This window comes from Maridesulfovibrio sp. (genome assembly GCF_963678865.1).
GTDB lineage: Bacteria > Desulfobacterota > Desulfovibrionia > Desulfovibrionales > Desulfovibrionaceae > Maridesulfovibrio.
Window position 1 is genome coordinate 4,112,672 of sequence record NZ_OY787459.1, and the last position, 57,671, is coordinate 4,170,342.

Annotated in this window: 47 protein-coding genes, 1 tRNA gene, 1 pseudogene and 1 riboswitch (1 of these 50 cut by a window edge); of the genes and pseudogenes, 18 read left to right on the plus strand and 31 right to left on the minus strand. The window is 47.4% G+C overall.

The window, feature by feature from the left end:
- Positions 1–360: the 3' end of a mechanosensitive ion channel domain-containing protein gene (locus ACKU41_RS18650; protein WP_319779000.1), read on the plus strand. 1,932 nt of this gene lie to the left of the window's left edge; 360 of the gene's 2,292 nt are visible here — the last part of the coding sequence; its start codon lies beyond the left edge, outside the window; it ends in the stop codon at positions 358–360.
- Here ACKU41_RS18650 and ACKU41_RS18655 read toward each other — a convergent pair.
- Positions 357–812, minus strand: coding sequence for a YaiI/YqxD family protein (locus ACKU41_RS18655; RefSeq protein ID WP_321402970.1), 456 nt, complete (start codon positions 810–812; stop codon positions 357–359). The two genes, ACKU41_RS18650 and ACKU41_RS18655, sit on opposite strands and share 4 nt — an antisense overlap.
- A 93-nt stretch (positions 813–905) precedes the next feature.
- Complete coding sequence (locus ACKU41_RS18660) at positions 906–2,039, minus strand: double-cubane-cluster-containing anaerobic reductase (RefSeq protein WP_321402972.1); 1,134 nt, start codon at positions 2,037–2,039, stop codon at positions 906–908.
- Positions 2,040–2,561: 522 nt separating this feature from the next.
- On the opposite strand from ACKU41_RS18660, the gene ACKU41_RS18665 reads away from it, so the two are divergent.
- Complete coding sequence (locus ACKU41_RS18665; protein ID WP_321402974.1) at positions 2,562–4,250, plus strand: FmdE family protein; 1,689 nt, start codon at positions 2,562–2,564, stop codon at positions 4,248–4,250.
- Positions 4,251–4,259: 9 nt separating this feature from the next.
- The gene (locus ACKU41_RS18670) at positions 4,260–4,679 is read left to right on the plus strand and encodes a LysR family transcriptional regulator (protein ID WP_319779005.1); all 420 of its coding nucleotides are present in this window, start codon (positions 4,260–4,262) and stop codon (positions 4,677–4,679) included.
- Positions 4,680–4,744: 65 nt separating this feature from the next.
- Here the strand turns inward: ACKU41_RS18670 and ACKU41_RS18675 are convergent, their stop codons facing one another.
- The gene (locus ACKU41_RS18675) at positions 4,745–6,400 is read right to left on the minus strand and encodes a thiamine pyrophosphate-binding protein (protein ID WP_319779007.1); all 1,656 of its coding nucleotides are present in this window, start codon (positions 6,398–6,400) and stop codon (positions 4,745–4,747) included.
- A gap of 420 nt (positions 6,401–6,820) precedes the next feature.
- On the opposite strand from ACKU41_RS18675, the gene ACKU41_RS18680 reads away from it, so the two are divergent.
- The 4 genes from ACKU41_RS18680 (at position 6,821) to ACKU41_RS18695 (ending at position 13,804) form a co-directional block, all read left to right on the plus strand.
- A complete protein-coding gene (locus ACKU41_RS18680) occupies positions 6,821–8,623 on the plus strand; it encodes a methyl-accepting chemotaxis protein (RefSeq protein WP_321402981.1) in 1,803 nt (600 codons plus the stop codon).
- Between the two features lie 368 nt (positions 8,624–8,991).
- Positions 8,992–12,033 carry a formate dehydrogenase-N subunit alpha gene (fdnG, locus tag ACKU41_RS18685; RefSeq protein WP_321402986.1) on the plus strand — a complete coding sequence of 1,014 codons (3,042 nt, stop codon included), beginning with the start codon at positions 8,992–8,994 and terminating at the stop codon, positions 12,031–12,033.
- A gap of 22 nt (positions 12,034–12,055) precedes the next feature.
- Complete coding sequence (locus ACKU41_RS18690; RefSeq protein WP_321402988.1) at positions 12,056–12,790, plus strand: 4Fe-4S dicluster domain-containing protein; 735 nt, start codon at positions 12,056–12,058, stop codon at positions 12,788–12,790.
- Between the two features lie 105 nt (positions 12,791–12,895).
- Positions 12,896–13,804, plus strand: coding sequence for a formate dehydrogenase accessory protein FdhE (locus ACKU41_RS18695; protein ID WP_321402991.1), 909 nt, complete (start codon positions 12,896–12,898; stop codon positions 13,802–13,804).
- A 189-nt stretch (positions 13,805–13,993) separates the two neighbouring features.
- Here ACKU41_RS18695 and ACKU41_RS18700 read toward each other — a convergent pair whose 3' ends face one another.
- The 6 genes from ACKU41_RS18700 to thiS form a co-directional block, all read right to left on the minus strand.
- A complete protein-coding gene (locus ACKU41_RS18700; protein WP_321402993.1) occupies positions 13,994–14,329 on the minus strand; it encodes a hypothetical protein in 336 nt (111 codons plus the stop codon).
- 157 nt (positions 14,330–14,486) lie between these two features.
- Positions 14,487–15,134: a thiamine phosphate synthase gene (thiE, locus tag ACKU41_RS18705; RefSeq protein ID WP_321402994.1), complete on the minus strand. Its 648-nt coding sequence runs from the start codon at positions 15,132–15,134 to the stop codon at positions 14,487–14,489.
- Between the two features lie 13 nt (positions 15,135–15,147).
- A complete protein-coding gene (thiF, locus tag ACKU41_RS18710; protein WP_319779017.1) occupies positions 15,148–15,771 on the minus strand; it encodes a sulfur carrier protein ThiS adenylyltransferase ThiF in 624 nt (207 codons plus the stop codon).
- Positions 15,768–16,889, minus strand: coding sequence for a 2-iminoacetate synthase ThiH (gene thiH / locus ACKU41_RS18715; RefSeq protein WP_321402997.1), 1,122 nt, complete (start codon positions 16,887–16,889; stop codon positions 15,768–15,770). The genes thiF and thiH overlap by 4 nt, the downstream gene beginning before the upstream one ends.
- A 6-nt stretch (positions 16,890–16,895) precedes the next feature.
- Positions 16,896–17,672, minus strand: a complete 777-nt coding sequence (locus ACKU41_RS18720; RefSeq protein WP_321403001.1) for a thiazole synthase — start codon at positions 17,670–17,672, stop codon at positions 16,896–16,898.
- A 5-nt stretch (positions 17,673–17,677) separates the two neighbouring features.
- Positions 17,678–17,878, minus strand: a complete 201-nt coding sequence (gene thiS / locus ACKU41_RS18725) for a sulfur carrier protein ThiS (protein ID WP_319779020.1) — start codon at positions 17,876–17,878, stop codon at positions 17,678–17,680.
- Positions 17,879–17,936: 58 nt separating this feature from the next.
- Positions 17,937–18,039: riboswitch (TPP riboswitch) on the minus strand.
- 174 nt (positions 18,040–18,213) lie between these two features.
- Here thiS and ACKU41_RS18730 point away from each other — a divergent pair.
- Positions 18,214–19,152, plus strand: a complete 939-nt coding sequence (locus ACKU41_RS18730; RefSeq protein WP_321403003.1) for a HEAT repeat domain-containing protein — start codon at positions 18,214–18,216, stop codon at positions 19,150–19,152.
- Between the two features lie 79 nt (positions 19,153–19,231).
- On the opposite strand, the gene phoU is transcribed toward ACKU41_RS18730, so the two are convergent.
- From phoU to ACKU41_RS18765, 7 genes are all read right to left on the minus strand, one after another.
- The gene (phoU, locus tag ACKU41_RS18735; RefSeq protein ID WP_321403005.1) at positions 19,232–19,900 is read right to left on the minus strand and encodes a phosphate signaling complex protein PhoU; all 669 of its coding nucleotides are present in this window, start codon (positions 19,898–19,900) and stop codon (positions 19,232–19,234) included.
- 149 nt (positions 19,901–20,049) lie between these two features.
- Positions 20,050–21,522, minus strand: coding sequence for a sodium/pantothenate symporter (panF, locus tag ACKU41_RS18740; RefSeq protein WP_321403008.1), 1,473 nt, complete (start codon positions 21,520–21,522; stop codon positions 20,050–20,052).
- Entirely contained in the window at positions 21,519–21,824 is a 306-nt protein-coding gene (locus ACKU41_RS18745; protein WP_321403011.1) for a YhdT family protein, read from the minus strand. Before ACKU41_RS18745 ends, panF begins: the two co-directional genes overlap by 4 nt.
- A 272-nt stretch (positions 21,825–22,096) precedes the next feature.
- Positions 22,097–23,074: a hypothetical protein gene (locus ACKU41_RS18750; protein WP_321403013.1), complete on the minus strand. Its 978-nt coding sequence runs from the start codon at positions 23,072–23,074 to the stop codon at positions 22,097–22,099.
- A gap of 32 nt (positions 23,075–23,106) precedes the next feature.
- Positions 23,107–24,606 carry an MBOAT family O-acyltransferase gene (locus ACKU41_RS18755; RefSeq protein WP_321403015.1) on the minus strand — a complete coding sequence of 500 codons (1,500 nt, stop codon included), beginning with the start codon at positions 24,604–24,606 and terminating at the stop codon, positions 23,107–23,109.
- 142 nt (positions 24,607–24,748) lie between these two features.
- Positions 24,749–26,104, minus strand: coding sequence for an extracellular solute-binding protein (locus ACKU41_RS18760; protein ID WP_319779029.1), 1,356 nt, complete (start codon positions 26,102–26,104; stop codon positions 24,749–24,751).
- The gene (locus ACKU41_RS18765) at positions 26,094–28,247 is read right to left on the minus strand and encodes an adenylate/guanylate cyclase domain-containing protein (protein ID WP_321403021.1); all 2,154 of its coding nucleotides are present in this window, start codon (positions 28,245–28,247) and stop codon (positions 26,094–26,096) included. Before ACKU41_RS18765 ends, ACKU41_RS18760 begins: the two co-directional genes overlap by 11 nt.
- A 145-nt stretch (positions 28,248–28,392) precedes the next feature.
- Here ACKU41_RS18765 and modA point away from each other — a divergent pair, with 145 nt between their 5' ends.
- A complete protein-coding gene (gene modA, locus ACKU41_RS18770; RefSeq protein ID WP_321403023.1) occupies positions 28,393–29,187 on the plus strand; it encodes a molybdate ABC transporter substrate-binding protein in 795 nt (264 codons plus the stop codon).
- A complete protein-coding gene (locus tag ACKU41_RS18775) occupies positions 29,177–31,792 on the plus strand; it encodes an ATP-binding protein (RefSeq protein ID WP_321403025.1) in 2,616 nt (871 codons plus the stop codon). The genes modA and ACKU41_RS18775 overlap by 11 nt, the downstream gene beginning before the upstream one ends.
- Positions 31,793–31,815: 23 nt before the next feature.
- Here the strand turns inward: ACKU41_RS18775 and ACKU41_RS18780 are convergent, their stop codons facing one another.
- Positions 31,816–34,965 (minus strand): HD domain-containing phosphohydrolase, encoded by a 3,150-nt coding sequence (locus ACKU41_RS18780; protein ID WP_321403028.1) that lies wholly within the window; start codon positions 34,963–34,965, stop codon positions 31,816–31,818.
- Positions 34,966–35,643: 678 nt separating this feature from the next.
- Here ACKU41_RS18780 and ACKU41_RS18785 point away from each other — a divergent pair.
- The 5 genes from ACKU41_RS18785 to ACKU41_RS18805 all read left to right on the plus strand — a co-directional run bounded on the left by ACKU41_RS18785 (position 35,644) and on the right by ACKU41_RS18805 (position 42,370).
- Positions 35,644–37,944 carry an Orn/Lys/Arg decarboxylase N-terminal domain-containing protein gene (locus ACKU41_RS18785; protein WP_321403030.1) on the plus strand — a complete coding sequence of 767 codons (2,301 nt, stop codon included), beginning with the start codon at positions 35,644–35,646 and terminating at the stop codon, positions 37,942–37,944.
- Positions 37,945–37,979: 35 nt separating this feature from the next.
- A complete protein-coding gene (locus tag ACKU41_RS18790; protein WP_321403032.1) occupies positions 37,980–39,392 on the plus strand; it encodes an amino acid permease in 1,413 nt (470 codons plus the stop codon).
- Positions 39,393–39,479: 87 nt separating this feature from the next.
- Positions 39,480–40,823, plus strand: a complete 1,344-nt coding sequence (cadB, locus tag ACKU41_RS18795; protein WP_319779036.1) for a cadaverine/lysine antiporter — start codon at positions 39,480–39,482, stop codon at positions 40,821–40,823.
- Between the two features lie 74 nt (positions 40,824–40,897).
- Positions 40,898–41,509 carry a hypothetical protein gene (locus ACKU41_RS18800; RefSeq protein WP_321403034.1) on the plus strand — a complete coding sequence of 204 codons (612 nt, stop codon included), beginning with the start codon at positions 40,898–40,900 and terminating at the stop codon, positions 41,507–41,509.
- 3 nt (positions 41,510–41,512) lie between these two features.
- Positions 41,513–42,370 (plus strand): MBL fold metallo-hydrolase, encoded by an 858-nt coding sequence (locus tag ACKU41_RS18805; RefSeq protein WP_321403035.1) that lies wholly within the window; start codon positions 41,513–41,515, stop codon positions 42,368–42,370.
- A gap of 34 nt (positions 42,371–42,404) precedes the next feature.
- Here ACKU41_RS18805 and ACKU41_RS18810 read toward each other — a convergent pair whose 3' ends face one another.
- The 7 genes and pseudogenes from ACKU41_RS18810 to ACKU41_RS18840 form a co-directional block, all read right to left on the minus strand.
- On the minus strand, positions 42,405–43,538 hold the full coding sequence (locus ACKU41_RS18810) for a patatin-like phospholipase family protein (RefSeq protein WP_321403036.1): 1,134 nt from the start codon (positions 43,536–43,538) through the stop codon (positions 42,405–42,407).
- A 90-nt stretch (positions 43,539–43,628) separates the two neighbouring features.
- On the minus strand, positions 43,629–44,291 hold the full coding sequence (locus ACKU41_RS18815) for a hypothetical protein (protein WP_319779040.1): 663 nt from the start codon (positions 44,289–44,291) through the stop codon (positions 43,629–43,631).
- Between the two features lie 398 nt (positions 44,292–44,689).
- Positions 44,690–45,166: pseudogene (locus ACKU41_RS18820) on the minus strand (zincin-like metallopeptidase domain-containing protein).
- On the minus strand, positions 45,135–45,461 hold the full coding sequence (locus tag ACKU41_RS18825) for a hypothetical protein (protein WP_319779041.1): 327 nt from the start codon (positions 45,459–45,461) through the stop codon (positions 45,135–45,137). The pseudogene ACKU41_RS18820 and the gene ACKU41_RS18825 overlap by 32 nt, the downstream one beginning before the upstream one ends.
- Positions 45,458–47,092: a hypothetical protein gene (locus ACKU41_RS18830; protein WP_321403040.1), complete on the minus strand. Its 1,635-nt coding sequence runs from the start codon at positions 47,090–47,092 to the stop codon at positions 45,458–45,460. The genes ACKU41_RS18825 and ACKU41_RS18830 overlap by 4 nt, the downstream gene beginning before the upstream one ends.
- A gap of 372 nt (positions 47,093–47,464) precedes the next feature.
- Positions 47,465–47,551 (minus strand) — tRNA-Leu (locus tag ACKU41_RS18835).
- Between the two features lie 59 nt (positions 47,552–47,610).
- Entirely contained in the window at positions 47,611–49,308 is a 1,698-nt protein-coding gene (locus ACKU41_RS18840) for a YcaO-like family protein (protein WP_321403043.1), read from the minus strand.
- 152 nt (positions 49,309–49,460) lie between these two features.
- Between ACKU41_RS18840 and ACKU41_RS18845 the strand changes: the two genes are divergently transcribed.
- On the plus strand, positions 49,461–50,156 hold the full coding sequence (locus ACKU41_RS18845) for a VTT domain-containing protein (RefSeq protein ID WP_321403045.1): 696 nt from the start codon (positions 49,461–49,463) through the stop codon (positions 50,154–50,156).
- Between the two features lie 49 nt (positions 50,157–50,205).
- Here the strand turns inward: ACKU41_RS18845 and ACKU41_RS18850 are convergent, their stop codons facing one another.
- The 5 genes from ACKU41_RS18850 to rdgC all read right to left on the minus strand — a co-directional run bounded on the left by ACKU41_RS18850 (position 50,206) and on the right by rdgC (position 54,406).
- Positions 50,206–51,426, minus strand: a complete 1,221-nt coding sequence (locus ACKU41_RS18850; protein ID WP_321403049.1) for an ABC transporter substrate-binding protein — start codon at positions 51,424–51,426, stop codon at positions 50,206–50,208.
- A complete protein-coding gene (locus tag ACKU41_RS18855; protein ID WP_321403051.1) occupies positions 51,423–52,577 on the minus strand; it encodes a patatin-like phospholipase family protein in 1,155 nt (384 codons plus the stop codon). Before ACKU41_RS18855 ends, ACKU41_RS18850 begins: the two co-directional genes overlap by 4 nt.
- A 79-nt stretch (positions 52,578–52,656) precedes the next feature.
- Positions 52,657–53,220, minus strand: a complete 564-nt coding sequence (locus ACKU41_RS18860; protein WP_321403052.1) for an arylesterase — start codon at positions 53,218–53,220, stop codon at positions 52,657–52,659.
- A 2-nt stretch (positions 53,221–53,222) separates the two neighbouring features.
- A complete protein-coding gene (locus ACKU41_RS18865) occupies positions 53,223–53,756 on the minus strand; it encodes a hypothetical protein (RefSeq protein WP_321403054.1) in 534 nt (177 codons plus the stop codon).
- A gap of 32 nt (positions 53,757–53,788) precedes the next feature.
- Positions 53,789–54,406, minus strand: coding sequence for a recombination-associated protein RdgC (gene rdgC / locus ACKU41_RS18870; protein WP_319779119.1), 618 nt, complete (start codon positions 54,404–54,406; stop codon positions 53,789–53,791).
- A 551-nt stretch (positions 54,407–54,957) separates the two neighbouring features.
- Here rdgC and ACKU41_RS18875 point away from each other — a divergent pair.
- Positions 54,958–55,323, plus strand: coding sequence for a hypothetical protein (locus ACKU41_RS18875; protein WP_321403058.1), 366 nt, complete (start codon positions 54,958–54,960; stop codon positions 55,321–55,323).
- A gap of 161 nt (positions 55,324–55,484) precedes the next feature.
- Entirely contained in the window at positions 55,485–55,925 is a 441-nt protein-coding gene (locus ACKU41_RS18880) for a response regulator (protein WP_321403059.1), read from the plus strand.
- Between the two features lie 98 nt (positions 55,926–56,023).
- On the opposite strand, the gene ACKU41_RS18885 is transcribed toward ACKU41_RS18880, so the two are convergent.
- Positions 56,024–56,986 (minus strand): D-2-hydroxyacid dehydrogenase, encoded by a 963-nt coding sequence (locus tag ACKU41_RS18885; RefSeq protein WP_321403062.1) that lies wholly within the window; start codon positions 56,984–56,986, stop codon positions 56,024–56,026.
- A gap of 36 nt (positions 56,987–57,022) precedes the next feature.
- Entirely contained in the window at positions 57,023–57,568 is a 546-nt protein-coding gene (locus tag ACKU41_RS18890) for a PilZ domain-containing protein (RefSeq protein WP_319779123.1), read from the minus strand.
- Between the last annotated feature and the right edge of the window lie 103 nt (positions 57,569–57,671).

Consider the following 57,671-nt stretch of genomic DNA (forward strand, 5'->3'; position numbering starts at 1 on the left):
CTCATTGCAGCACAGGTCACAAACTGGACCAAGAACAACCCGGTTATCCGGAGGGATATTCATGTGGGCGTGGCCTATGGTTCCGACATACAAAAGGTGAATAAGGTCCTGCTGAAACTGGCAGAAGAGCATTCACATGTGCTCAAAATTCCGGCTCCTTATGTTCTTTTTAATGATTTCGGATCGAGCAGCCTTGATTTTATTTTACGTGTCTGGATTGATGATATTGATGTGACACTCTCGGCACTTTCCGAATTGCGCTTTGCCATTGATAAGGCCTTTCGTGAAGAGGCTATAGAAATTTCGTTTCCCCAGCTGGATGTGCATGTGAAACAGGGTAAAATCCAGCTGCCTGCTTAAATCCGGTTCAGGGCGTGGGTCAGGAATTTGTCCAACTGATTGGTTAAATTCTGTTTGTCTTTGGGGCTGAAAGCGGCTGGTCCGCCGGAAACAGATCCTGCGCTGCGCAGTTCTTCCATAAGGTTGCGCATGCTCAAAATACCTTTGATATTGTCTTCGGTGTAAAGCTCACCTCGGGGATTAAGGCCGGTAGCGCCTTTTTCCACAATCTTGTCCGCCAGCGGAATATCCGCGGTGATGACAAGGTCTCCTGCCTTGCACAGCTTGACGATTTCATTGTCGGCCACATCGAATCCGGCACCGACCTTGACCATATCAATGAAAGGCGATGCCGGGATAGTCATATACTGGTTGGCAACAAGCGTAAGTTTCACTTCCCGGCGTACGGCGGTTTTAAACAGAATTTCTTTTACCGCCTTGGGGCAGGCATCGGCATCGACCCAGATTTGCATGATTACATCCCTGTAGGTTCATAGGTTTTATTCGGCTTTCCGGCTTTACTATGGTGACAAGGGACAAAAATCAATGTCTGGTAGTGAATTGTATTATTCAGCAAGTTCAACGAACGCCTCGATGCGGGTCCGCAGTTGCTCAATGTCTGATTCGGAATAGTCCGTTTCAATGTGCAGGAAGGGTATTTCCAGTTCCTGCTCAACAAAATTTCGCAGAACCGTGGATTCCGCATTGTAGGTATGGCAGCCCAGCCATGTGAGATCGATAATTGCATCCACCTCAAAGGTTTTGACCATATCTTTAATGGAATCCATTCTGCCGGGGTTGGGGCTCATGCAGGAGCAGGGGACCTGCAGGTAGCGTCGGGCAATGGCTTCATACGGGTCGCCTGTCTCATCTACCGGCAGGGTCAGCCCTTTCAGCCCGGAGCAGTTTTCCATGCAGACTACATGGGCACCCAGTTCTTCGGTTATTGTGATCGCTTTTTCAGAACCTTTACCCACAGGGCATCCGGTCAGCATTATGCGCACCCCTTGCTTTTCTTCAAGGTCGGTGCGTAAGAGGTATTCGTCCATTTCGGAATGAAGCACCTGTAATTTTGTCAGGTAATTTTCCGGATTGACGGAGAAACTTTTGCTTTCCTGAACCGCCAGCATATCCCGTGCAGTGAGCGGAGAGCGTCTGTCCGCACAGAGGATCATCAATTCATAGAGCTCTTTGCGGATTTTGTTCTGCAGGATGATTTCCGCGTTCAGGGCCTGTTCAGTTATTTCTATGCCGGAATGCTGCACAAGGAATTCTTCAAGTTCATGAAGCCCGGCCAGCCAGTATTTAAAAGGTGCGTCACCTTTCTGGGTGTGTGGCAATTGCATGAGATGGAGAGGTTTTATGGCTTCCATTAATTCATACATTTTCTTTTTTCCGTCGCAGGTGGTTTCGGCGATGATGATGTCGGAGAAGCCGAAAAAGGGGCAGGTGTCTGTTACGGCATAGCCGTAGCTTGATTTGATTAATGGGCAGAGGCTGGCCGGGAGTTCCCGTTCGGCTTCTTTGATGGGGGCCTGTTTCTTCCCGCAGAGACTCACCGGGGCAATCCCTGCCGCGCGGATAAGTTCTGTAGGGGCATAAATGCAATAGACCCCGGCAACCTTGCCGCCATTATCCTTCCATTCTTCAAGTTCAGCCAGACTGTATTCGGAAAATGAAATGAACGGTTTCAAGTTCACGGCTTCATCCTCTTTTTGTTTATCTTTTAGTTTATAAATAACATTAAAGTATGTGTATTATGAATTTCGATAACAAATGAGCATAGAACAGTGAATGCGTCCAATTGGTTATTAGAATTATTTTAGCTGTTTGTGATCAGTTTTTATGATTGATATAAAGGTGTAGTGTTAAAGTTGCTTTGTGAAGCCTCGTTATGTGAATCAGAAATCGAACTACAGAGTCCTTTTTAGTTATAGGTTTAATTTAACATATATAGCCTTTTCCCCTGTCCTGCTGCGAAAAGTCTTTGGGACTAATATGTTAGCTCGATGCTTTTCAGTAATTCAAATTTACTCAACTTATAATATTTAGCTTCGTATTTGTGCGCAGGTGTGTATTCTTTTGTGTAATGTATTGTTATTTATTGTAAAAAATATTTTGTTCCAAATCGAACTCAATCCCGGTTCTTTTGAAGTTCGACCCTGTTTTTTTTAATTATGTCGCATGGGACACAATTTAAGTTTTAAGCATATGGAGAGAACATGAATCTTGAAGCCGCTATCAGTCACGAAAAAAACGCTCCGGTCAGTTATGATTCCATTGGGCCATATACATATGATGAATTCATTGAAGCTGCGCGCAGGTTTCACGGCAGCCCTGCGCCGGGACTTATTCTCGGTGGCTATATGATGGAAGAAGCGCGCAGGCATCTTCCTGAAGGCACAATTTTCGATGCCATTTCCGAAACGTCATGGTGTCTGCCGGATGCTGTGCAGATGCTAAGCGTCTGCAGTACCGGGAACGGTTGGTTGCGGGTCAAAAATCTTGGTGTATACGCTTTTTCACTTTACGATAAGTACACCGGCAAGGGTGTACGCATTCGGGTTGATCCCGAGAAGCTCAAAGACTGGCCGGAAATTGAATCATGGTTTTTCAAGCGCCGTCCCAAACATGAGCAGGATTCTGTTAAACTGCATGCGGAAATACGTGAAGCCGGAGCATCTTTCTGCTCCATCGAGTCCGTACAAATCAAGCCCGAGGCAATGGTCAAGCGCAGCAAAGGAGGTATTACCACCTGCCCAATCTGTGGCGACGCTTATCCCGGTTCATTCGGTGCCATCTGCAGAAGTTGTCAGGGTGAAAGTCCTTACTCCAGCCGCGATATCGGGGTTACGTCCTCTACAGCCCCGGTTCCGAAAGGTCTCAAGGTTGTGCCCGTGCATGAAGCTGAAGGAAAAACCGCTGTGCATGACATGACCCGTATCGTTCCCAGCGAGAGCAAGGGGGTTGAATTCCGCAAGGATCATGATTTTACAGCCCATGACATCTGTCGATTGCAGATGATCGGCAAGAACCACATCTACGTGGATGAGGGTGATATTCCCGACGGGGAGTGGGTTCATGAAAACGAGGCCGCCCGGACCTTCGGGAGGATCATGGCCGGGGACGGCATCTATCTTGACGGTGAGCCGAGAGAAGGAAAAGTGACCCTGCTCGCGGGACGCGATGGAGTTCTGGTAAGCGATCTTGAAATGATGAACCGTTTCAACCTTGTGCCTGACGTGATGGTTGCAGCCCGCAAGGGAGGGGCTCTTGTCAAAGAGGGCGCCCGCATTGCCGGAACAAGGGCCATTCCGCTTTATCTTTCCCGTGAGAATTTTTCTCGAGCTGTTTCGGCATTGAACGGTGATCCGTTGTTCAAAATTCTTCCCCTGCAAAGAAAAAAGGTCGGCATTCTCATTACCGGGGATGAGGTTTTCAACGGCCTGATTGACGATAAATTTGAGTCTGTCATCACTGCAAAGGTGCAGGCGCTTGGCTGCGAAGTTGCTCGCGTTGTCATTAAACCGGATGACCGTGAGGAAATCCGCGATGCAGCCCTTTCCCTCATGAAAGAAGGTTGTGACCTGCTCATCACAACCGCCGGGATGTCTGTAGATCCTGATGACGTGACCCGCCACGGACTAGTGGATGCCGGAGTATCCGACCTCCTTTATGGTGCTCCGGTACTCCCCGGCACTATGCTGCTGCTGGCAAAAGCAGGAAATACCAGGGTTATCGGCGTTCCGGCCTGCGCGCTTTTTTTCAAGACCACGAGTCTGGACCTTGTTCTGCCCAGAGTAATTGCCGGGCAGGAGATTACCCGCAGTGATCTGGTTTCACTTGCCGACGGCGGCTACTGCATGGAGTGCAAGGTCTGCACGTTCCCCAAATGTCCTTTCGGAAAATAGGAGACGAGTATGAACAAGAATCTTGATCCGCCTGAAATGGGTTCGACTGCGGCACTGGTCCGTATGGATTCGCATACCCCTACAATCCGGTTACATCTTTGGCTGGAAGGGGGGGAAGGGGTTTTCTTCGGCTACGGCAGATTGCTCCTGCTGGATAAGATTGAAACTTGCGGCTCACTTAAAAAAGCATCCGAAGAACTGGGCATGTCTTACCGTGCTGCATGGGGCAAAATCAAACAGACCGAACAGGTGCTCGGATTCCAGCTTATGGAGCGGTTCGGCAGCAGACGTAACGGTTATCGCCTCACTGAAGCCGGGCGTCTGGTGCGTGATAAATATCTTGAGTGGTTCAATAAGGTCGAGCAGGATGCCCGTACCCGGGCGGAGGAAATCTTTCCATGGAAGTCCAAGAGCTTCGGGGAGACTTGAGCTTAAGTGCCGTATATGAAATTCATATACGGCACTTTTTGTCGGTTGCGGAAAAATTATTTTAATCAGGCTTTCCAACCCGGCCCTTTAACTACAATTTCATTTAAAACCCGCGCCATTTTCGGACCATCCATCATTTCGGTTACAACTTCAATATAGCATCCACTGTCTGCGCTGGCGGCTTTCTGTAATGCTTCGTCCAGCTCGCGGTTAGTGGTTACCTTTGCGCTGAACCAGCCGTCCATGCCTAGTGCCTCAGGCAGTTTGCTGTAATTCCATTGGGCCAGATCATTATAATATATGTAGGGATCTTCGCAGAGCAGTCGTTCGATGAGATAGCCGTCGTTATTCACGCAGATAATTATGGGCTTGAGCTTGAAGCGTGCAAACTGGCAGATCTCCTGAACTGTCATCTGGTGCGCTCCTTCTCCTGTCAGCAGCAGGGTGCGGCGTTCAGGCGCTGCCAGTGCTGCCCCGAAAGCAGCCGGTGTGGCCCAGCCTATGGACCCCCAGAGCGTCTGGTTGAAGAAAACCGCATCCTCAGGCAGCCGGGCATTGACCAGTCCCATGGAGGCGGTTCCGGTTTCGCCCATTATTATGTCGTTGGGTGCGAAAAAATGTTCAATGCGCGGATAGAGCGAATCAGCAGTAATTGCACCATCCGGTTCTCCTGTTGGTTTACCGAGTCCCTGCGGAGTCATGGGGATAGGCAGGGAAAGGTTTTCGATGCGGTTGCCAAGTTCTTGCAGCACATCTTCCAGCAGCAGGTTGTGGTAAACAGCGTGCCCGATGCATACACGGTCAGGATGAACTTTGATTTCGCGGTTGGGGTCAAGATTTACGGTGAACGCTCCGGTATTGATATCGGAACGGATGGCACCGAAGCTGATTACCAGATCGGCAGATTCAACTGTCTGCTGAACTTTCTCGTCGAGAATTCGGCCATTGTAAACACCGATAAAATTGGGATGTGTTTCCGAAAGCGTGCCTTTAGCCATAAACATGGAAGTAAACGGGATGCCGGATTTATTGATGAATTCCAGCATTGGTCCGTGCAGCTCGTGGCGTCCGATAAGTGCGCCGACCATGGCGATAGCGTTTTGGGATTTTTTAAGTTTTTCAATAATCAAAGGAATTACTGTGTCGAGGGTCTCTTGATCACTGACTGGTTCGGGTTGAATATGGGGCCTGGTGCAGCCCAGTTCTTTGATGGCTTCATCCGCAGGGACTGCGATATAAGCGGGTTGTTTTTTGGCCAGCGCGGTATTGATGCAGCGTTCCACCTCGGACACGGTGTTTTCAGCGGTAAGGATGGTGCTGGCACAGACTACCGGCTGGGTCATTTTATGGAAAAGGTCGAATTCTCCGTTTCCCAGTGAATGGTGGATGAGATTGCCGTTGCGTTGTACCGAGCATTTGGGAATTCCCACGATGTGGAAGACGGGCAGGTTTTCTGCATAGCTTCCGGCTATGCCGTTAATGGCACTGAGTTCGCCCACTCCGTATGTGGTACATACAGCGGCCTTGCCTTTGATGCGGGCATAACCGTCGGCTGCATAGGCTGCGTTGAGTTCGTTGCAGCAGCCGATCCACTTGAAATCATGATCAGTACAGAAAGCATCATTTACCGGAAAAGCATAATCCCCCGGAACCCCGAAAATATCCGTAATGCCTATTCCTTTCAGCCGTTCAAGCAGGTGTTCAATAACAGTCTGGCCCATGGATAATCCCCTTTTTCTCCTACTCTGCCATTGTGGGGGATTTGTGTCTATGGGATTTGTTTTTTAGTCGGTGTTGCGCACCAGTTTGGGGTGAACGAAAAGGTTGAACAAAATGTATTCAGGATTAAGTCGATCTTTCGTTTTATATTTGTTGAATGGCTGTTCAGTTATGAACAGTTTTAGAGACTAAAATAATTAAAATGATAAAACATACTATATTTATTTTGTTTATTGTTGATTTTTTTTGGTATGTTATGTGTGGATGTTGTGATTTTCCCGGCTGCGATGAGTTTTAATATAAGTAGATTATAATTGAATGTGTATATAATTGATTCTAGCTTCAATTCGTTTCCTAAATTTGAAATCTTTCCTTTTCTTTTCCCTTTTTTAATAAATATTCATAATTACAGGAGTGTCTTTGTGAAAAAAATATCTATCCGTAAAAAATTAAGTCTTTTAATTTTTATCGCTGTTTTTACGGCGTTGGTTTCTATCGGCATCAGTGTGTACAGTTCCAGCGTACTTGCAAAGATTGAATCGGGTAAGACCGGTGACATTATGTTGGAGGACCAGAAGGAAAAAATTAAGGCCACTGTTTCCTCAATGGCTGCAGTCCTGTCCAACTCTGTTGCCGGAATGACTGATGAGCAAGAAAAGATACAAAAATTCAGAGAACTGATTAAAAATGCTTTTTTTGAAAAGGATTCGTCAGGTTATTATTATATATACCGCGATACAGTGAATGTCGCTCACCCTGTGAAACCGGCATTACATGGGAAAGACTTGTATGATTTGAGAGGAAAGGACGGGGTTTATTCTGTGCGCGAACTGGCACGCGTAGCAAAAGCGGGCGGTGGTTATGTTCATTTTACCTGGGATAAACCGGGTGTGGACGGCACTGTCCCCAAACTTGGATACGCGATGATGATTCCCGGAACTGACTATTGGATAGGGACAGGCGTATACATAGACAATATTGCCAAAGAAGTTTCTAAGGTTGAACAGGAATTGGCTGATGTTGAAACAAAGGCTCTGCTTTATGAAGTAGGTATTTCAGCTTTTATCATCCTGCTGGTCCTTATCCCTCTGGGAATAAAAATTTCTGGAAGTATCATTTCTCCAGTGGTGAAAACTAAGGAAGCAGCCATGAAGATAGCTTCAGGAGACTTTGATGTTTCCCTGGATGTTACCAGTAAAGATGAGTTGGGTGAACTGCAGAACTCTTTACTTGAAATGGCAAATTCTTTGCGTGACAATATTGCTGAAATAACCGCAAAAGAACATGAAGCTTCCCAGAAAGCACAGGAAGCGATGCAGGCTAGTGCAGATGCCCATACTGCAAATGAATTAGCTGAACGCAAAACTGCAGAATTGTTGGAAGTCGCCAGCCAGATTGATGATGTGGTGCATTCCATATCCTTAGCCTCTGATAGTCTTATGACTCAGATTGAGCAGTGTACTGTCGGGGCTGATGAGCAGGCAAGTAGGGTTGGCGAAACTGCCAGTTCAATGGAGCAGATGAACGCTACTGTGCTTGAAGTTGCCCGGAATGCATCAGAAGCGGCTGACATGGTCAGTAATGCTCAGGATATGGCCGGAAAAGGTGCAGATATTGTATATCAGGCAGTTGACGGCATAGAGAGTATTGCCGATCAGTCAGAAAAATTAATGAGTGATATGTCTTACCTGGGAGAACAGGCTGAAGGTATCGGTGACATAATCAATGTGATTAACGATATCGCTGATCAGACAAATCTCTTGGCTTTGAATGCGGCTATTGAAGCGGCTCGGGCGGGTGAAGCAGGAAGAGGGTTTGCTGTTGTGGCAGATGAAGTCCGCAAACTGGCAGAAAAAACCATGAGTGCCACTAATGATGTAGCCAGCGCTGTTAAAGTTATTCAGGATGAAGCCCATAAAAACATTAATAATACGGTTGAATCTGTAGATAAGATTTCTCATGTTACCAAGATGGCAAATGAAGCAGGGGAATCTCTTAAAGAAATAGTTCTTTTAGTTACTGATGTTTCCGCTGAAGTTCAGTCCATTGCTACCGCTGCGGAAGAGCATAGTGCTGCAAGTGAAGAAATTAATAGAAGTGTTGCCGATATTAATAGTATCTCAACACAGACATCGCAGGCTATGAATATGTCCAAAAACGTTGTAATGGATTTAACTGAGACCATCAAATCATTGAGCCATATGACTGAAAGAATGAAAAGTTAAACTCTTATCAAGACTGATATGTAATGCATTAATACTAATTGGTGTTTGGTGTGTTGTTATTCAAAGAACCCTGCGTAATATTTTGCGCGGGGTTCTTTTTTTAGTAGACCTTGTTTTATAGCTACTCCTAACCTTGGTTTGGAAACATGTTTTATGCAAAGGTCAGCTTTTGCATGTTTGAGAGTAACCCCCCGGTTATTTTTATTTATGAAAACAGGTAATAAATTCATATATGTGTTTTTTCTAACACATTAGATTTATTGACTTTGTTATGCAGGTAATATTCTATGGGATTATTAAAGTAATTGTCAGGCATTCAGTCGGTTTCTGACAATCGGTTGCCGGCCTGATTAAACTGAGGAGGTTCCATGAATATTTCACGGCGAGGGTTCATGAAACTTGCGGGCGTTGGTGTCGCAAGTATAGGTATGAGCCAACTGGGACTTGATCTATCCCCGACGAAGGCTTACGCCGCCGGACTGAAGATCAAGGGCGCCAAGGAAGTTATTTCTATCTGTCCGTTCTGTTCGGTCAGCTGCCATTTCATCGCCCATGTTAAAGACGGCAAGATCGTCAGCACTGAAGGCGATCCTGATTACCCGGTAAGTGAAGGTGCTCTCTGTGCGAAGGGTGCGGCCATGCTTTCCATGCATAACAGCCATCACCGTATTGAGAAGCCTCTTTACCGTGCGCCTTACAGCACCGAGTGGGAAGAAAAGAGCTGGGACTGGGTGCTTGACCGCATCGCCCGCCGCGTAAAGGAAACACGTGATGCAGACTTCAAACGGTTCAACGACAAAGGTCAGGAAGTCAACCGTGTAGAATCAATTTTCCATCTTGGTACATCACAGATGGATAACGAGGAGTGTGCAGTTGTCCATCAGGGTGTACGCGGCCTCGGCCTGGTGCATTTTGATCACCAGGCACGTATCTGACACAGCGCAACAGTTGCGGCTCTGGCAGAGTCGTTCGGGCGCGGTGCGATGACCAACCACTGGTGCGATATTGAAAATGCGGACTCTATCCTGATTATCGGTAGTAACGCCGCAGAGCACCATCCTATCTCCTTCAAATGGGTATTGCGGGCCAAGGACAAAGGCGCCAAGGTCATGCATGTTGACCCCAAATTCTCACGTACCTCCGCGAGAAGTGATTTCCATGTACCGCTCAGATCCGGTACCGATATCGCTTTCATGGGTGGTATGATCAATTATGTCCTTGAGAATGACCTTTATTTCAAGGAATACGTAGCCAATTATACCAATGCGGCTTTTATTGTCGGTAAAGACTTCAAGTTCTCTCGCGGTCTGTTTACCGGATACGATAAGAAATCCCGCAAGTACGACAAGTCAAAATGGGCTTTCGAGCTGGACAAAAACGGTGTTCCCAAGCGGGATGAATCCATGAAGCATTCCCGTTGCGTACTCCAGCAGCTCAAGAAGCATTACTCTCGCTATTCCCTCTCAAAAGTGTCCAGTATCACCGGAGTCTCCAAAGACAATCTGCTCAAGGTTTACAAAGAGTTCTCCGGCACAGGCAAGCGCGATAAGGCCGGAACAATTATGTATGCTCTGGGCTGGACCCAGCACACTGTCGGCGTACAGAACATCCGTTCCAGTGCCATACTGCAGCTTCTGCTCGGTAATATCGGCGTAGCCGGGGGCGGCATTAACGCCCTGCGCGGTGAGCCGAACGTACAGGGGTCCACCGACCATTGTATTCTCTGGCATATCCTGCCCGGTTACCTGCCCATGCCCAAAGCGAGCATGGGGTCTTTTGAGGAATACACCAAGGCCACTACCCCGGTCTCCCATGATCCGCAGAGTGCCAACTGGTGGCAGCACAAGCCTAAGTATATGGCTTCCCTGCTCAAAGGCTGGCGCGGCGATAATGCCACAGCCGATAACGGTTTCGGCTACCAGATGCTGCCTAAGGCAGATGACGGCGAAGACTATTCCTACCTCTTTATCTTCGACCGCATGTATCGTGGCGACATCAGGGGCGGTTTCGCTTTTGGAACCAATCCGGCCATGAGTGTGCCCAACTCCAACAAGGTCCGTAAGGCTCTCGATAACCTCGACTGGCTGGTCGTGGGGGAAATCCACCACACCGAGACCTCGGAGAACTGGCATCGTCCGGGGGTTGATCCCACCAGCAACAAGACTGAGGTCTTTCTGCTTCCTTCTGCCCAGCGCGCGGAAAAAGCAGGGTCCATCAGTTCTTCAGGCCGCTGGTTGCTCTGGCATTATGAAGCGTGTCGTCCCATGGGTGAATCCAAGAGCATGGGGGAAATGTATGTGGACATCATCAATCACGTACGCCGCCTCTATAACAAAGAGAACGGAGCCTACCCTGAGCCTCTGCTTTCCCTCGACTGGCCCGCGTACTACGATGCCGAAGACGTTGCCCAGCGCATCAACGGACGTTTTACCGAAGATGTTGAATTCAAGGGTAAGAAATATAAAAAAGGGCAGCAGGTTCCTTCCTTTGTAGCTCTCAAGGACGACGGTTCCACATCATCACTTAACTGGCTTTATGCCGGTAGCTATACTGAAGAAGCAGGCAATAAGGCTAAGATCCGCAGTCTTAAACAGACTCCCATGCAGGCTAAGATCAACCTTTATCCCAACTATGCATGGTGCTGGCCTGTTAACCGCCGGATTCTCTATAACCGTGCCTCCGTCGATCTCAATGGTAAGCCTTATGCTCCTGAAAAGGCCGTTATTGAGTGGGACGGTTCCAAATGGATAGGTGACGTTCCTGATGGCGGATGGCCGCCGAATGCAACCGGTAAGGGGCGTTATCCCTTCATCATGCGCAAGGAAGGACATGGGCAGCTTTACGGTCCCGGTCTTCAGGATGGACCTTTCCCCGATCATTATGAGCCGGTGGAAACCCCCATCAAGAGTCATCCGTTCTCGAGTCAGCTGAGCAGCCCGGTTTACAAGTTCACTACCAGTGACATGGATAAACTGGCCAAGCCTGCTGATGATCGCTACCCCATCGTTTTGACTACCTACAGTCTGACCGAACACTGGTGCGGCGGTGGAGATACCCGTAACACTCCGGCTCTGCTTGAAGCTGAACCGCAGCTTTATGTGGAAATGAGCCCTGAGCTGGCTAAGGAGAAAGGTATTGAAAACGGTGATCCGGTTATCGTGGAAAGTATCCGAGGCAGGGTTGAAGCTATTGCCATGGTTACCGTGCGTATGACTCCCTTTGAGATCAAAGGAGATACCGTACATGAAGTTGGCATGCCTTTCTGTTTCGGCTGGACCTCCCGTGGTTGCGGTGACTCTACCAACCGACTTACCCCGTCAGTTGGTGATCCCAACACTACCATTCCCGAGTACAAGGCCTCACTGGTGAATATTCGCAAAGCGAAGAAGCTCACCGAGATCGAAGAATAAACCTGCAACCAAGGAGTAAAACATGCCTAAAGCATTCTTTGTCGATACTTCCAGATGTACGGCTTGCCGCGGTTGCCAGGTTGCCTGTAAGGAATGGCACGATCTGCCCGCAGTGAAAACCAAGCAGCGCGGTACCCATCAGAACCCGCCGGACTTGAATCCCTTTAACTACAAACTGGTCCGTTTCAGCGAGCACCGCATCAACGGCAAGGTCGAGTGGTATTTTTTCCCCGACCAGTGTCGCCATTGCGACGTGCCTCCCTGCAAGGACATTGCTGATGCATACGTCTCCGGTGCGGTCATCAAGGATGAAGATACCGGGGCGGTCATCTTCACTGACCAGAGCAAGCGTCTTGCTGCAGACGAGTGTCAGGAAATGACCGAAGCATGCCCTTACAACATTCCACGCCGCAATACCGGAACCGGAATGATGACCAAGTGCGACATGTGCATTGACCGTCAGCAGGCCGGTTTGATCCCTGTCTGTGTCAAGACCTGTCCCACCGGAACCATGAACTTCGGGGAACATGAAGAAATGGTCGCTCTTGCTGAAAAAGCACTTGAGCGGGTCAAGAAAGACTACCCCAATGCCCAGATAATTGATGCTGATGAAGTCAACGTCATCTATCTGGTGCAGGATAAGCCCGAACTCTATTACGAGTACGTCACTGCAGATGCCTCAGGTACCGGCAAAGGCGTAACCCGCAAAGAGTTCCTCGCTAATCTCGCCAAGCCTGCAAAACGAGTGTTTGGATAATAATGTGCCTCCTGCGGCTTAAACCTTTCCAAAAGGTGTAAGCCGCAGGAGGCGAAATTTTTTAAAAAAGCGCAAAGCGTATCATATATATCAGGAGCAGAATTGATGAGTAACATTAAAAAGAAACATGATGTACAGGCGGGGTTGCTTGCTTTGCGTAAGAGAATGCCTGCTCTGGAAAATATTTTTGATGGATTCGGTCCGCTTGTTCTCGCACAGGAAAAAGCGGAAGAGCTTTTGGCTGATTGGGACGGATACAAGATCCCTGAACCATATGCGCCGCGCTTTGATCAGGGAGCGGCTCTGCTGGCAGATATGGAACTGCCCGATCTCGGCAAAAAATACCATGCTGTGTTTATGCTGGTGGCAAGTGCTCTGGCTGAGGGAATTCCGATTATTTCAAAGCAGGTGGACGAGATTATTGGCGCAGTAGGGGAAGTTGAAAATTTTAATGATCTTCCCAAGGCGATTTGGGATGAAGATTCCAAGCTGTTGCGTTCGCTGATTGATGAGTGGAAAGTTGACGACCAGATTCTGACTTTTATCGGAACTCTCGCACTTAAACCGTTTATGGTCCGCATGGAGCCTGAGGCTGCAAAGGCAATTGAAAATATGGCATGGCACAAGGGGTATTGTCCGATTTGCGGTACCTTTCCTGATCTGGCTCTGCTCAGAAAGTCCGGCGATGACAATGCCTACCTCAAATCACATGGCGGACAGCGCTGGTTGCATTGCTCCGGCTGTGGTCACGAGTGGCGCTTCAAGCGCAATACCTGTCCTTGGTGCGAGAACGAGGATCATGAAAAATTGCGTTACCTGAAAGCGGAAGAAAGCCAGAACGAAAGGGTGGACGTCTGTAAAGCCTGCAACCATTATTTCGTAACCATCGATACCCGTGAACTTACCGATCAGCCTGACCCGCGTATTGCCCCGCTTGGGCTTGTTCATCTGGACATCAGAGCTCAGGAGGAAAGCTATTTGCCATTGGTTGAGACACCTTGGAATGTGTTGTAATTTGCATTGGGAGATTAAAAAGGAAACCCGCTGCAGCTTTTAGAAGTTGCGGCGGGTTGTCATTTCTTAAACGTTCCCAAGTCAGCATGAGTAGTCTCATTGGCAACTATAGCTTAAATATCCGGAAAAGAAATAGATGATCAAATCTGAGGGTTCAGTAAATTAAGCTTAGGTACGGATATGTAAAATTTAATTCTGGCAGCTAATCTTATTACCCGCGATCAAATCCGAGAGTATATTTCTTCTTTCGTCAGGATTATCATTTATTAGCAGATAAATGCAGTTCCAGTTTTCATCCCATAGGCAGTCGGCTTGCGGTGGGGCTGCTATGGTTTTGCTGAAGTTTTCTGTTTCACCTGCATAGAGCATATTGACTTTGAATCCGGACCGGTGTCCGCGTGGGTGAGTGTATGAAAGTATGTAGAGTCCGCTGTGTTCAGGAATGGGACGGGTTTTGGCATATATTCCAAACGTATATTCTTTGCCAGATTCGCCTTGGAACAGCCATTCTTTTTGTTTGAACATATTTATGTCTTTACCACCCACCCCTGAACCGGAGCTTACGTTGCGTACATAAAAATATTAAATATATTTTTTTGCAAATCCGTTTGTATGGATTTGATGCACGCGGTGTTTTCGGTTCAGGGGTGTTGTCATGTGAGTAGTTCCGATTTGAAATTTATTATTTTATTGCTGCACGCAGTTTACCGATCATGCCCCCGATATCATCCGCCCCGACAATCTCGGTAACAATAGCCACGCATTTTGCTCCCCGGTTCATGACCTCGGCAATGTTGTGTTCCTTAATTCCACCAATGGCGACAAAAGGAATTTCGATATTTTTAACCACCCAGTCGAGGTATTCGAAGCCTACCGGGTCAACTACATCATCTTTGGTGTAAGTCTTGAAAATGGGGCCGACCCCGATGTAATCCACACCTGCTTCCACTGCAGCGAGAGCTTCTTCGGGCGCATGGGTGGAGAGACCTATAGCCATATCTTCACCGATAAGCTTGCGTACGGCATGGACAGGGAAATCTTCTTGTCCGATGTGGATTCCGTCAGCTTCAACCATCATGGCGAGATCGATGTCGTCATTGACGATGAAGGCGGCTCCGGCCTCGCGGGTCATGCGGCGGATTTCCATGCATTCTTCATATTTTTGGCCGGATTTAATTTCTTTCTCCCGGTACTGAATCAGTTTGATTCCATTATCAAGCATCTGACGGACCACTTCTATGTTGGAGCGCCCATTGGAGAATTTCAGGGCGGTCAGGCAGTAGATATCGGTATCAAGGATATTTTGGCGGGTGATTTTTCTGGTGCTCATAGTTTTCCTCTTGTTATTCCGCTTCTTTGAATTTGTTAAGATAGTGGCTGAGCACAATATCGGCCTGTTTAGCCGCGCAGATTGCTACCCGGGGCGAGAAGGGCGGGGTCTCGGCGTTGCACTCGGTTTTCATATCTCCGACAATGTAGAAATTGTCGCGGACCTTGCGGGTTTTGATTTCATCGCTGTTGCCCGTACCCCCCATACCGGATGCTGTGACCAGCAGTTTACCCGTGGGCAGAAAGGTCTCCACCAGCGCTTTTTTGGCTGCGGCATCATCGAAGGCTTCGATGATTACATCACAACCGTCAAAAAGATCATGCACATTTTCTCGGCTGACCTCTTTCACATGGGCAGTGATGTCGAGGTCCGGGTTGATGGATTGCAGGTTGTCGCAGAGGGCTTCAACTTTGCTTTTGCCGGTTTGCTCCATAAAATAGAACTGGCGGTTGAGGTTCGATTCCTCAATGCGGTCGAAGTCGGCGAGGACAAATTGCCTGAATCCACTGCGGACAAGGTGCATGGCGCAGTTGGAACCCAGTCCTCCCGCGCCTGCAATGCCGATGCGGATTCTCTGCAGTTGCCGCAACAGATCCTTGCCGAGATATTTTGCTATGCCTTGTTCGGCGCGGTTCACGATGCTTCCTGCAGGGGATGCCAGTCTTTAAAAACAGGCTGATAACCGTGTCTGCGCAGTACCGCGCACATTTCGTCCACACTGCGTCCATCGCTGATGTCGAACTGGCCCACTTTTTCTTCCTCTTCGCCGGTATGACCGCCTACTTCGGTGGAAACGCCTGCCGACATGCGGGTTACGCCCAGCGGAAGGATGTTTTCGCGGAAATCAGGGGCCTCGCGGGTGGAAATGGTGATTCCGCAGCGGGGCAGGAAAATACGCAGGGCCAACATGTTTTGCACAAGGTCCGTGTCGCTGACGAGGGATTTCGGGGTGAATGCGTCACCAACATGGGTACGGATGCGCGGCAGGGAAACAGCTATGTCCACTTCGGGATATTTGTTCTGCAGATAGGCGGCGTGGATGCCGGTTTTCAGGGCGTCGTGCCGCCATTCATCCAGACCGAGCAGGGCACCGATGTTGACCACGCGCATGCCAGCTTTGCAGGCCCTTTCCGGGGCATCAAGGCGGAAGCGGTAATCATGCTTGGGACCTGACGGATGCAGTTCAGGGTAAAGTTCTTCGTTGTAGGTTTCCTGAAACATGGTCATGCCGTCTACGCCAACCTCTACCTGCCGGGAATATTCTTCCTCGGTCATGGCGTATATTTCAATGGATACGGATGGAAAATGTTTACGCAGGATTTTCACCGCGGATTCAATGTATTCCGGAGAAGATTTGGCCCGTGCATCCCCGGTAAGGATGAGCAGGTGCTTGAGTCCTGTCGCTGCTATGGCCCTGGCTTCTTTTTCAAGTTCTTCCGGCCCGAGTTGGGAGCGGGGGATGTTGTTCTTGGTGTTGAAGCCGCAGTATACGCATCTGTTGGTGCAGAAGTTGGCCATATAAAGCGGGGTAAAAAGTTGAATAGTCCTTCCGAAGTTCTGCAGCGTCAGTTGGCTGGCTTTGGCTGCCATTTCTTCAAGAAAGGGAATTGCTGCGGGGCTTAACAGGGCAAGAAAGTCTTCCGGGCTTAAAGTTGTCTTGTTAAGGGCGCGCCTGACATCGTGTTCAGTTACGGAGCCGAATTGCTCGGCAAGGGGGGCGTCGTTGTATTCGGCGCAGATGGGGTAGAAGCTCATTTTATTTTATCCTTCGTGCAGGAATCCGGTAAGTGGTGAGGACGCCTTGGCATGGCTGTGTTTTGCTCCGGGACCTGAGAGGTAGGCATCTCGTCCGGCTTTTACTGCCCGGCCAAAGGCTTTAGCCATCACTTTGGGGTCACTTGCGGTGGCAATGGCGGTGTTTACCAGACAGGCATCAGCTCCCATTTCCATGGCTTCGCATGCTTCGGATGGGCGTCCTATTCCGGCATCGACAATAATCGGCAGGTCGATTTCATCGATCAGGATGCGGACCATTTCACGGGTTTTAAGGCCCCGGTTGGTTCCGATAGGAGCACCCAGCGGCATGACTGCAGCGGCTCCGGCATCAACCAGCGAACGGGCTATGTAGAGGTCCGCGTTAACGTACGGCAGAACCACGAATCCTTCCTTGGCAAGTATTTCAGTTGCCTTGGCGGTTTCGTAGCCGTCGGGAAGCAGGTACTTGTTGTCGGAAATAACTTCAATCTTGATCCAGTTGCCGCAGCCCATGGCTTTGGCGAGTCTGGCGATGCGGACGGCTTCTTCGGCAGTGCGTGCGCCGGAAGTATTGGGCAGCAGCTGCATGTGTTTGGGAATAAAATCCATGACATTTCCGGTTTCGGATTCCAGATCAACACGGCGCAGGGCCACGGTAATGATCTGGGAACCGGAAGCTTCACAAACATCCGGGATGATGGAATCGTCGGCGTATTTGCCTGTTCCGGTCAGCAGGCGGCTTTCAAATTCAAGACCGCCAAGTTTAAAAGAATCATTGTTCATTTTAATCAACCTCCGCCTACAAAGCGCAGTATTTCGAGGTGGTCCCCGTCATTTATTTTCGTGGAGCCGTAACTTTCCGCAGGAATGATTTCCATGTTGACTTCAACAACCACAGTCTCCGGTGCGAGATTTTTTGATTCCAGCAGTTCGAGGATGGTTATGCTAGCGGTCAGTTCGGCTTCCTTACCATTTAGTCTTACGATCATTTTCACTCCATAAAAAAAGCTCACCACGTAGGGTGAGCTTTAGGAATAGATATATTAACAGAATCTATTTCAGCTTCCCTACGGCGGGATTACCCGCATCAGGTTCAAAGGGACAGGCGAATTTGCCATCTCAGCCAGATAAGGCACCCCCAGCTGCCGAAGAGTCTATTCAAAAGCTATGGCTGTGTAAAGGGGAAATGATTTAAACATAATACCCGGTTCAGTTGATCGTTCTTAATAGTAATGTTTTTATCTTGAGTTTAATTGCTGTGTAGGCTAATGGTTACGCCAATTTTTTTATATTTAACCATATAGACAGAAGGAATTGGTAAAACATGAGGTTAAGATGTTTATTTTTATGCCTTGCAGCTTCACTGGTGATGCTGGGAGGATGTTCTAAGTCGTTTAATGTAGCTCCGCCGACCCCTTCCAGTGTTGATTATTCCGCCCCGGCTGACGAGGAAGTTGTTTTTACTCTTGAAGACGTACGCAGTGGCGAGGACAGGCAGTTTTCAATTGGCACCATCACCGCCTATCTGGATATTAATAATGAAGTCGAGTTCCTGAAGGAATATCTGGAAAAAGAATTGAAAATGCGCGGGGTGCACGTAGGCAAAGGCGGGAGTGCTGCACATCCTGTCAATCTGGAAATCCATAAGTACCGCATAAGAAATCAGCGTACCACCGGGTTCTCGCCGTATTTCACCTTCATGACTTTCAGCGCGGATTTATATGACGGCAGTGAGACGCACCGCATCACCAGTTATTTTAAGAATGGAAAGGTGCCAATCTGGACTTTCCGTGAGGTGGAAAATCCATGCTACAATATTCCCATTAGCCTGATGGTCAAAGAGGTTGCCTCAAAGGTCAACAGGTATGTAATGAAAAACGTGGCCTCCGACGCTGAGGTTGATCGTCTGGCCCGTGAAATTCAGGCCGATCCTGATAACGATTATGTATATTTAAAAGTATTGGAACTTGGTTACACCAACAATCCCAAGGCTATTGCACCCCTGATGGAGCTGACCAGGCATGATGATAGCATGGTTCAGTCCTGCGCAGTAAGTGCTCTAGGGATGTTGCAGGCTGAAGATCAGCTTCCGTTCCTGATTCAGTACTACCGCGAGCACGATAATACCCAGAAGTTCATGGCCCTCAAAGCCATTGGGGATATGGATACTGAAGCATCGCATTCCTTCATGGATTCGGTCAGGAATTCAGAAGATTATAACGATGAAGAAATGATCAAGGAAGTTGTTGATCTTTACTATTAGACCAACTTCATCATTGAATTGAAAAAGGGGTGGAAACGCTATTTCGTTTCCACCCCTTAACTTTTTAAACAAACGGGAATTATTTCTTTCCGGCAAAGAACTCCGCGTATTTGATAAAGTAGATGTGCTCGGCAATGTTGGTGATGTGGTCGCCGACACGCTCAAGACAGCGCATTGTAAAGAGCAGGGAGATGAATCCCTTTCCTTCCAGCTCTTCGCAGGAAACACAATTCTTCATGCCGATCAAAGCTTCATTGTACAGTGCGTCTACGTTACTATCGCTGTGCCAGACATCGAGTGCTTTTTCAACGCTCAGTTCCTTGAACGCTTCAAGGATTTTTTTCAGCATGGCGTCAAGTTCCTGACCCATGTGTTTTACATAGCCCAGATGCTGGGTGTGTTCTTCGGCAAAGCCGCGTTTGCCTTTGTCGGCAATACTTTTGGCGTAGTCTGCAATACGCTCCAGATCGGAAGCGATTTTGCTGGCAGTCAGGACATAGCGCAGATCTTCAGCTTTCGGTTCCATCTTGGTGATGATCATCAGGGACGCTTTATCTACTTCATGTTCAAGATCATTGATCTTTTCATCCATTTCAACGATAGCGTCAGCCTTTTCGGGATCGTTATCCTCGAACGTATCAACGGCTTTGTTCAACTGGTCCAGTGCCATATTGCCGAGTTTAAGGACAAGTCCCTGCAGGTCGGCAAGCTCTTGCTGATATACCTTTAGCGGGTGGTGCATATCCATATCATTCACTCCTATGCCCGAACTAGGGGCTGGTTTATATCTATAACAGTTTTCTTCAAACGTGCTTAGCAGTTAGCAATTACGTTATCTTTGTTACGAAAACATGTCGGCCCTGTTGCGGGAGAGTGGATATGACTGTTCAAATTCGCTTAGTTTGCGAGCTGTCCGGTTTTTGTTTTGGAAGCACCGGCATATGAACCGAGCACAAGAGCAGTTAAAGAGGCCAGAGTTGTGGGTACAATAGCATGCACTCCGCCCATGGCTGGTTTCATTATGGTTAACACAATGAAAGTTCCCACTCCTATAACTATGGATGAGATTGCTCCGGTAGAATTGGCCTTGTCCCAGTACAGCCCGATGACGATGGGGCAGAGGAAGGCCGCTTCCAGTCCGCCGAAGGCAAAAAGGTTGATCCAGACCAGCAGGTCCGGCGGTTCGATGGCAGCGATAAAGACCATCAGCCCGACGACCACTGTACAGATCAGGCTCATCTTTTTGAGGCTGACCAGAGTCATGCGTGAGGCATCCCCTTTCAAGCGGTAGTGGATATAAAGGTCTTTGATGATGGCTGCGGAGACCAGCAGGAGCATGGAATCAACAGTGGACATGATAGCCGCCAGCGGTCCGGCAATGAAGACTCCCGCCCAGAATGGTGAAAGCAGTTCCACAATGAGTGAAGGCATGGCAAGGTCGCCTGCCGGAAGTTCGGGGAGGATTGCCCGGCCCAGTGTTCCGGCAAGGTGGGCGCAAAGGATCATGAAACCGATAAGCAGGGTACCGATGATCATGGCATCATGCATGGCTTTTGAATCGCGGTAGCCCATGCAGCGCTGGGTGGTCTGGGGCAGGCCGAGTATGCCGATACCAACCAGCACCCAGAAGGAAAGTACAAAGGGTTGTGGAACGGCATTTTTGGGTCCGGTGGGGGTGATCAGGCCGGGATCAATGGCTTTGAGCGACTGGATGCAGTTTTCTATGCCTCCGCCTGCATTGATGACCGCCAGCAGAATGACCACCACAGCTACGACCATGACAATGCCCTGAATGGCGTCAGTGAGCACCACAGCCCTGAATCCGCCGATGGCAGTGTAAAGAACCACACTGACCCCGAAAAGAGCGAGTCCCACAATATAAGGGTACCCGGTTACGGTCTGGAAGAGTCGTGCTCCGCCGATGAACTGGGCCAGCATTGCAGCCATGAAAAATACTATCAGGGCCACGGAGCATAGGATAACCACAGCGTCACTTTTGTAGCGGGCTCGCAGGAAATCGGTGATGGTTACGGAATCGGTGCGTCTGGCCATTATAGCAAACCGTTTACCGAGTATACCCAGCGTGAGAAAGGTTGTCGGAACCTGAATCATTGCCAGTAGAACCCAGCTGAGGCCCAGTTTGTAGGCTACCCCCGGTCCGCCCACAAAGCTGCTGGCGCTGGTGTAGCTGGCTATGATGGTCATGGCCAGCACCATGCCGCCCATGGAGCGTCCGCCAATGAAATAATCTTCAAGGAATCCCTTGGACGATTGGGTTGATTCCGCTTTTTTACGTGCCCAGAGAGCCACGCTGAAAGACATCGCCAGATAAATAATTACGGGGATAACGGTCATAACAGTGCTGTTCATGACTGCTCCTCCCCGGTCTTTGTGCTAATCATGTCATCAATTTCTTCATCAAGCGGCATGTCTTTGAATTTGAATCTGACCAGCGCCCAGAGTATAACGGTTATGAGCGGGTAACCCACGATACAGCTGTAGAAAAACCATTCCGGCAGTCCGAATACATACTTATAATTATCCGGGTCGCCGCTGCCCATGCCGTAAGCGCAGACGTACCACCAGATAAAATAAAGGGCATAGGCTCCCAGTGTCAGCAAGGCTTCTTTGTTTGCTTGTGCGAATCGCCAGTCCTTGGTCTTTTTGTCCATGGTGATCGGCCTCTATGTGAAAAGTTTATGGTTGCGTGGATTCGGCAGTCGGCCTTGATTTCGTGGAAAGCTGTGTGACCGACGCCGCGGGTTGAGTGCCTTATGGAGGGGATAAATGCAAGCCATTTGTGGATCAGCTGGAAGCTGTTCTTATGAATGAGAATTGAGGATTATAGATAAAATTTGCAGGGTTGTCTTTTTCCTGCGTTCTATTTGAGCCTGCTTATGCCGACGGATATTTTCTGCTGCGGATTCTTAATCGCCAGTATTGCTTATTGTACAGTTGGCTGTGCTTTATCGTCGTGAAATTTGACCTGTTTATTTGCGGTCAGGTGATGGGAAGGGATATATTTGACGATCAGGTCAGCCATCTTTTGAGTGTATTCCACCTTATATTCAGGCGCAACGTGGTCCACAGAGTCTCCTACTTTGTTTAACGGAATGGGAACTGGAGTGGCTTTCTCAACAATAGTTCCGGAGCCTTCTAAAATCTCATTTACTTTGTTTTTATATGGGGTGGATTTTTTCAGCATGGGCTCGTACAAAGGACCATGAAAATAGACAAATGGAATGCCGTTTGTTTTACAGAGGGCTATTATCTTTTTTAAGTAGTAGACTTTTTCCTCGATTATGGATGCTGCATCCAAGCCATCAATTTTGTTCAAATGGTTCAGTTCATCGCGAATTGGTTCACTTTGTGGAAAGTAGTCTCTTGCCGGGTTAATTGTGGTCCGTGTGTCTTTATCGGTGAGTGTGTCAAAAAGTTTCTTGAAGATATCTATGTCCATGTAGATACCCCGCAATCTTATCAATTCTGAAAAAGAGGGGTTTTCCATGGTCATGGCATAGGCTCCATGTCCGACAGCGCGGGTCATCATGTCCAGAGTCTGACATAGAACGACCAATTCCGGTTTACCTGTTTTCAGCGCCCGGCTAAGCATATTAAACGAACCTGCGTAGCCGAATGTGCCTGTAAGTGCTAATGAATACACATTTTTATTGATTAGTTTTGATAAAGTCGCAGCATTCACGGAGTTCCCGAGTGAACTGTCCCCAATGAGGATTACATCAGGATTTTTCATGTGCTCGATCTTATCAAGTTGATATCTGTATAAAACGCTGTATCCATCATGAACGATATTAAGTTTGTTCATAATGATTGATGTCCCGATTGTAGCCGCAAGAATAATGAATGTTGTGACTGAAAATGCGGTGATGTACCTGATATATGCTTTATGGTGGTTCGCCATCGGGGGGACTCCGTTTGAATTTGGGTACTTATCTAGAACTGAAAGTATAAAAATGTTTCTGAAGTGCTCGTAATAATTCTGCTGATTGCAAAGGAAAACAGGCAGGCAGCGAATATTCCCCAAGCCATTGCCGGGTCCACTTTGTTCCAGAGAATATTTTGGAAAGGCCGAAACACTTTTTTATCGGTATAATTGTTGTCCGAAGGACTTGCACTCAGGAAAAGCTGTTGCACATTAGGCAGCAGCCAAGCCACCAGCAGCCCTATGACTATGGCCAGTTCAGAATTGCCGCCGCGAATCCTTTCAGATGTTTCCATACCGTTTCCGATCATGGCGTTCAGTATCACCAATGCGGAATCAATGGTATCGGCCCTGAACAGGACCCAACCGGCAACTACGCACAGAAAAGTCAGGAAACATGCGCACCCTGTTCGCAAATATTGAGGAACGGCTTCCGGGATTTTTTTCAAGCGCAGCCAGACGGAGTTGATAATCATGAATAAGCCGTGCAGCGCACCCCATGCAACAAAGGTCCAGCCTGCTCCATGCCAGATTCCGCATAAGAACATGACGATAAATAGATTAACGCATTTGCGGCTGAATCCCTTTCTGTTTCCGCCCAGTGGAATGTAGAGGTAATTGCGCAGGAAAACGCCAAGCGAAATGTGCCAGCGCCTCCAGAAGTCACCGATGTTGATGGCTTTATACGGAGAGTAGAAATTGAGTGGGATTCTTAGTCCCAGACAGAGTGCTAATCCGATGGCCATATCTGAATAGCCGGAAAAATCATAATACAGCTGTAGCGAGTAGCAGAGTGCCGCCCGCCATGCTTCTCCTGCATCCGGTACAAAGCCGAGTGCAACTGCGTTGAAGATAGGATCGGCATACGAGCCGAGAGCATCTGCCAGAAGCACTTTTTTACCAAGTCCGACGCAGAAGATTGTCAGACCCGTGATACATTCATCAAGTTTGAAGCGAACTTTTTTCTGCAGTTGGGGCATCATGGAATGATGGAATAGAATCGGCCCGGCTACTAGATGAGGAAAAAAAGTTATAGTGGTGGCATAGTCCAGAAAAGTAAATGTTTGCAGTTCCTTGCGGTAGATATCGACCAGAAAAGCGATTTGGGTAAAGGTAAAGAATGAAATACCGAGCGGGAGAATTATGTGTTGCAGATTAAAATTTGAACCGACGGCCATATTGAGATTTGTAATGAAAAAGTCAGTATATTTGTAATAGCCGAGCAGGCCGAGGTTCATCAGTAGGGCTGCACTTAATACAACTTTTGATTTTGTCTTTTCTGAAATGGCGCATAAGGCTTTTCCGAAAAAAAAGTTGGCTGTAACAGAAAAGAATATCAGCCATAAATAGTGGTAATCCCAGCAAGCGTAGAATGCTACTGAGGTCGCCAGCAGAACTATGTACGGCAGTCTTTCAAGAGGACTGTTTTTGGTGATGTAGGCAGTAAGATAAAACGCCAGCAGTGCACAAGGGAGAAAAATAAATATAAATTCAAGTGAGTTAAAAAGCATAAATTGCCTACTTAAAAGAATAAATAAAAGTTGATATCTGTTGTGGTTTTGGGTGTCAACTGTTGTTTTCTTATGTCTTCTTTACATAGGCAGAAAGTATGTCGGCGCTGTATTTACTTATGGTTTTTGCTGTTACGTGTTTTTATTCAGGTCGAAAATTAATTTTTTCCATCTTTACTGCAGCTTTGTGCACCGCTTCTGCAGGGGGAGTCTTCAGTCGCAGGGTTTCCTCGATCATTTCCGGGATGATGCCCTGTTCTGATGCCTGTGCTGCCTGCGGTATGAGTTCTCCATCAATGATGCTGAAGCTTTTGATGTTTTCAAATCCCGAAACAATTTCCCTGACTCTTTTACGCGAATACTTTTGAAAAACTCCCTGCGCATCCCGGTAGAATACCGGGCTTGAAGGTATTTTTTTCAGCATGGGCAGCATGCCTCCGGGAACCATGTGCAGCCATGTTATGTAGGCGTCTTCCTGATAAAGGAATTCGGCGAAACGAATAGCCGCTTTTTGTTTTTTTACGTTGCCGGTTTTGAGTAGCCCCAGTGCGTGGATAACCCCGAAAGCCGCTTTGCGGGATCCTTTAATACTTGAAACCATCCCTGTGTTTTTGAGCAGCATATGGTCATATTTTTCCCCTTTCAATTCTTTGAAATTGTCAGGGCCGAGTGAGTTTTCGGCGATGGGGGGGATAGCAAGGTCGTCCATGATGAATGTGGAATAAAACATCATTGCCAGCCTGCCCTGCATGTAAAAGTCGCGGCCCCGCCACCATTGCGGTCCCGGCGGGGTATAGCGGGCCAGTTCTTTGTAGAATTCAAGGGTGGCGACAGTTTCCGGGGAATCAAAGGCTACTTTGCCGTTTCGGGTGAATTCTTTCGCCCCTGCAGAAAGGGCCAGATGGGTAAAAACCTGTTCGGCATAGGAATCATTGCGTGTTCCGATGAGAATTCCGTAACGTCCGTTTTGCGGGTCGTGGAATTTGCGCGCTGCCTTGAGGATGTTTTCCCAGCTGTTCGGCGGAGCCAGACCTTTTTCCGCAAACCAGTCCTTGCGGTACCATATTCCCTGAACCCAGCCGTTGAAGGGCAGTCCGCAGTATTTACCATCCGGCATCCTGAATTTGTTCAGCGGAGCAGTGAAAAAATTGTCCCTGCCTATATGATCCAGAATTTGTTTTACGGCATAGCAGTTTATCCATCCCTTTTTGTTGAATGCAACTATAAGATCGGAGGAGCAGGTGATTATGTCCGGCCCTTTGCCTTCACGTTGGGCTGTTGCCAGTGTCGCAGCAAAGTCGTTTTCCTCAACTCCCCGGACGGAGATTCTGATATTCGGATTGTGAACCTGAAAAGCCCTTATCAGATATTGAATTACGGCCAGACGGTCCTGGGCCACTTCAGTGGTCCAGAAGGATATGGAAGTGGCTGCATAAACTTTGCTGCAGGGCAGGCAGATATATATTGCCAGCAGGAGCGTTCCCAGTTTATTTGGCATTGAAGACCACCTCCCCCTGCCAGTTTTCATTCGGCGGGGTGCTTATAAATTTTCTGGCCATATTCAGGTAGTACTCAGCCAGAGGGTCCGGTCCGTTTCTTTCCAAATATGATTCAAATGATTCTGCGGCCTTCTCAAAATTGCATGAAAGCAGTATGGCAAAGTCCTTTTCCCATAGTTTGATCTTTTCTTCTGTTTGTTTGCAAACGGCAAAGGGGGCAAACTCCTCACCGGCTCCCTCGCGTGTGCCAAGCAGTTCGTAGATTCTCGTTCTTTTGGTTGTGCCTTTGGGAATTACCTTTCCTGCAAAGCGGAATACGAAATTGTCCCCGGCCAGATCTTTGGTGGTTTCGCTGACCAGAATTTCAGTTCCAAGATATTTGTTCAGCCCTTCAAGACGGGAAGCCAGATTTACAGCCGCACCAATGGCTGTATAATCCATGCGGTCCGACGAACCTATGTTGCCGACAACGGCTTCGCCAGTATGGACTCCAAGCCGGGTAAGCATTTCCGGTTCATTACAGTCCCGGCAGCGGGAGTTGAATTCCGCAAGGGCTTTACGGCAATTAAGCGCGGCCAGACAGCCGTTGCCGGCATGTTGTTTGTCGTCCTCCGGGGCATTCCAGAAGGCCATGATGGAGTCGCCGATATATTTATCAATTGTGCCACCGTTGTTCAGGATAACCCGGCTCATGCATTTCATATAGTTGGTGATTGTGCCGGTAATCTGTTCCGGGGTCATGGTTTCTGAAATGGCAGTAAAGTCTTTGATGTCGCTGAACAGAAAGGTGAGGTTCTTGCGTTTACCGCCTAACTCGGGGACAATTTTGTTTACAATCATTGATTGCACCAGCGGACGGGGAATGTATTTCCCAAAGGCATTGAGTGTACCGCGCATGGTTTCCATTGCTTTGGAAAGATCGTGGACCTCTACAATGCTTGATTTTACTTCAATAGGAGTTTCAAGCTTGAATTGCTGGATATTTTTTACACTATGTGTCAGTTCAATCAGCGGTTTGCTCAATTTTCTGGCAACCAGATGGATGATGGGCAGAAACAAGATAAGAATTCCGAGTGAAACCAACAGGGTTCTTGTTCCGATGTTTGCGATAGGTCCGGTGAAGAATGATTCCGGTACGGTGATGGCAACAAAAAGCTCCTTGCCGTATTCTTTGGGCAGTGGGTCCACAAGCGAGATGTATTTTTTGCCTCCAACCGTCAACTGCTGGATATGAAGGTGATCGCTGACATTTTTTTCGTAGTTTGCGGCCAGCGAGTCCAATACTGGATTTTTCAGACCGGAAACTCTTGGATTTTTTCTGTTGTGCGGGTTTGAGTATATGTTTTGCCTGAGTTTTTTGATGTTATGGTAACCGTACAGATCTCCAGACTGCTCGAAGACCATGATTTCGCAATCTTCACCCACTAATTGTTTTTTCATGAATCCGGATAGATTTGCCAGTGAAATGTCCAGACCCAAGACTCCGGGAACAGCACCGTCAAACCTGCGGGAGACAGTAATTCCGGGTTCTTTTGAAAATGCAAACAGATATATGTCACTTAAAAGAGAGATGTCTGTATGTCTGGAGTTACGGTACCATGCCCTAAGTCTCGGGTCGTAACCTGCGTTATTGTCAGAACTGGAACCTATGGTTACGAAACCTTCATCCAGATATTTGGTCAACTCATATCTCCTGCCGCTGGGGAGATGTCCTATTGTCTGGGTATACCAGCGGGCATTTGCGGGTATGTTTTTTTCTTTTTTCACCTGCTCCCGGTCCCGTAAGGAAGAGACGAGGAAAAAATCTCCATCAGCAAAGCCGATGAAAATAGATGTGAAGTCCGGGTGTTGCTGCAGGCATTTAAAGAAAGCATGACTCATGGGATGTGAGTGCAGAGATGCTTTTTCCCCGATTTCGTTAAAGCCGACATACGTATTCACGGTCATGAATGCACCGTCGAAAATATTTTGCGTGCGTTCGCCTATTGCAGCTCCGGTCTGGCGAACCAATTGTTTCGCTGAAAAAAGGGCAATGCGCGAATTCTGGATATATCCGTATACAACAATACAGAGTACTATCGAACACGTGAGGGTCGTAAAGATGGTCAGTATGTTGATATACAGAGGTGTATTTCTTTTCATAGTAACTGCACCGATTTTTACCCAATGAAATTGACCGTACTTTATTGTTATACAGGTGCTGTAAAGAATAACAATATTTAATTCAGTTTCAAATCAGTCTGTGGCATATTTAGCTTTAATCAAAATCAGCATGGAGGAGTTGTAAATGGGAAGCAATCGTTCCGGAATGTTTATCAAGCTGTGTTGTCTGCTGTCTGTTTTTGCTCTTGTTCTGACAGGTTGCCGTGAAGAGAAGGTAGAGCAGGAAAAAGAACTGCTGGTTTATTGCGGCATAACCATGATTAAACCCATGACTGAAATAGCTGAGATTATAGAGAAGGAGTACGGCTGCAAAATACTCATCACCAAGGGTGGGTCCGGAAATCTCCTGAAATCCATCAAAGCAAATATGATCGGTGATCTCTATCTGCCCGGTTCCAGTTCTTATATTCAAAATTGTTTTGAAGAGGGTCTGATCACAGATACCGTACCTGTCGGATACAATAAGGCCGCAATGATGGTGAAGAAGGGAAACCCAAAGGATATCAAAGACTCCTTGGATAGCCTTACTGATAAGAGGTTCTATGTGGCGATTGGAAATCCTGAGAGCGGCAGCATAGGACGGGAAACAAAAAAGATTCTGGATAAGAAGGGCATTTTTCATCAGGTCATCAAGAATGTGCAGATGATGACAACCGACTCCAAGGATCTCATCCGTCTTATTAAAGATGATGAGGCTGATCTGGTTGTGAACTGGTACGCTACAGCCACCTGGCCTGAAAACAGGGACAGCATAACCGTTTTGCCGATCAGCAATGAGTTTGCAGGGAAAAAGAAACTGGTACTCGGTCTTTTGCGCTTTTCCAGTTTTCCGGAAATAGCTAAGGCGTTCATGAAATACGCTTCCAGCGATAAGGGCAGGATTATTTTTAATAAATACGGATTATATGATGTTAAATAATAAATTGCCCGGCTTTTTCAAAGAGCAGGTTACTTCCCAGGTGCTGTTGCTCTGCCTGATGTTTTTCGTGGCTTTTACGGTCATCTATGTTCTGGACCGGGTGGAGATTAATAGTATTGCCGGATATGAGCGTGAAATTCAGAACCAGCAAGACCGTGCCGAGCTGGGCAAGGCCATCATGCACCGCTTGCTCATGATTGAGCTGGGCGTAGTCCGTATGATCGATTCTACCGACCTGCGCAAGGTGGACCTGATCATGGGCGATATTAATCACAGTTTCAATAAGCTGGGAAATATCCTGAATATTCTGCAGAATGGTGGAACATTTACAAATACTTTCCCTGCAAATTTTTATGACAAAGACGAAGTTCAGGAGAAGATTACTTTTCAGCGGAAGAAGGGGGCCGGTTATGTAATGACGGTTATTGACCTTAATCCCAAGATTTTTGAGCTTGAGGAGGCAATAAATACTGTTTCTTTCAAAATGCGGGAATTGTTGAGCGGTGATAATGCTCCCGATCTTGAAAAGGTGCATGAAGATCTTAATTTCCGGACCATGCAGATTGATGCCCTCATTCTTCGGGCCAGAGAGTCGGCCAGCAAGATATTTCATGATACACAGACCGATATAAAGCGCTTGAACGGGCTTAAGGCAGAAGCTTCCGACAACATGGATACTCTCAGGGCCGGTGTCTTCACCCTGACCATTCCTGTCTGTCTTTATATTTTTTTCCGTATCATGTTCAACATACGGACCATTCTGGCTGACCGTGAAAACAAGGCCAGAAATCTTGAAGAAGCCAAGTCGGCCATTGAAACCATCCTTGATTCCATCCCGGCGGGCATGGTTATCATCAATGAACATAGAGAAGTGGTCAGGGTCAATTCAGAAGCTTTGCGGATTTTTGAAGTGGATTCTGAAGAAATGGTGCTTGGGCATCGCTGTGATAAAATTTTCTGCCTTTCCGTTTCTGACGGTTGCCCTTTTGCCGGCAGCCTTGAAGATAATCTGGTAAATGAAGTTAAAATCAAGACTTCTTCCGGGTGTAATATTACTGTCTTGAAGAATGCGACTTATATTACCCTTTCCGGTGAGCGGGTGATCCTTGAAGCCTTTATGGATATCAGCCAGCGCATTGAAATGGAAAAACGGCTTCAGGAACAGCAGGATTATGCCAATGCTGTTTTGCAGGGGGTGCAGGCCGGGGTTGTGGTGATATCTGCCAGCACCCATACCATTGTGGATATGAATGAAACTGCGGCGAAGCTCATCGGCGTAAACAGGGAGCAGGCTCTGGGAGCTGTATGCCATAAATATATCTGTCCGGCAGAAGTCGGCAAATGTCCGGTTACTGATCTTGGTCATGAAATTGACCATACCGTGCGCAGGCTCTCCAACGGAAAATCTGTCCTTAAGACTGTAGTTCCCTTTAAAAGGGGAGATGAAACCCTGCTGCTGGAGAGCTTTGTGGACATTACTGATCGGGTCCATACTGAAAAGCAGTTGAAAAAAGCTCTTGAGGCAGCAGATTCAGCCAGTACGGCCAAGTCAGAATTTCTTTCCCGCATGACTCATGAATTACGTACCCCGCTGAATTCCATTGTAGGTTTTTCCGAAATTCTCCTGACCGAAGAGGAAGCTCCCCTGACAGGTAAGGTCCGGTCTCAGGTTGAGCATATTGCGGGGGCAGGTCAGCATTTATTGCAGATGATCACGGATGTTCTTGACTTTTCAATGATTGAATCCGGTGATTTTACCATCAGCTCAAAACCTGTACCTGCTTCTGAGTTAATTGAAGAATCAATAAAAATTGTCCGTCAGGATGCCGATAGGGCCGGAGTTTCGATTGATGTTGATTTCAGTATCTCATTTTTGCCGAAACTGGTGGTGGACAGGTCCAGATTCAAACAGGTCCTGATCAACCTGTTTTCAAACGGAATAAAATACAACAATAAGGGCGGAAAACTAAGCCTTTCCGGTTATGTTCGCGGCGATAAGGGTTTCATCTCTATCTCAGATACCGGTGTAGGTGTGCCGGAAGAAAAGCATGCCGATATTTTTAAGCCGTTCAGCCGTTTTGTTGAAGTTGATTCCGGTGTTGAAGGGGCCGGGGTCGGGTTGGCAATTTCCCGGCAGCTGATAGAGGCAATGGGGGGAGATATAGATTTTACCAGTAAAGAAGGACAGGGGACAACGTTTATCCTTTCCGTGCCTGTGCAGCCCGGCAGTATGGAATACCCTGAAAGTGAGTCCGTTCAGTTGCCCTCAGTCCTGTATGTAGATGACGATTCAAGCAATATTGATGAATTGCGGAATATCGTTATCAACTGGGGCAGATGTACGTTGACAGTCCGCGAATCAATTGAAAAGGGAATGCGGGCTTTGCCGCTGCTCAAGCCTGATGTTGTGGTTATAAGTGACGCGCTGGCCGGGGAATCTTTGGGGGAAATAATTGATGATATCCGTGCCTTGGAGTCTGATGACTGGGTGCCCTTTATCGCTGTATCCGGCAATGGCGGCCTGCAGGGTGCTGACACTGTTCTCCCTTTACCTGTAGAGCTTGGCGGACTGCAGGCAATAGTGATGGAAAGCAAGGAAAGATAGTTGATTGATCAGAAGAAGTTGCGTCAATCCAGCATATTGATTTTAGAAATTACCGCTGCAACATTCACTTCGTCCAATTGATCATGGTTCATGAAGCGTTGAGCATATTCAAGATATATTCCGCTTTCGAGAAACAGCTTGAACAGGTCCGGGTCAAGCTGTTGTGATTTTACCATACCCGCCATGATGGAAATGGATTCACTTAATGTTTTGTTTTTCTTGTATGGCCTGTCGCTGGCTGTGAGGGCCTCGAAAATGTCCGCGATAGTGATGATACGGGATGGTATTGAAATTTCATCTCCCTTCAAGCCTTGTGGGTAACCCGTACCTATGAGTGTTTCATGGTGTGCTCCGGCATATTCCGGAATTCTGGCCATGTTTTTAGGTAATGGGAGGGTTTTCAGCATTCGTATAGTGATCACGATATGTTCATTAATCTTGTCCCGTTCTTCAGGAGTCAGGGTCCCTCTGGGTATACTCAGATTGTATAGTTCTCCAAGATTATAAATAAAAACAGGTTTCTTTATAGTAAGTTCTGATGCACTGCGTGGTTGGGATGACGGTCTTGTATTGATGATCTGTTCCGGTTTATCGGAGAGCAGTTTTTCAACGCAGGGCAGGGGCCGTGATGATTCGGGATAACGTTTTAGTTCCTGCTGACTCAGGCCCAGACGGTTATCAAGTTGGCGAATCCATGTTTTCTCGCCGATGGCCCTGATTCGGTTTATTTCATTTTGCCCCATAGCTTCGCCGCCGATGTTGCAGGAAGCGATGAATGCGAAATCTTCCCGTATCTCTTCTCTTTTACGGTTCAGAAGGGTGGTCAGTTCTTTTTCATCTCCACCGTTCAGGCGCTCTTGAAGGTATTCGATTTCAGCATCGCGAAGCAGCACTTCAAACCGGGTACGGACTTCGTGGATTCGGTTATAGATTGTTTCCAGTTTGGTTGCTTTGTCCACCACATATTCAGGTGTTGTTACTTTGCCGCAATCATGAAGCCACGCAGCGATTTTGAATTCACGCCATTGTTCTTCCGTGTTGAATGAAAAATCGGCAATTCTTCCTTCTTTGCAGTCAGAAGCAGCCTGAGCCAGCATCATGGACAGTTCAGGTACACGCGCACAATGTCCGCCTGTGTAAGGTGATTTGAAGTCGATGGCGGAAGCTATGAGCTGGATAAATGATTCAAGAAGCTCCTGCTGTGATTTCTCATGATTTTTGATGGCTGCGGCCATGGAGGTCATGGATGCGGAAAGAGCTTTTATCTCTGTTATGTTGCTCTTTACTTCTCGCACCTCATTATATCGGCGCCGAGTTACCTTTTCACTTTCCTTTGATAAAGCACGGATAGGCTTGATGAGAATGGTTGAACCGAACCATGCAAGGGGGAACAACAGAAGCAAGGCGGAAAATGTGAAGAAGATTGCTATACGCACTTTCTTCATATAAGGCTGCATCGCAACATCCAGCGGTATAAGCATGCCCAAGAATACATGCTTGCCGTATGTTGAATCTACGCGGGCCAGATAACCGAGGAACTGTTTTCCTTTGATATTGAGAAACTGCAGCTTGCCATGTTTGGTCTCGTCTGCGGCCAGTTCCAGAATTTTGAGTGCCTTCCGTCCCGAGGCCAGATTGCTGTCTATTTCCTGATTTCCGAACCATTTTGTGGTCAGCCACTCTTTTTCTTCCGCTGAAACAGCAGCAATTGCCTTGTTCAATATTCCTGTCAGTTGGGGAATATCAGGCCGGACAGTGAAGTGCAGCCCTTGTTCAGGGAGCGGCAACGGTGTCCCCAGACGAATAAAACCAATGAAATTAGTGTTTCCAAGGTAACGGAGCTCTGCAAGTTTGCCTATTACCGCATCGACCTGCCCCAGAGCTACAGCTTTGGTTCCATCAAGGATATTCATATCCAATTGCTGGATGTCTGGATACCGTTCCTTGAGGTAAATGGCGGCAAGAGTATCTTTATCAATGGCTACGCGTTTCCCATTGAGGTCGGACAGTGAAGTAGGCAGCGGAGTGTCTCGTTTAACAGCGATTCCGTCTGAAAGGGTCGTATAGGCATCCGTAAATATACCCAGTTTTCGATTCTTGTGATTTTTAAGTTGGGAATGAAACAGGTCAGCTTTTCTTTCACTATGAGAACCGGACGGTTGGTGGTCGTACTCAAATTTTAGATTAACCTTGCGGGCAATCAAATTTAAATAATCAACAGAATAACCGGCATCGGCTGTAGTTGCCGGCAGAGAATAAGGCATGAGGAATGAACCGGAAACATGAATAACCGGATGTTCCGCAATGAAGGCCAGTTCTTCCCGGTTCAGAAAAATTTCATTGTCTCCCCTTTTGGAAGAAAGAGAATTCTGTCTGTTGGTTTTGGCAATGAGATTGCCTTGCCTATCGAAAAGGGTAACTAAACCCGATGGAGGCAGGTGCTGCTGATGGAGAAAATATGAAATACCATCCAGAGATATGTTGAGGGCCACAACACTGTTTCCGTTATCCATGCTTTTGGCATAGGTGAGTCCGGATGTGTTGAGGTTAGCGAAGATGTACGGTCTGGTCCGGATAATTTTTTTGGATTTAAGTGCGTTTACAAACCAAGGGCGCTCAACAGGCGTGTAGTCGGTTTGTTTATGGGTTTCGGATCTGACTACGAATTTCCGGTCCACATAGGATGTGGACATTAAACGCTTACCGTTTTTTGTTTCCGTACGTAGAATTGCCCATCTGTCTTCGGGAGCTGCCTTAAGTGTAAGCCGGGCGTTAATACTGCTTTCCAAATTGACTATTTCAATGAAATCACCGTTTTTGAAACCTGTGTATACCGATAAGACCGGCGTTTGATTCATGCATCCGGTTATGAGTGACAAAAAACGTTTGTCCAGATTTTTATGGGGGTATGTTTTCAGCTCGGGGAACTGACTGAAAATTTTGATGAGATTGGCACTCTGGTTGTCCAGCGAGCGGACTCGTTCACTGACGTTTTCCGAGACGGATCTGAATGTTTTTTCTGCGGCGGTTTTAGCCAGATCCAAACTGAAATAATAATCAAGCCCTATTGCCAGACCTGCTATCAGCGCACCAATGACCATTACTACTCCCACAGCCATAAGGCGTATGGATATTGTCTGTCTTTGTCTGAGGATATCCAAGATAGATGTCATGATTGCTCTGAGCATTGGTGTTTAGAGCCTAAGCCGGCCCAGCATGAATATAGAATAAAAAATTGCTCGATAAATGATATGCTGCTTTGGTGGAGTGATATAACTTCACGAGAAGGAAGCGTCAACCGATTATATTCTTAGTTTTCATGCTGCGGTAAGAGTAGTGTAATTATGAAAATGAATATAAAAAATTATACAACACTCCGATAGTTTTTAAATTACAGTTCTTATTTGCTTTAGAATCAGTTCTACTACCTTGGAAAATACTTGATGTTTATTCCAAATAATATCTACTTGTAATTTCAGAGCTATTTTAAGCGGTCTATAACATGGTTTGCTGTAACCTGTTGTATTAATGGTATAGTTGAGACATATGGCATAGCCTGCTCCATCCTACAGGGACAAGCATTGGTGACGATGCCGTCGTGGCTTCCGGAGCTGTTGTAAACAAGGATGTTGCACCGGGATAATTGTGGGGGGATCTCCTGCAAAGTTTATTAAACTGTTGCTGAGGAGGAGAAAGAAAGGTCTGAATAATTCAATTAACAAAGAAATGTTGTTTTTAGGAAAAGATACCCTTGTTTCCTAGAACTGTGTAGCATTTTGGCGTTAAATATTGTACCTGAAATAATGATGTTTTAAATCTGCCCGACCAAGAAATAACAAGGAGTATCCAGAATGAAAATAACCAAACATATGTGGCCTGTCATGATTGTTTCGGCCCAGTTTGAATCCAATACGGATGAAGGTCTCAGGTTGCGGGATTTGGAAAATGAGCTGGTCAAGGAACAGGAATGCTCCGTCTATCCTTCCTACAGTTACGAAGACGCTATTGAAATTTTCATTTCCCGCGCCGATCTGGGAGCGGTGGTTATTGATTGGGATATTTGTTTTGACAGGGAAGATGAGAAAGAGACGCCTGAACATCTTGTCAATGCAATCCGTAGAAGGAACAAGCGGATTCCTATTTTTCTGCTTACTGAAAGGGTAGCGATGAAGGATATTCCCACAGCTGTCCTTGCCCAGATCAATGAATGCCTCTGGAAAACAGCAGAAACAGCTGAATTTCTGGCCGGGCGAATTGAGACCCGTCTGGTTGAGTATGTTCGTTCCGTATTTCCGGTCTTTTTCGGGGAGATGGTAAAATATTCCGAAGCCTACAAATACGCATGGCATACTCCCGGCCATATGGGCGGGGAAGGCTTTCTGAAAAGTCCGGCCGGTGTGGCCATGCATAAGTTTTATGGTGAGAATGTGTTCCGGTCAGACCTTTCCATCTCCGTACCTGAACTCGGCTCGTTGCTGGACCATAGCGGGGTAGTCGGCGATGCTGAAAAGAACTCGGCCCGTATCTTCGGGGCCGACCATACGTACTATGTTCTCAACGGTACTTCAAACGTCAACCAGATAATCTGGCGCAGCCAACTGGTGCGTGACGACATCGCCTTTGTGGACCGAAACTGCCATAAGTCCCTCAACTATGCCATGGTAATCACCGACGCCTATCCCATCTATATGGTTCCCAGACGCAATAAGCGCGGTATAATCGGTCCCTGCCGTCTGTCCGAATTTTCCGAGGAAACAATTCAGGCCAAGGTGCGCGAAAACAAGCTTATACCTGAAGAGCTGAAAAAGCAGAGTGTGCGCATGTCCGCATTGACCAACTCCACCTATGACGGGGTCTGCTACAACGTCATCAACATTAAAAAGCAGCTTCAAAAAAGCGTTGATAACCTCCATTTTGATGAAGCGTGGTACGCTTATGCCCGTTTCCATCCCATGTACAAAGATCATTTCGGTATGGCTGATGATGACCGTAATGAACATCATCCGCCGATTTTCTGCTCCCATTCCACCCATAAGCTGCTGACAGCATTTTCTCAGGCCTCCATGCTGCACGTGCGTGACGGAAGCGACGTTAAGATCGATCCTGATGAACTTAATGAATCTTACATGATGCACGGGTCCACTTCTCCGCAATACAGTATGATCGCTTCTCTGGATGTTGCCACCAAGATGATGGAGGATAGCGGTGAAGTGCTCATGCACGATACCATGGTCGAGGCCGTAAACCTGCGTAAAAAGGTTTCCATGATCGCCAGTGAAATGAAGGAACAGGATAGCTGGTTCTTTGAAATGTGGCAGCCTGAAAAAGTACTCGTCGGCAGGGATTACAAAAAATTTGAAGATGTCCCAACTGAATATCTCTGCACCCATCAGCATCCATGGGTCTTCTCCTCCGAAGACAACTGGCATGGTTTCGAAGACATGGAAGATGAATACGCCATGCTGGATCCCATCAAGCTGACCTTCATCACCCCCGGACTCAAACATGACGGAACCATGGAAGAGGAGGGCATCCCGGCATCAATCGTCACCGACTACCTGATCAACCATGGCATCGTCTGCGAAAAAACCGACTATTATTCCTTCCTGATGCTCAATTCTGTGGGCACCAATAAGGCCAAGCAGGGTTCCTTGCTGGCCGGTCTTCTTAAATTCAAAGAAGTTTACGATGCCAACCTTCCCCTTGACGTAGTTTTACCTGCACTGGTCAAGAGTTACCCCAAACCATATTCCGGGGTCGGGGTGAAGGATCATTGTAACGCCATTCACCGCTATTACAAGGAACACAAACTTCTTGATAAAATGCAGGCCGCCTTTCAGGTGATCCCGGATCAGGCCATCAAGCCTTCCGAAGCCTACCATGCCGTTGTCCGCAAAAATGTGGAGTATGTGGAACTTTCCCAGATGAATGACCGTATCCCGGCTGTAATGGTTGTTCCTTACCCTCCGGGTATTCCGGTAATTATGGGTGGTGAAATTCTTAATGACAAAGCCCGGCCCATTTTTGACTACCTCACGGCGCGTCAGGATTTTGAAAACGTTTTTCCCGGATATGAAAGTGATATCCACGGTGTTGAACGTATCGAACGTGATGGTAAAAAATTCTTTAAAACAATGTGCTTGAAGAAATAGTTTGACTGAAAGTTACAATTCAACCGGAGGGCCGTATGACTGATTCAGGGGCCGGGAATAAATTATCAGTGTTTACGCTGATGATGATTAACGTGGCTGCGATTCTGTCATTACGTGCCTTGCCGGGACTCGCAGAATATGGCTGGGGGTTGATATTCTATCTCGCTTTGGGGTCGCTGAGCTTTTTTATCCCTTCGGCACTTGTTGCTGCGGAGCTTGCTTCAGGCTGGGATGATGAAGGCGGCGTCTACTTATGGGTGAAGGAAGCCTTTGGCCCCAAATGGGGTTTTGTGGCTATCTTTATGCAGTGGGTGGAAAATCTGCCATGGTTCCCGGCTGTGCTGGCTTTTGCAGCATCGGCCGTGGCCTATATTTTTAACCCGCAGTTAGCGGAGAATAAGTGGTTCATTGTGGCGGTCATTCAGGTCAGCCTTTGGGTGGCTACCTTTTTGAACTTCCGGGATATGAAGCTGTCCGCGTTTTTCAGTTCATCGGGAGCTATCGTCGGAACTATCGTTCCCGGCATCCTGATAATTGTACTTGGGGTTGACCATGTGCTCTCCGGCGGAACTGTCCAGATACCTTTCACATCTGCAGCCCTGATGCCTGATATTGAGAGCCTGCAGGACCTTATGCTGCTGGCGGCCATGCTGATTTCCTTTACAGGCATGGAAATGTCGGCGGTGCATGTGAACGAGGTGCGTGATCCGGCGGTGAATTATCCAAAGGCTATTTTTGCGGCAAGCGCCTTGATCATAGGGCTTTCCGCATTGGGGTCGTTGGCTATTGCCATGGTCGTTCCGGCGGACGGAGTCAGCCTTAGTGCAGGAGTTTGTCAGGCTTTTGATAAGTTGTTCCAGATTCACAAGATGGAATTCATGACTCCGGTAATTTGTCTTTTAATGGCTTACGGAGCTTTGACCATGGTCATTACCTGGATGGTAGGACCGTCCAAGGGTATTCGGGAGGTTGCCAGTGAAGGGTATTTGCCCAAGCGTTGGCAGAAGATCAACAAATTCGGCATCCCCACGAATATTCTGATTATCCAGAGCGGCCTTTCAGCATTGGTTTCCTGCGTTATACTTTTTATGCCCACGGTTTCGAGTGCGTTTATGCTTATGAGTGCATTGGCGGTGCAGCTGTACCTGATCATGTATCTGCTTATGTTCGCTGCGGCCATCAGGTTGCGCTACACAAGACCGGACGTGAAACGTGGATATACCATTCCCGGCGGCAAGATCGGGATCTGGTGTGTGTCAGGCCTTGCCATAATAACCTGTATTTTTGTTTTTGTTTTCGGCTTTATCCCGCCCAAAGCTGTTCTTGATGAAGGATTTGCGGCCGCAGCGGGTTACATCAGTTTTCTGGTAGCAGGAATTGTGGTGTTCACTTATGTACCCATATATTTCTACAACAGAGCAATAAAAAAGCATGCAGAATTAAAATGACAATCTAACAACTCCGGTAGTGAGGCTTCATTTTAGTAAAAAAGGGTTCAAGTCCCCCCGCAGGGCTGCCGGAGCATGGAGAAAAATATGTCAGCTGATCATAAAAAAATGGGTGTCTTTGCCTGTACAGCCGTTGTTGCCGGCAACATGATGGGCTCCGGAATTGCACTGCTTCCTGCCAATCTTGCCTCCATCGGCAGTATAACAATCATCGGCTGGGCCGTAGCTCTGGTTGGGGCCTTGGCCCTTGCCTATGTCTATTCCCGGTTGGGTATGGAAGATCCGCAGGAAGGCGGACCCATTGCTTATTCCGGGGAAGTCGCTCCTATTCTGGGCTACCAGTCCGGTCTGCTTTATTATCACGCAAACTGGATCGGAAATCTGGCTATCGCCATTACCGGTGTTGATTACCTGTCGGTCTTTTTTCCTGCCCTGCAGGATCCCGTTTCATCAGGTATAACCTCAATTGCAATTATCTGGATTTTTACCGGAATCAATATTCTAGGTGCGGACTGGATAGGGCGGCTGGTTTCTGTAGGAGTTGTCCTGCTGCTTATCCCGGTCGTCATTACCGGGACTGCGGGCTGGTTCTTTTTTGATCCGGCCCAGTTCAATGCCAACTGGCTGGTCAAGGGGCATACTCCGGATACAGCAGTGCTGGCAGCAATAATCCTGTGCATCTGGAGTTTTATCGGTGTGGAGAGTGCTGCTGTTAATACGGCTGTGGTAAAAGATCCCAAGCGTACCATCCCGCTTTCCACCATGATCGGTACAGCATTGGCCGGGCTGGTTTATATTCTTTCCTGCACCGCCATTTCCGGTATGTTTCCGGCAGACAAAATGGCTGCGTCCGGAGCGCCGTTCTCTTTGGCAATGGGGCATATTTGTGCTGCGCTGCCTTTTTCGCAATATGTGTCCAAGCTTGTATCAGCTGTCACAGCCTTCGCGTGTCTCGCGTCTTTGGGATCATGGATGATGCTGGTTTCTCAGGCTGGTGCTCGTGCTTCAAGTGATGGTACTTTACCTGAGATTTTCGGGCGTAAAAACAGTCACGGGACTCCGGTCATGGGGCTGGTCCTGTCTTCGGTCATGATGAGTATATTGCTGGTGGTGCTTATGTTTTTGTCCAAGGGCGGGAGCACCCAGTCCCTGTTTGGCAACATAGCATCCATTGCCGTGCTCCTGACCCTGCCGCCGTATTTTTACTCGGCTCTGAACCTGTTGCGCAGGTACGGATTTCACGCCAAAAAAGCATGGCTGCAAATTATTTCTTCATTGCTGGCATGCGGTTTCTGCCTTGTTGCCCTTTCCGGGGCAGCGAAAGATGCTCTGATCGGCTGTATGATTGTTATGCTTTGTACCTTCATCTTTTATGTGGGTAAGGACCGGAACGAATTTGAACGCAGGATCAGACAAGAAACAAGTCGCTAGATTAGTGGGGGATATGTCATTAAAGGGCCTGAAAAAGGACAGCACTCCGTAAAGGCAAACCAAAGGATACGTACATGGTTTTGAATCAGCATAAGACAGTACCTGTGGCTATTGATTCTGTGAAAAAAATTGATGGTTTCGAGATGGCCCGCTGCACCTATTTTGTCATTCAGGCCGAGCAGCCTCACCCCATCAGTTTAGGGATTGTCGACACGAGGATTCCCCTTATGTTGCTTAATTTTATTGGTGTTGTTCTTGGTTCGCCCGAATCGGAAAATGGCCTATTCGAATCTCCAGAGGCAATTCAAGGCCTTATCGACTATGTAGAATTTGAAGATTCCCCTTATCTCGTCGATACTGAAGATATTTGGTTGCCGATCTCCTGCCTGGAGAATGTCGGGGATGTATTCCGTGGCGCTATTTTTCGGGTTGGTTTTGATCTTTTTCTTACCGCTCTGCAATTTCGGCAAAGCCTTAGTAATATAGAAGCCTTCACATACATGGCGAAGGATTTTCAGCAAGATGTAGAATTTTCTAGGCTTGAAACAGCCGCACTGTCTGAATGGTCTCAGAATCTTATTAAAGAGGCCAAAGATGCTCACCGTCTGGAGAAGGAAAAGTCTCCTGAAAGCTTTTTGCCTCGGCGAGAGCTGGATGATGACCTTAAACCTCGGGAGGAAATTTAAATAATGCCCAGACTCGCAATGACACTAATCGACGTGGGCTGGGGTGACTCCCTGTTTCTGGAATTTGAGGATGATGCCGGTAGCCGTTCTTTTGGCCTCATTGATTCCAATGATACCGCTAACTACCGTTCCAGCTTCATTTATCTTAAACGTTTCTTTGAGCGCGAAAAGCTCTATGAGACCCGTGATCACATGTTTGATTTTGTACTTCTGACTCATGCCCATGCGGACCATGCTCAGGGGTTAAAGGCAATTATCAGTCATTTTGGTACAAAGCGTTTCTGGTATCCACGCAGTTTAGAATGGGGAGGCACGGCCTCTTTGCTGGCGTTTGCCAATAAGACTACAAAAAACCTTATGGGCTACGCCAGACGTTCCCGTAAAAATATCCTCAACCATCAGGCCGTTGACGCAGGTAATCTGGCACCCAATATTAATGGAACTCAGCTGGATTTTTTATGGCCCGCTCCCAATTTTATCGACCCTCACAATGAGAACGAGAATTCTGTCGTTCTGGCACTCAAGCTTGGGGCGGTGTCCTTCCTTCTCACCGGTGATGCTGAGGAAAAGGCATGGAAGCGTATCGCAAATCGCATCCCTGCAGATACCAGAGTGTTCAAAGTTCCTCACCATGGGTCAGATAACGGCTTCTTCGATGGTTCAAGAAAATCTCTGTGGCTGGATGATTGTCCTCAAAATACTATGTTTGCAATCAGCAGCCATGTGAGGCCTTTTTCCCATCCTGCTCCGTCGGTAGAAAAGGCGCTCAAATCTCGGGATGTATACCGTACCGACCAGCATTATCACATCACCTTTGAGACAGACGGCAGCAGTGTTAAAGTCAAATATTCACATTGGTAGTGAAAATGATTATTTGCTGCCGCCTGTTGTCAGGTTATTTTAAAGGGTATTGGGGATAGGGAAGGTTTCCCATGCTCGCGCTGGTGTCTACATAGGTTCGTACTGCGGCATCAGTCAGAGCGTAGCCCCAGTTGATCAACTTTTTCTGCTCTGCGGTACTGAAGTGGTTTAGCCGTGTACGAATATCCGCCAGCTTTCGGGTAGTTTGTCCATCCGTGGCTAAAGTTGGAGTGATGTTATAGCCGGAGATTTTAGTACGTATGCCCCAGTATGCTCCGCCTGTTACTCCTCTCTTATAATCCTCAATGAGCTTTCTCTTGCGCACTGCCCGGGCTTGATCAGTGATTATATTCAGTACACGAACTGACTGTTGAGCCCATTCTGCAGAGGGTTTGGCATCAACGTTTAGCGGTGCACCAGCATCACTTACTAATACGTTTTTGCAACGTTTCCAGATGCTTTCCAGTCCCATATTATCATACACCCCTCCGTCCGTTAGGTGGAGCTTGGAACGCAATCCCGGTTTGTCATATAGATACGCACCATCCCACTTTTTCCAGTCATTAGGTTTGACGTTTACTTTCAAAGGCGAGAGAACCGGTGGGAATGCACTAGATGCTGCTACAGCCGTAGCCAGCGAAATTTCGGGATTAGGTATTTCACCAATTTTATAGTCTGCCAGACGTTTACGGCACATCCTTACGCTGGAACCGGTCTGTAAGCTGGTAGCATAGAATTGAAATCTTGGCGCATAGTCAGGATCATCTTTAGGTAACGATTCATTAGGAAGATCTTGCAAGGTGGCACCGTTAAAGAGGTGTTTGTCATAGCGTTTGACTATCTCATCAGAAATAGAGTCAAATATGTTTATGATGCCACTCAAGCCAGCTGACACATCAATATCACATTTGCAGAAATCCTGAATTGTATCAGCCACTTTCTGTTCAAAGTTTATTGCTACACCATTTTGGAATATTAACTCATTCCAACGTGTAGCCAGTACTCCTGAGGTTATGGAGCCGCCTGATACGCTTGTTATGATATCCATTTTTTTCAAGTATCCAAGTTCGTTAAGCCGCCATAGGGAGCCGAGATTAAATAATGTCGCGCGAAATCCTCCGCCTGAGAGGCCAAGTCCGTATTCTTTATCAGGAGTCCTTTCTTCCATGGCATTTTCCTCGAAATGTTTGTTTAAATTTATACATTGCGAATTCAGGCTTGGTGTCCTGAAGCTAGGCATGGGCACCCCTTTGATATTCTATTCATTTTTTGGGATATATGTTGTCCCAAAAATAGAGTAGTCAATGAATACATTGCCGCTTAAGTCAGGAACTCCGTCACGCTTTCTTTCGCCATGGGGATAATGTTCAAATCTATTAAAAGACTGGTATGCAAGACCAATTTGGTCATCTTTATTGTTGAGCATTGTGTTTGCGACAGCACCAAAAATATGTTTAACAATTGCCACGCCAGCAAGAGCAGCAGGATTTGTCGCGGCAGCAACTAACGTAAGCACATCTGTCGTGAAAGTGTCGAACTCAGGTGCATTTATGATGCTATCAATTTGTGCCCCTAGCGCATTAATATCTTCATCAATTTCAATTAGCATTAAAGACCAATTAAAAGAGACCGGAATACTGTCTGCTGTATACAGCGCGTAACCTGTATCACCAAAAGTCATCTGATGCCCATCTTTTACGTTATCGATTTGCATCAACTCCTTTGAGCTGAGCACTGATTTTGCCGCAGTCCTTATAAGCCACCTCTTTTCTTCGATATCTGTTGTTTTTTGCAGTGCATCTAGCGCAGGAAGATTTACATCTTTTCCTGTTATAAAACTTAGTACTTTGACCTCTCCTGAAAACCACTCGCGATTATCCAGTATCTTTAACTTGTTAAGTCTAAAAACGAAGAATTCCATACTTACTCCTTTTTTTTTAGATTACTACTCAGTATGGTTATAGTTTGTATTACTATATCTCAATTAGATAAAGTATCAAGAATAAAATGGACGGAACACTGCGATGCAGTATTTCTAAGTATATTGACAAGTTTATAGCCAAAGAACAGAATGCGGATAACTGGATAGTTCTTCATAATATTCTTTCTTAATTTAAGCGGCCCCCTCACCACCACAAACCCTACCGCGCCATCCCCATCCCCGCACTTCTCTTCTGCGAGGATTTCTTGGCGAGTATCCGAATTCCTGCAAGTTGATCCTTCACCTCGCTTAGGCCGCTGGATTGGTGAAGATCGTTGAAGTAGGTTAAGCCTTGCAGCCTTTCGGTGGCGGTGAATTTCGGGGTTATTGAGATCCCGTTAACCGCCTTGGCCGAGTTCCGCACTGATCATCCAGCTTGAGATTTCAGCGCACAGTTCCTCGCGTGCATACAGCTCAGAACCGAAAGGTCCGCCTTCGCGATCCAGTCTTGCGGGGTGTCCGGTTCAGTGACCGAGTTCATGCAGCGCGGTGCTGTAATATTTATCAGGACTGTCAAAGGCAGCCTTTAAAGGCATATGAATTTCATCAGTGGAAGGGCGGTAGAACGCCCGGTCGCGCTGATCGTGAATAATGTTTGCCGCGGAGTTGGTCAGTATTTTCTCGGCGCGCTCGTCAGGATTCCATGTGATTTTCCGGCCATCCCATTCCGGTATACCTTCAATCTGGCTGGCGTGGAACACATTCGCAAAACGGACAATGGGCCTTTCCAGTAGGACCGCCGTTTTTTGCTTGTTTCCATCCTCATCGAGTACAGGCTTGCCGTCATCGTCGGTGAGCGTCCTTTCCTGCGACATCTGCCAGAATACAATGGGCGGTGATTTTGAACCTCTCTTGACCTGCCAGAACCTTGAGCAGCGGCCTGTTACCGTTCAGGCCCAGATAGTGCCGCTCAAGGGAAATTTGGAAATATGGATTTGATTCGTCGAGATTGAAGCTTACGAAGTCACCACGGGAGGGTGTTCCGGGCGTAATCTGATAAATGCCCATGGGCATGGAAGAGGTGAAGTTCACCCGGTATCCGGCTTCATGGACTATGAAGCCGACTGCCGCAGCGTGGCAGATGAATGAGATCAACAGGAGCTTTCTCATGCTTTCGCTCCCTGAATATTTTTGGCCCAGAATGTTTTACGCCAGCCACGTTTTGATGCGTCAGTACTCAAGGGAAGCGAGCAGCGTGCATCAATCTCGTTCAGTTCATCGTCGCTGAGTGTTGCCAGCCACGATTCGAAGTCTGCGTCCTGTGCATCCTGTTCAGCCTGTTTAATCTTCTTCTGCTCAATGGATTTTAGCTCGGTAAGGATTTCCTTTTCTTTCTTGGCATTAGCAAGGGCCTGCTCATTGGGAGTCAGGAAGCCCACAGGCCTGCGCCAAGTTCCTTTGCTCTTCAGCGTGGCAAAGAGATAATTGCAGGGGCCTTTGCGAGCTTTCGGGAATGTGTCGTGTTCCAGTTCCCATTCAGCGGCATGCAGGGAGTTCTCGATATCAAGGATTGTTTCATCGAAGGAAAGCCGGTGCTGTATGATCTGGCGGATCTGATCCGGACCGAATCTTTCATCATGGAGTCGGGGCCAGAGGATTTGAAATTCGTCTGTGCTGAATGAAAACAGCCTTCGCGCCCAACGTTCTTCTTCATTTTCTTCAGAACCAGATAGATTTTTTATCTGTCTATCTAATAGTACCGGGTTCTGATACCGATCAGCATTGGTATCGGACTGCGGAACGGAATTGCTCTCAACCCTTGATTGGCAAGGGGTAACGGCTTGTTTGACAGCTAAAGCAGCATTGCTAACAGGATACCGATCATGTTTGGTATCAGGATCGGTATCATTACGCTCATGATACCGGTCATGTTCGGTCACACCGGGCTGATACCGATCAGCATTGGTGACATTCTGAGCGGGAAAGGCTTGCAACAGCTCCTTGATACGTTCCATGGGACCGCTGTTCAGCTTGAGGATAACGCCGAAGCGAGGGCCGCGTTCGTGCTGACGTTTAGTGTATATTCCGGCTTCGTGTCCGTGCTTGATTACCCGCCGCGCGGTTACTTCGCTGCAAGCTGCGTCTCTGGCAATAGATTGAATTACAAGGGATATTTCGTCCTGTTCGGTTTGCTCAGAAAGAGTGGAGATGATACCGAACACGCGTTTGCCCTGATCGGATAAACGGGAAAATAGCGCGTCTGTATTGTCTGAAATATTTAATGATTGGGTGCTTGGCTTTGCGTTTTGGTCTTGCTTGTTACCAAAGTTTATTTGATACCGGTCACTATTGGTAACACCTTGCACTTGATACCGATCATGATAGGTATCAAGCAGTAAGCCGTATTCCTGCTTGTAAAGGCTCAGGAAGAATTCGCAGCGTTCTTTATATAAGGTAATGATGCTGCCATGCCTGCGTCCGGCCTGATGATTAGTGCGCTTGAAAAGTCCTGCTTTTTCGCCCTTGGGAAGGGTGCGCAGGACGCTTAATTTGCTGCATTTTACACCATATTGCAGGCTGGAGATCACAAAAGGAAACGGCTCACCTGATTCGACAGTGCTCGGTCCGGACTGGATAAGAGCGGCAAGAATCCTTTTGCCGGTAACGGAAAGACGGTTGTAGAATCCGGCAATATCACGGCGCATAAGCTTCTTCAGATGATCGGTATCAGCAGGGACCTGATACTGATCATCGCAGTTACCAGAGCCATAATATTTGTGTTTGTGTGCCGTTGCATTCATGGGCTGATTCCTTGGGGATCAGGTTCAGTTGAAAAAAGAGCTTTAAGAGTCGAAAAAATCAGGGAGTTCTCCCTAACTAAAATTATTGCCACGAGGGCGGACATGAAAAAGCTTGCTTAGGTCCGTATAACTTTGGTCGGGGCTATGCTTCATGGCGGGGATGATTTTGAGAATGTTATTAAAGAGCTTGATGTTGGGTTATACATAATCTGAACGTGTCTCAGGACGCAGGAAAAGAGCACAGCGGCAGGAATCACTGTGCTTACTGGTAGTATTTCTTTACTGAAAAAAGGTGGGACAACTCCGAAAAAAGGCACAAAAAAAGGACTCACACACAACCCTAAGATTGTTTGTAAGTCCTTGATTTTCTTGTGGTACCCAGAGCGGGACTTGAACCCGCACAAGCGTAAGCTCGAGGGATTTTAAGTCCCTTGCGTCTACCAATTCCGCCATCCGGGCACGGAAAGTACTGCTTGATATACTGTGTCTTTTACGTAGTCAAGCTTATAGATAGCATATTACAGAAGATTTTTCATGTCGAGATAGTTTCTGTACAGTCTTTTGCTTATTCTTGAGAATTTGTCGAGGTCGGAAACTATTTCCAGTCCGGGAATTATCGCCCTTGTTACCGGGATTTCTAGATCCTTGCGGGTCAGATCTACGTAATAGGGGGTAAATCCGTTGGTAGTCAGGGTTTTCTCGATAACCATCACGTCTCCCTCAGCGCTTCCGGTGCTCAGTTCGGGCAATGTTTCCAGTTTGCGTACCGGGAGTCCTGCGGGAATTTCTGAAGTGGGCGGACCGGGGAAAGGATAGGGAATCTCGGTCAGGGCTGAGAGCAGAGCGCGTTTGCCGGAGAGCGAACAGCCGCCGCCTTTGTTGATATCTCCGTGTTTACCCACTGCGAAGGCTGTGTAGCAAGGGATGCCAAGTTCGGATGTCATGTCCTGAAACCAGACCTTGATGCCGCTCTGTTCCAGTGCATTGAGATGTTTTTGTACTTCCTCATCGTCGGTTTCAATGGTGAAGCATTTTTCTTTGTCAAAGGGTATTGTGGCATTGGAGTCCCGTTCAACAACCTCCAGCAGGCCGCTGAGGCGTGCTTCATGAGTGGTGTTGCCGGATGCCAGTCCGGTGGAACTGAGGCCGCTAAACAGGTTCTGCTCATCAAGGTTGCAGAAAAGAAATACATGCTGCACCGGGACTTGAGCCTGCACATACTTTTCACCATCAAATTTTTCCGCCGGCATCCACCAGATATCCTGTCCCATATATGGAGCTTCAAGACATACATCATCCGGATTGAGGGCCGGACTCTGGCTGGATATCTCCTCGTATGATCCTTTGATTACGGGCAGGGAGGCGGTACGGTTTGCTATGCCTGATTTATTTACAGCGGCGTAGGAACTCACTCTTTCGGCTACTTCCATAGCGCAGGAGACACAGGCTTGTTCAAAGGTGAAACCGCGTCCGTAGCTGGTCTGTATGGCACGAAGAGAGTTGCTCAGGCCTCCGTTGTTAGTATGGTTTTCAACCATCCAGTGGTGCAGCACTGCAAAGGGGCTCAGGCATCCTTTTTGGCGCATTTGCGGTCCCATGAATACGCCTGCGGCTTCTAGTTTCTTGTTGGCGTTGGCTGTGACCTCTTTAATGGGGGCACGCTCTTTTGCCGGAGGAAGTTTGGCTGCAGCTTCAAGCTCTGCACGGATGGTTGAAGCCGGGGTAAACTCTTTGGAAAGCAGATCCTCTTTACTATAAAGAGGGTCGATGCCTGCTTCTTCCAGAATGGGCAGGTCTTTATGCGTTTCTTTGTTGTCAGCAAAGAGTGCAGTCCACCGGTTATGCAGAGCCTGGTCATCAAGAAGATGTGAACGCAGGTGCAGAGTAGGACTGAATTCCTTGAGTTCTTCCGCGTCAAAAATTGTTTCTACTTCATCGCGCAGGGAGGCAAGGCGAGGGTGGGTGATGGCTGCTTCATAAATCAGGGCGGCGAGCACTTTCTTTTTGGGATCATTCTTGATTTCTTTGATCAGCTTCTGGATTTTGCGTGTGCGGTGTTTGCCCAGTTGTTCGAGCATGTGGCGGTGCATAAATTCGTCATATGGATGTGCCTCAAGGTGGCTCAGTACTTCGGAGAAGCTCAGGTTGGGACCGGGAAAAGCGGCAAAGCAGCCGGTTCCGGAAAGAGTGTCCATGAGTTTGAGTTCGTAGCGCATATTTTCCCCTAATTATTGTTTTCTGAAACGTAAATTTTCAGTAATTAAACTTTTAGTCGGTCAGCGTGTGTTATCCTTATCTTTGATGGATGTCACGCCAACTCCCCACTGCGAAGGTAGGGTATTTAGGTCATCAAGTGAAGAGGGAAAATATGCATTCAGAAAAATATCATTCAAAAAAAATAATCATGCATGGAGCAATCATCCTGTTTGTTGTGGGAATGGTCTCTTTCATGGCCGAACATTATGGAGAAGGACATCTCTCAGCTATCACTGCATGGATTGAGGCCAGTGGAAATTTTGCTCCGTTCCTGTTCGTGGTCATAAATGTTGTCGGCATGGTGCTGGTTCTTCCCCAGACTCTGTTTACTGTGGTGGCCGGGGTGCTTTTTGGTGCATTAAAAGGAACGGTTATGTGTCTGGTCAGTATGGCCGTGGGGGCTTCTTTATCGTTTATTTTAGGACGGTTCGTGTTTCGGGGCCGGGTTTTCAAGAAATTCAGGGATGACCCGAATTTTATGAAAATGGAGATGCTCAGCCGCAAACACCCGATTAAAGTTTTGGCTTTGAGCAGGATTGTACCCGTGGTGCCGTATTCTATAGCCAATTACCTTTGGGCGGCTACAGGGGTGCGGTTCCTGCCCTATCTGGTTATGAGTGTCGTGTGTCTGATTCCGGAGACCATTTTTATGACAGCAGGCGGACATCTGCTATCTGCCGGGGTGCGGATGGGGACTGTTAACTGGGGGATGTTGGCCGTGCTGGCAGCAGCTGCCGCATTGATATTTCTGCTGGTCCGTGCCGTCCGCCACAGCCTCGAGGAAGATTCCAACTCCGGTTGCGGATAAGGAAGTATCCGGTTAGGCCCCAACAATTTAACTGTTCGTTTATATGGGCTTATTCCAGCATTGTTGCCATCGATTTTTGTTTTCCTTTTACCTGCATAATGTAGAGCGGTTTTTCTGCACTGCGGCCCTGAAAAGAAATTTTACCGCTGACACCGTCAAAGTTTTTGATTTGCCCAAGTCCGTTACGGATGGTCTCGGAAGTGGATGGCTGTTTTTGCGTTGCGGCTGCTAAAAGCATTATGGAATCAAAGCCGAGTGCCGCATATCCGGTCTGCGGTGTTTGCCCGAAAAGGGCTTTGTAGGATTCTACAAAGGAACGCACAAGAGGTGCTTCTCGGTCCATGCTGGCCTGTGAGGCATAAAAAACTGTTGCCGGGTATTCTTTCATGGATTCCTGCATTGCAATGGAATCAAAACTTGTTCCGCCAAGAACGGGAAAGATCTGCTGGTCCTGTTGCAATTGATTGAGCAGTTTTGATGCGATGCGGGCCGGGGCGAACACGACAATCCCATCCACCTGAGGTCGGGCTGGTTCGGCGTCCCGCTTCTGGATGGTTATGTCTGCGGCGCTGTCCACAAAGTCACTGACACCTACAGTGTCATCGAGGACTGTGCTGTTGGTGTTTTCGGGCGGGGTAAGTTCTTTAAGCTTTCGGCTGACAAAAGATAGGTCAGGGTCCTGTTCGGTTATGCGCATTTCAGCCATAATGTTGCCACCGTTTTGCTTGAAACGGCGGCGGAAGCTGTCCGCCTGCCTTGCGGTGCTGTCGGAGAGGTCGGAGCGAATCAACATTATGTTGTTAACCAGCATGGAACCTCCTGCAAATTCAGCGAGCAGTTGTCCGGTCCTGATATCAGGCACTGCAAGAGTAAACACATTTGTCCCTATGTGTGGGAGCGAGTCCACTTGCGCACCGCTGCACAGGAAAGGGAGGTTTGCGGCTTGAAATGCGGGAGCGGCAGTAAGGGCGTTGTTTTCGGAAATAATGCCGGTGGCAGCTATTATCCCTTTTGATCTTGAAAGGTTATCCACTCCTTTTAGTACGTCTATGGTCTCACCGCTGACAGATTCAACTTCAAGTTTTATTTTGTTTTGATCGCTGGATTCATTTATTTTTTTTACTGCCAGCAATGCCCCGTTCAAGGCTTCCTGAGCTGTAGGGGCCTGACTGTCTTTTATTTCAAAAATTGTTCCCAGCACAATTTCATCGGCAAAGGCCGGAGAATTCATGCAGCAGATAAAAGCCAGCAGTGCAGTAAAAAGTCTCATACTCCTGACCCCCTGCGTCCTTTACGGTTTTTTACGATTTTAAAGGTACGTTTTTTTTCCGGTTCTTTGGAGTTGTATGGTTCCGAAGCCGGTTTGTTTTTGCGTCCGGTTTCGTTTTTCATTTTTTCAACCGTTTCTTCATATTTTTTTTCTTCAGCTGCAGCTTTGTCTGCAATAAGCTTCTGTTCAGCTTCCTTGAGTTTCAGTTCCTTTTCGCGCCGTTTTCTTTTCTTTTTGAAATCTGTAACAGCCTCAGTGAAATCGGTTTTCTTCTTGGTGAAGGCCACCTTCCCGGCATGCACGATTTCAGTGAGTTTGTTGACTTCCCAGAGTTCAATGGGGCGGGGATGCTTGATGTAGACTGGAATGATTTCGTGGTGGTGCAGGTCAATGGAAAGGGGCAGTTGGCTGGTCAGTATAGAGCGTTTGAAGATGCGGGAGGTGTTAAAATAACTGGAGACGAAACTGTCCGGTTCCGGATTGCAGGCATCGTCAAAATAAATGGCGATAATGATGTCGATCTGCCGTTTGACGCATTCCATGATCGGTACCGGAGACGAGAATGCTCCGTCAATGAGCCGCCTGCCGTCCACATTTCCGGGCGGCATGAGCGGGTAGATGGAACTGCTGGCATAGATTGCATGGGCAAGATTGCCTTTCTCCAAAATAACCGGCTTTCCGGTTTCAAGATCGGTGGTGGTGATCAGGGTCTTGGGGCTGAGGTCGGAAATATCCGTTTTTTTAAATAGGGCTTCGTAGGTCCGGCGCAGGCAGTCGGTTTTCAGGATGCCTGATTCTGCAGTGAATCTGCCCATGCCTGTGCTGGCTATTTCCAGTACGGAGTTGTAGTCCACGTCAGTGTAAAAACGTGGGTCGACGGTTTTGGAAAATACTTCCTGAATTTGTTTTAGATTGTAGCCCGCACCCAAAAATCCGGCCAGCAGTGCTCCGCCGCTGACGCCGATTACAAGGTCGATCTTTATGTCTTCTGATTGCAGGTATTCGATAAAAGGCAGGGCACAAAAGGATTTAATCCCTTCCGAACCGATGATCAGGGCTACGGTAGGACGGTCAGGGGCTTTCGGTGCTTTCGGCCGATCGTCGGCTTTGTTATTGTTTTCAGGGGATTCGGGCTGTTTGCTCTCTTCCATTTTTGCTCCATTATTTGGAAAAAGATACATGCCCGGCGGAAAAAAAACAATAAGAATTGAAGTCTTAAGTGGAAAGTTTTCAGGTTGAAACAGATTCCAGAAAGGATTTAAATGCCGGGAACATGTTTTCAATCATAACCTCTACCCCTTCGCTGTTGGGATGGACCCCGTCCGGTTGGTAGTATTGCGGCTCTTCACCTATTCCGTAGGTCAGGGATGGATAGAGGGGGATTTTGAATTTTTCGGCAACTTCAGTGAAGATGCGTTTGAATTCTGAAGAGTAGGATTGCGGGGTGAAGTTCATGGGTTTGAAGCCGAGCAGAAGAACGGGAATGCCGGCTTCCTGAAAGGCTTCGACCATACGTGACAGGTTGGCTTTAGTCTGCTCGGGGTCCACTAGCTGGAAGCAGTCGTTGGCGCCGAATTCAATGTACGCTGCGTCTGGCCCACTTTCAATCACATCGGCAAGGCGGAAGAGCCCGTCCGCGGAAGTGTCCCCGGACAGGCCGAAATTGTTTATCTCCACATGGAGGCCTTCTTCCAGCAGCCTGCGTTCAAGCTGGGCCGGAAGAGAACTGTAGGCCGGAAGTCCGAATCCCTCAGTCAGGCTGTCGCCGAATGCCGCCAATGTGATTTTTGCCATGGTTATTTTTCTCCCTCGCGCAGCCAGTTCTGGAAGCGGGCCACTTCATCTTTCCACTGCTCTGAGATGCGGATGGTGATGAATTCCTTGAAAACATGGTCGAAAAGGGTGACGCATTTTTCAATCAGGTAGATTTTTTCCAGAAATTTTGCGTCAGGATCGTCCCCTTCCTCATCCTTCATGTCCACTTTGGGGGTTTTCAGTCCGCTCATGGTGAAATCTTCGGCTTTGACCTGCATTTGCCAGAGGTTTTCGTCGATTTCCATCTTCAACTGGCAGCGGGTTACTTTCTTGCCGGTACGCAGTCCGTACAGAACTTCGGTCATATCCCCGCTGGCGGAGTTGACAGTGGCGGTGTCCACGTTTTCGCCATCGCCGCCTTGAACAGACATGCGTTGCTCCATGTAGAGCATGAAGCGTTCGCCGCTTTCCAGTTCGAACATGCCGTCCTGAATTTCGCTTTTATACCATAGCCATGTCAGAAAATCCTGTCCTAGAAGAGTATTTTCCCTTTCGGCAAGCATCATGAGGTCCATAACTGGTGCTCCTTTGAGTAGTTCTGTTGGTCCTAACCTACGAAATAGGTTGGATCGAGCGATTCAAGTTTCTGTACAGCCTCTTCGCCGAGTATTTCCATAGCCAGAAAAAAAGGAGTAAGCGGTTCAAGGGTAAGTTCAAAAGTATCGGAAAAATGGTCGGTGAAGAGATCCATGACCTTGCTGTTTGTTGCTGCCAGGTAAACCCTGTTTTCCGGTACGTTCCAAACTACGTCGAATACTGCCGGAATGGGCAGGGAACGGGCGCGCAGTTTGAGTGTAACTTGTTCCTTGATTTCCCTCTTGCGGTCGCGGGAGATGAAATTTTTTCCTTCTTTCTTGGCTTCGGCCAGCTCGTGATTCAGCGCTATCTGAAAATGTTTTTTCAGCACTGCAGGCTGGATTCTGCGGGTATCAAGCCGAAGGGAAAAGGTGAAGTACTGGGCCTTTTCAGGCGGTGATACAGCCCATTTGTCATCAAGCATGTCATCCATATTTACCCAGCCAAAGGAGCGTTCCTCTGCAGTATGGTCAATATCCATGAATGCGAATTTTGCTAATTTTTCGGGGATTTCCCGGATAAGATCATCGCTGACCTCTTCCAGAATCCTGTATCTGGTAAGTCCTGTGCTGGCTGAAAGTATAGGCAAAATATGCTCCTTGAACCGGCTGTCACATTATTGGCACTGCCGGATTTATTTCGCTGTAGTGAAAAATCCAATCGCTAATTGTTATGTTCATTTTTTCAGGATGTAAAGAGAAAGAATTCCCATCTTTCAGGTATGGCATGTTAGGTGCATAGTATTTATTAATTGTAGAAGATGTAAATCAGGCAACCCTTAAGGAGGACTCAGTCAGTAAGAGCTGATTAAGCTGGTGGAGGTCGCAATGACTCTCATTGAAGTACGGACCGAAGGAAATTATATCGTAGTTGGTAGCCACCGTAGAAAGAAGTTAACACCTGACGGATGTAACGAGCCGTTTAAGGATCGTTTTTGGTGTCCGCGTAAAAAATGGTTTATGAAGAGCGCATGTCCGTTCATAAACAAGCAAGAGTGCGGGAACTACCGGCATATGTGCGGCTCTCTGTAACGAGCTTAATTCTTACATATTTGTCGTTTTCAATTGACATATTTGTTTATATTTGATTTATTTTGTGCTGGTTTCAATATTTTTGCAGTTCGTTGGATAGGAGGATTCGGTGATTTCTGATAACCCATATGGATTTCTGGCAGACCGCATTGAAGGCATTGCCGTTCAGGTTCGCGAGATTGAAGCTCAAGCGTATAAGGCATTGTATGAAGATAAGGATGACCTTGCGTATAGGGAATTTATGCGCCGTAAGGCAATGACTCTGGCTGATCTGGCCGAGGATGTGGCCGTGCATGATCTGCCGGTGACGGACTCGGTAAAAAAACGCATAAAGCGGTTTTCCTTTTCCGCAGCACAATCGCTTGAAATAGGCAGTGTCTTTTTCATGTCTGCCCTGCTTTATCCGGAAGATCATGAGGTCGGTGAGCCTAACGATCTGGATAATTTTGTGGCGGAATTAAAATCTTTGTCCTGATTATTAGGTTGTTAGCTTTTCTTTTTCTGTGTGGCGCGTTATTTTTCCTCTATAACGGTTGCTTTTGAAAAATTGTTGTTATATCTAGTTGCGTCGGGTCAAAATGGGGGGCGGATTGCTTTCTGCAGTCTGTTTTTTTGACTTATATACAGGATTAAACAATGCTTAATGCAGAAAAGTCCGCCTGTGATGTGATACACGGCGAGGGAGCTGTTAAGCCTTTGAAAATTTTGCTTGCCGAAGACTGTGAAAACAACGTCCTTCTAGTGCAACTTTACCTGAAAAAGTTTCCGTATTCCATTGATGTAGCAGAAAATGGCAGTGAAGCTTATGAGTTGTTCCGGCATAATGAATATGATGTTGTTCTCATGGATATAGAGATGCCCGTGACCGACGGTTACGAGGCAACTTCTCTCATGCGTGATTATGAAAAAAGTAATAGCCGGGACAAGACTCCCATTGTGGCCGTTACTGCGCATGCTCTTCCTGAAAATGAACTCCGGGCCTATGAAGTGGGTTGTGATTTTTTTCTGACCAAACCGGTCCGTAAAGCGGATCTTATCTCTGTGGTTCAGAGATACGGTGCCGGAGCAGGGCTTTAGTGTAAATTCCAATTAAAGTTATATCATTAAAACAGGGGCTGACATGATTACCATGACAGCCCCTGTTTTTTTTTATGATGTTTGGAATCTGCCGGAAGCTAGACTCCGTTAACCACATTTATTGCCTTACCATCCAGAAAAGCCTTCACATTATCAACTGTAGTGCCGGTCAGTCTTGAGCGTGCCTCAAGGGTCGCCCACGCAATGTGCGGAGTAATGGTCAGGTTCGGAGTTCCTGAAAGAGGGTTGCCCGGCAGCATGGGTTCCTTTTCGACCACATCAAGTGCGGCTCCGGCGATAATTCCCTCGGTGAGCGCTGCGGCCAGATCAGGTTCATTGATCAAAGGTCCACGGGCGGTATTGATCAGGTATGCTTCCGGCTTCATCGTCAGGAGTAAATTTTTATTGATAAATTTTTCATTGTCAGCAGTCAGCGGACAATGCAGGGATACAACATCCGCCTTCCTGAAAAGTTCTTCAAGGGGGACGAAACTGAAGGGGCGGTAATCGGGAACCGGCTTTGGTCTCGGTGCGTAAACCATAACTTCCATACCGAGAGCATTTGCAATGCTGCCTACTTTTTTACCGATGTCGCCAAAGCCGACGATGCCCATTTTCTTTCCGGCCAGTTCAATCAGGGGGGCGTTCCAGAAACAGAAATCTTCCTGCTGAGCCCATTGTCCATCTTTTACAGCCTGATCATGCATGGCAACCCTGTTTGCATGGTTGAGCAGCAGGGCGAATACATGTTGGGCCACAGAAGGCGGTGAATAGCCCGGAACATTTGATACCGGGATACCCTGTGCTGCTGCCGCTTCAAGATCTACTACATTATACCCGGTAGCGAGTACGGAAATAAATTTCAGCTTAGGCAGTTCTTTGATGATGTCAGCATTCAGTAAAGTTTTATTGGTCAGGATAATGTCCGCATCCAGTGATCTTTTGATTATCTGCTCCGGAGAGGTGCGGTCATAAACACTGAGATCGCATATTTCTTCCAACTCGGTCCAGGGATTGTCGCCTGGATTGAGCGTGTAGCTGTCGAGGATAACTGTTTTCATGTGGTCATTCCGTAATTCCCGGCTTGGAAGTCGGGGTTAAAGCTTGAATTTTTTGCTTGATGCCGGAGCTATTCCGCGTTTTTTCTGAGCTTCTATTTCTTTTGTCATCTCTTCTTCTGTTGTGTCCGGGCATTTACCGGAATGTTTCTTCTGAATCATCCTTTTCTGCGCGGCGAGTATTATCTTGCTGATGACTTTGTCCTGATTTCTTTCAAGATCAGTAAATTCGCAACCAACGATTTTGGAGGTGCGGCGGGCGATTTTTAATTTCAGATTTTTGAGGATAGGTTTTCCGGACCAGATCAGGACAGCTTCAATCACCGTTCCCACCGGGAACTCTTTTGAGCTGGCAAAACCGATTCCGCTGGCGCTTATGTCCAGAATTTTGCATTTGACTCGCGGAACCCTACAGATGACGTGCATGTTGTCTACATCAATTCTGAAAGCGCGGCGGGCAGCGGGAATTTCTTTTTGCGGTTTGTAGTCAATATCCAGTGATTCAGCATTTTTCCTGCCCAGCATGCGGTCCAGCTTTGCCTTAAGTTTCCCGACCAAGCCGGTTTCCTTCTTATCCCTGCCCATTCTTTTCCCCTGATGAAAAGTATTTGGATATTTACGGTATAGTCTTTCACAACATCTCTGTATAATTGGCGTAAATCTGACTATCACCTTTTTCTATCATATC

Coding starts and splice junctions, on each gene's coding strand:
- ACKU41_RS18655 (WP_321402970.1), bottom strand. CDS start 812: ATGCAAATCTGGGTCGATGCCGATGCCTGCCCCAAGGCGGTAAAAGAA.
- ACKU41_RS18665 (WP_321402974.1), top strand. CDS start 2,562: ATGAATCTTGAAGCCGCTATCAGTCACGAAAAAAACGCTCCGGTCAGT.
- ACKU41_RS18670 (WP_319779005.1), top strand. CDS start 4,260: ATGAACAAGAATCTTGATCCGCCTGAAATGGGTTCGACTGCGGCACTG.
- ACKU41_RS18675 (WP_319779007.1), bottom strand. CDS start 6,400: ATGGGCCAGACTGTTATTGAACACCTGCTTGAACGGCTGAAAGGAATA.
- ACKU41_RS18690 (WP_321402988.1), top strand. CDS start 12,056: ATGCCTAAAGCATTCTTTGTCGATACTTCCAGATGTACGGCTTGCCGC.
- ACKU41_RS18695 (WP_321402991.1), top strand. CDS start 12,896: ATGAGTAACATTAAAAAGAAACATGATGTACAGGCGGGGTTGCTTGCT.
- ACKU41_RS18700 (WP_321402993.1), bottom strand. CDS start 14,329: ATGTTCAAACAAAAAGAATGGCTGTTCCAAGGCGAATCTGGCAAAGAA.
- thiE (WP_321402994.1), bottom strand. CDS start 15,134: ATGAGCACCAGAAAAATCACCCGCCAAAATATCCTTGATACCGATATC.
- thiH (WP_321402997.1), bottom strand. CDS start 16,889: ATGAGCTTCTACCCCATCTGCGCCGAATACAACGACGCCCCCCTTGCC.
- ACKU41_RS18720 (WP_321403001.1), bottom strand. CDS start 17,672: ATGAACAATGATTCTTTTAAACTTGGCGGTCTTGAATTTGAAAGCCGC.
- thiS (WP_319779020.1), bottom strand. CDS start 17,878: ATGATCGTAAGACTAAATGGTAAGGAAGCCGAACTGACCGCTAGCATA.
- ACKU41_RS18730 (WP_321403003.1), top strand. CDS start 18,214: ATGAGGTTAAGATGTTTATTTTTATGCCTTGCAGCTTCACTGGTGATG.
- phoU (WP_321403005.1), bottom strand. CDS start 19,900: ATGGATATGCACCACCCGCTAAAGGTATATCAGCAAGAGCTTGCCGAC.
- panF (WP_321403008.1), bottom strand. CDS start 21,522: ATGAACAGCACTGTTATGACCGTTATCCCCGTAATTATTTATCTGGCG.
- ACKU41_RS18745 (WP_321403011.1), bottom strand. CDS start 21,824: ATGGACAAAAAGACCAAGGACTGGCGATTCGCACAAGCAAACAAAGAA.
- ACKU41_RS18750 (WP_321403013.1), bottom strand. CDS start 23,074: ATGGCGAACCACCATAAAGCATATATCAGGTACATCACCGCATTTTCA.
- ACKU41_RS18755 (WP_321403015.1), bottom strand. CDS start 24,606: ATGCTTTTTAACTCACTTGAATTTATATTTATTTTTCTCCCTTGTGCA.
- ACKU41_RS18760 (WP_319779029.1), bottom strand. CDS start 26,104: ATGCCAAATAAACTGGGAACGCTCCTGCTGGCAATATATATCTGCCTG.
- ACKU41_RS18765 (WP_321403021.1), bottom strand. CDS start 28,247: ATGAAAAGAAATACACCTCTGTATATCAACATACTGACCATCTTTACG.
- modA (WP_321403023.1), top strand. CDS start 28,393: ATGGGAAGCAATCGTTCCGGAATGTTTATCAAGCTGTGTTGTCTGCTG.
- ACKU41_RS18775 (WP_321403025.1), top strand. CDS start 29,177: ATGTTAAATAATAAATTGCCCGGCTTTTTCAAAGAGCAGGTTACTTCC.
- ACKU41_RS18780 (WP_321403028.1), bottom strand. CDS start 34,965: ATGACATCTATCTTGGATATCCTCAGACAAAGACAGACAATATCCATA.
- ACKU41_RS18785 (WP_321403030.1), top strand. CDS start 35,644: ATGAAAATAACCAAACATATGTGGCCTGTCATGATTGTTTCGGCCCAG.
- ACKU41_RS18790 (WP_321403032.1), top strand. CDS start 37,980: ATGACTGATTCAGGGGCCGGGAATAAATTATCAGTGTTTACGCTGATG.
- cadB (WP_319779036.1), top strand. CDS start 39,480: ATGTCAGCTGATCATAAAAAAATGGGTGTCTTTGCCTGTACAGCCGTT.
- ACKU41_RS18800 (WP_321403034.1), top strand. CDS start 40,898: ATGGTTTTGAATCAGCATAAGACAGTACCTGTGGCTATTGATTCTGTG.
- ACKU41_RS18805 (WP_321403035.1), top strand. CDS start 41,513: ATGCCCAGACTCGCAATGACACTAATCGACGTGGGCTGGGGTGACTCC.
- ACKU41_RS18810 (WP_321403036.1), bottom strand. CDS start 43,538: ATGGAAGAAAGGACTCCTGATAAAGAATACGGACTTGGCCTCTCAGGC.
- ACKU41_RS18815 (WP_319779040.1), bottom strand. CDS start 44,291: ATGGAATTCTTCGTTTTTAGACTTAACAAGTTAAAGATACTGGATAAT.
- ACKU41_RS18825 (WP_319779041.1), bottom strand. CDS start 45,461: ATGAGAAAGCTCCTGTTGATCTCATTCATCTGCCACGCTGCGGCAGTC.
- ACKU41_RS18830 (WP_321403040.1), bottom strand. CDS start 47,092: ATGAATGCAACGGCACACAAACACAAATATTATGGCTCTGGTAACTGC.
- ACKU41_RS18840 (WP_321403043.1), bottom strand. CDS start 49,308: ATGCGCTACGAACTCAAACTCATGGACACTCTTTCCGGAACCGGCTGC.
- ACKU41_RS18845 (WP_321403045.1), top strand. CDS start 49,461: ATGCATTCAGAAAAATATCATTCAAAAAAAATAATCATGCATGGAGCA.
- ACKU41_RS18850 (WP_321403049.1), bottom strand. CDS start 51,426: ATGAGACTTTTTACTGCACTGCTGGCTTTTATCTGCTGCATGAATTCT.
- ACKU41_RS18855 (WP_321403051.1), bottom strand. CDS start 52,577: ATGGAAGAGAGCAAACAGCCCGAATCCCCTGAAAACAATAACAAAGCC.
- ACKU41_RS18860 (WP_321403052.1), bottom strand. CDS start 53,220: ATGGCAAAAATCACATTGGCGGCATTCGGCGACAGCCTGACTGAGGGA.
- ACKU41_RS18865 (WP_321403054.1), bottom strand. CDS start 53,756: ATGGACCTCATGATGCTTGCCGAAAGGGAAAATACTCTTCTAGGACAG.
- ACKU41_RS18880 (WP_321403059.1), top strand. CDS start 55,485: ATGCTTAATGCAGAAAAGTCCGCCTGTGATGTGATACACGGCGAGGGA.
- ACKU41_RS18885 (WP_321403062.1), bottom strand. CDS start 56,986: ATGAAAACAGTTATCCTCGACAGCTACACGCTCAATCCAGGCGACAAT.
- ACKU41_RS18890 (WP_319779123.1), bottom strand. CDS start 57,568: ATGGGCAGGGATAAGAAGGAAACCGGCTTGGTCGGGAAACTTAAGGCA.